The organism is Micromonospora sp. NPDC003197, from assembly GCF_053590565.1.
In genome coordinates this window covers 1-57,671 of record NZ_JBSFTE010000020.1, presented here as the reverse complement: position 1 = coordinate 57,671, position 57,671 = coordinate 1, and the positions used below count along the sequence as shown (strand labels likewise).

At 68.3% G+C, this 57,671-nt stretch carries 43 protein-coding genes, 1 tRNA gene, 1 pseudogene and 1 riboswitch (1 of these 46 running past the window's edge); of the genes and pseudogenes, 23 read left to right on the top strand and 22 right to left on the bottom strand.

Annotated features, from left to right (window positions below; translation table 11 throughout):
* The 4 genes from ACWDV4_RS21285 to ACWDV4_RS21270 form a co-directional block, all read left to right on the top strand.
* Positions 1-256: the 3' end of an AAA family ATPase gene (locus ACWDV4_RS21285; protein ID WP_449981436.1), read on the top strand. Its footprint begins 728 nt before the window's first position; 256 of the gene's 984 nt are visible here — the last part of the coding sequence; the start codon falls outside the window, past its left edge; its stop codon occupies positions 254-256.
* Positions 257-468: 212 nt separating this feature from the next.
* A complete protein-coding gene (gene def / locus ACWDV4_RS21280) occupies positions 469-1,029 on the top strand; it encodes a peptide deformylase (RefSeq protein WP_449981434.1) in 561 nt (186 codons plus the stop codon).
* A 5-nt stretch (positions 1,030-1,034) separates the two neighbouring features.
* Positions 1,035-1,961, top strand: a complete 927-nt coding sequence (fmt, locus tag ACWDV4_RS21275) for a methionyl-tRNA formyltransferase (protein WP_449981432.1) — start codon at positions 1,035-1,037, stop codon at positions 1,959-1,961.
* Complete coding sequence (locus ACWDV4_RS21270; RefSeq protein ID WP_449981431.1) at positions 1,958-3,427, top strand: RsmB/NOP family class I SAM-dependent RNA methyltransferase; 1,470 nt, start codon at positions 1,958-1,960, stop codon at positions 3,425-3,427. Before fmt ends, ACWDV4_RS21270 begins: the two co-directional genes overlap by 4 nt.
* A gap of 121 nt (positions 3,428-3,548) precedes the next feature.
* Here ACWDV4_RS21270 and ACWDV4_RS21265 read toward each other — a convergent pair whose 3' ends face one another.
* From ACWDV4_RS21265 to ACWDV4_RS21210, 12 genes are all read right to left on the bottom strand, one after another.
* The gene (locus ACWDV4_RS21265) at positions 3,549-4,433 is read right to left on the bottom strand and encodes a septum formation family protein (RefSeq protein WP_449981429.1); all 885 of its coding nucleotides are present in this window, start codon (positions 4,431-4,433) and stop codon (positions 3,549-3,551) included.
* A 139-nt stretch (positions 4,434-4,572) separates the two neighbouring features.
* The gene (locus tag ACWDV4_RS21260) at positions 4,573-5,448 is read right to left on the bottom strand and encodes an SAM-dependent methyltransferase (protein ID WP_449981427.1); all 876 of its coding nucleotides are present in this window, start codon (positions 5,446-5,448) and stop codon (positions 4,573-4,575) included.
* A gap of 76 nt (positions 5,449-5,524) precedes the next feature.
* The gene (locus ACWDV4_RS21255; protein ID WP_449981425.1) at positions 5,525-6,253 is read right to left on the bottom strand and encodes a GntR family transcriptional regulator; all 729 of its coding nucleotides are present in this window, start codon (positions 6,251-6,253) and stop codon (positions 5,525-5,527) included.
* A 100-nt stretch (positions 6,254-6,353) separates the two neighbouring features.
* A complete protein-coding gene (locus tag ACWDV4_RS21250) occupies positions 6,354-7,556 on the bottom strand; it encodes a dipeptidase (protein ID WP_449981423.1) in 1,203 nt (400 codons plus the stop codon).
* Positions 7,557-7,622: 66 nt separating this feature from the next.
* Positions 7,623-8,627, bottom strand: a complete 1,005-nt coding sequence (locus ACWDV4_RS21245; protein WP_449981421.1) for an ABC transporter ATP-binding protein — start codon at positions 8,625-8,627, stop codon at positions 7,623-7,625.
* A complete protein-coding gene (locus tag ACWDV4_RS21240; protein ID WP_449981419.1) occupies positions 8,596-9,579 on the bottom strand; it encodes an ABC transporter ATP-binding protein in 984 nt (327 codons plus the stop codon). The genes ACWDV4_RS21245 and ACWDV4_RS21240 overlap by 32 nt, the downstream gene beginning before the upstream one ends.
* Entirely contained in the window at positions 9,576-10,412 is an 837-nt protein-coding gene (locus ACWDV4_RS21235) for an alpha/beta fold hydrolase (protein WP_449981417.1), read from the bottom strand. Before ACWDV4_RS21235 ends, ACWDV4_RS21240 begins: the two co-directional genes overlap by 4 nt.
* Complete coding sequence (locus ACWDV4_RS21230) at positions 10,409-11,590, bottom strand: M24 family metallopeptidase (protein WP_449981416.1); 1,182 nt, start codon at positions 11,588-11,590, stop codon at positions 10,409-10,411. The genes ACWDV4_RS21235 and ACWDV4_RS21230 overlap by 4 nt, the downstream gene beginning before the upstream one ends.
* A 3-nt stretch (positions 11,591-11,593) precedes the next feature.
* Positions 11,594-12,478: an ABC transporter permease gene (locus ACWDV4_RS21225; RefSeq protein ID WP_449981414.1), complete on the bottom strand. Its 885-nt coding sequence runs from the start codon at positions 12,476-12,478 to the stop codon at positions 11,594-11,596.
* A gap of 226 nt (positions 12,479-12,704) precedes the next feature.
* A complete protein-coding gene (locus ACWDV4_RS21220) occupies positions 12,705-13,658 on the bottom strand; it encodes an ABC transporter permease (RefSeq protein WP_449981412.1) in 954 nt (317 codons plus the stop codon).
* Positions 13,659-13,688: 30 nt separating this feature from the next.
* On the bottom strand, positions 13,689-15,314 hold the full coding sequence (locus ACWDV4_RS21215; RefSeq protein ID WP_449981410.1) for an ABC transporter substrate-binding protein: 1,626 nt from the start codon (positions 15,312-15,314) through the stop codon (positions 13,689-13,691).
* Positions 15,311-16,513, bottom strand: coding sequence for a dipeptidase (locus ACWDV4_RS21210; RefSeq protein WP_449981408.1), 1,203 nt, complete (start codon positions 16,511-16,513; stop codon positions 15,311-15,313). The genes ACWDV4_RS21215 and ACWDV4_RS21210 overlap by 4 nt, the downstream gene beginning before the upstream one ends.
* Positions 16,514-16,801: 288 nt before the next feature.
* On the opposite strand from ACWDV4_RS21210, the gene rpe reads away from it, so the two are divergent.
* From rpe to ribH, 7 genes are all read left to right on the top strand, one after another.
* Entirely contained in the window at positions 16,802-17,482 is a 681-nt protein-coding gene (rpe, locus tag ACWDV4_RS21205; protein ID WP_449981406.1) for a ribulose-phosphate 3-epimerase, read from the top strand.
* A 2-nt stretch (positions 17,483-17,484) separates the two neighbouring features.
* Positions 17,485-18,441 (top strand): GGDEF domain-containing response regulator, encoded by a 957-nt coding sequence (locus tag ACWDV4_RS21200; protein WP_449981404.1) that lies wholly within the window; start codon positions 17,485-17,487, stop codon positions 18,439-18,441.
* Positions 18,442-18,521: 80 nt separating this feature from the next.
* Positions 18,522-18,695: riboswitch (FMN riboswitch) on the top strand.
* A gap of 166 nt (positions 18,696-18,861) precedes the next feature.
* The gene (ribD, locus tag ACWDV4_RS21195; protein WP_449981402.1) at positions 18,862-19,923 is read left to right on the top strand and encodes a bifunctional diaminohydroxyphosphoribosylaminopyrimidine deaminase/5-amino-6-(5-phosphoribosylamino)uracil reductase RibD; all 1,062 of its coding nucleotides are present in this window, start codon (positions 18,862-18,864) and stop codon (positions 19,921-19,923) included.
* Between the two features lie 3 nt (positions 19,924-19,926).
* Positions 19,927-20,523 (top strand): riboflavin synthase, encoded by a 597-nt coding sequence (locus ACWDV4_RS21190; RefSeq protein ID WP_449981400.1) that lies wholly within the window; start codon positions 19,927-19,929, stop codon positions 20,521-20,523.
* On the top strand, positions 20,520-21,221 hold the full coding sequence (pnuC, locus tag ACWDV4_RS21185) for a nicotinamide riboside transporter PnuC (protein WP_449981398.1): 702 nt from the start codon (positions 20,520-20,522) through the stop codon (positions 21,219-21,221). Before ACWDV4_RS21190 ends, pnuC begins: the two co-directional genes overlap by 4 nt.
* Before the next feature lie 23 nt (positions 21,222-21,244).
* Complete coding sequence (locus ACWDV4_RS21180; protein WP_449981541.1) at positions 21,245-22,477, top strand: bifunctional 3,4-dihydroxy-2-butanone-4-phosphate synthase/GTP cyclohydrolase II; 1,233 nt, start codon at positions 21,245-21,247, stop codon at positions 22,475-22,477.
* A gap of 2 nt (positions 22,478-22,479) precedes the next feature.
* Positions 22,480-22,950, top strand: coding sequence for a 6,7-dimethyl-8-ribityllumazine synthase (gene ribH, locus ACWDV4_RS21175; RefSeq protein WP_449981396.1), 471 nt, complete (start codon positions 22,480-22,482; stop codon positions 22,948-22,950).
* A gap of 129 nt (positions 22,951-23,079) precedes the next feature.
* Here the strand turns inward: ribH and ACWDV4_RS21170 are convergent.
* The 3 genes and pseudogenes from ACWDV4_RS21170 to ACWDV4_RS21160 all read right to left on the bottom strand — a co-directional run.
* Positions 23,080-23,538 (bottom strand): annotated as a pseudogene (locus tag ACWDV4_RS21170) (GNAT family N-acetyltransferase); the annotation flags it as partial.
* Between the two features lie 404 nt (positions 23,539-23,942).
* On the bottom strand, positions 23,943-24,452 hold the full coding sequence (locus ACWDV4_RS21165; RefSeq protein ID WP_449981394.1) for a hypothetical protein: 510 nt from the start codon (positions 24,450-24,452) through the stop codon (positions 23,943-23,945).
* A 237-nt stretch (positions 24,453-24,689) separates the two neighbouring features.
* Positions 24,690-27,632 carry a BTAD domain-containing putative transcriptional regulator gene (locus ACWDV4_RS21160; protein WP_449981392.1) on the bottom strand — a complete coding sequence of 981 codons (2,943 nt, stop codon included), beginning with the start codon at positions 27,630-27,632 and terminating at the stop codon, positions 24,690-24,692.
* A gap of 202 nt (positions 27,633-27,834) precedes the next feature.
* On the opposite strand from ACWDV4_RS21160, the gene ACWDV4_RS21155 reads away from it, so the two are divergent.
* Positions 27,835-28,314 (top strand): PLAT/LH2 domain-containing protein, encoded by a 480-nt coding sequence (locus ACWDV4_RS21155; RefSeq protein ID WP_449981390.1) that lies wholly within the window; start codon positions 27,835-27,837, stop codon positions 28,312-28,314.
* Between the two features lie 411 nt (positions 28,315-28,725).
* Positions 28,726-29,388, top strand: a complete 663-nt coding sequence (locus tag ACWDV4_RS21150) for a nitroreductase (RefSeq protein ID WP_449981388.1) — start codon at positions 28,726-28,728, stop codon at positions 29,386-29,388.
* A 488-nt stretch (positions 29,389-29,876) separates the two neighbouring features.
* Here ACWDV4_RS21150 and ACWDV4_RS21145 read toward each other — a convergent pair whose 3' ends face one another.
* Both ACWDV4_RS21145 and ACWDV4_RS21140 read right to left on the bottom strand, forming a co-directional pair.
* Positions 29,877-31,448: a nucleotidyl transferase AbiEii/AbiGii toxin family protein gene (locus ACWDV4_RS21145; RefSeq protein WP_449981386.1), complete on the bottom strand. Its 1,572-nt coding sequence runs from the start codon at positions 31,446-31,448 to the stop codon at positions 29,877-29,879.
* A gap of 32 nt (positions 31,449-31,480) precedes the next feature.
* A complete protein-coding gene (locus tag ACWDV4_RS21140; RefSeq protein ID WP_449981385.1) occupies positions 31,481-32,341 on the bottom strand; it encodes a hypothetical protein in 861 nt (286 codons plus the stop codon).
* A gap of 230 nt (positions 32,342-32,571) precedes the next feature.
* Between ACWDV4_RS21140 and ACWDV4_RS21135 the strand changes: the two genes are divergently transcribed.
* The 7 genes from ACWDV4_RS21135 to ACWDV4_RS21105 all read left to right on the top strand — a co-directional run bounded on the left by ACWDV4_RS21135 (position 32,572) and on the right by ACWDV4_RS21105 (position 50,368).
* Entirely contained in the window at positions 32,572-33,195 is a 624-nt protein-coding gene (locus ACWDV4_RS21135; protein WP_449981383.1) for a helix-turn-helix domain-containing protein, read from the top strand.
* Between the two features lie 62 nt (positions 33,196-33,257).
* Positions 33,258-33,653: a VOC family protein gene (locus ACWDV4_RS21130; RefSeq protein ID WP_449981381.1), complete on the top strand. Its 396-nt coding sequence runs from the start codon at positions 33,258-33,260 to the stop codon at positions 33,651-33,653.
* 208 nt (positions 33,654-33,861) lie between these two features.
* On the top strand, positions 33,862-39,825 hold the full coding sequence (locus ACWDV4_RS21125) for a DUF4011 domain-containing protein (protein ID WP_449981379.1): 5,964 nt from the start codon (positions 33,862-33,864) through the stop codon (positions 39,823-39,825).
* Positions 39,826-40,082: 257 nt separating this feature from the next.
* Positions 40,083-46,376 carry a DNRLRE domain-containing protein gene (locus tag ACWDV4_RS21120; protein ID WP_449981377.1) on the top strand — a complete coding sequence of 2,098 codons (6,294 nt, stop codon included), beginning with the start codon at positions 40,083-40,085 and terminating at the stop codon, positions 46,374-46,376.
* A gap of 4 nt (positions 46,377-46,380) precedes the next feature.
* Positions 46,381-46,827, top strand: coding sequence for a hypothetical protein (locus tag ACWDV4_RS21115; RefSeq protein ID WP_449981375.1), 447 nt, complete (start codon positions 46,381-46,383; stop codon positions 46,825-46,827).
* Between the two features lie 361 nt (positions 46,828-47,188).
* Positions 47,189-48,586 carry a hypothetical protein gene (locus tag ACWDV4_RS21110; RefSeq protein ID WP_449981373.1) on the top strand — a complete coding sequence of 466 codons (1,398 nt, stop codon included), beginning with the start codon at positions 47,189-47,191 and terminating at the stop codon, positions 48,584-48,586.
* Positions 48,587-48,763: 177 nt separating this feature from the next.
* Positions 48,764-50,368: a CocE/NonD family hydrolase gene (locus ACWDV4_RS21105; protein ID WP_449981371.1), complete on the top strand. Its 1,605-nt coding sequence runs from the start codon at positions 48,764-48,766 to the stop codon at positions 50,366-50,368.
* Positions 50,369-50,495: 127 nt separating this feature from the next.
* Here the strand turns inward: ACWDV4_RS21105 and ACWDV4_RS21100 are convergent, their stop codons facing one another.
* Together ACWDV4_RS21100 and ACWDV4_RS21095 are read right to left on the bottom strand one after the other, a co-directional pair.
* Positions 50,496-50,858: a cupin domain-containing protein gene (locus ACWDV4_RS21100; RefSeq protein ID WP_449981369.1), complete on the bottom strand. Its 363-nt coding sequence runs from the start codon at positions 50,856-50,858 to the stop codon at positions 50,496-50,498.
* 62 nt (positions 50,859-50,920) lie between these two features.
* Positions 50,921-52,531, bottom strand: coding sequence for an ArnT family glycosyltransferase (locus ACWDV4_RS21095; protein ID WP_449981367.1), 1,611 nt, complete (start codon positions 52,529-52,531; stop codon positions 50,921-50,923).
* Between the two features lie 309 nt (positions 52,532-52,840).
* Here ACWDV4_RS21095 and ACWDV4_RS21090 point away from each other — a divergent pair, with 309 nt between their 5' ends.
* Positions 52,841-53,554 (top strand): hypothetical protein, encoded by a 714-nt coding sequence (locus tag ACWDV4_RS21090; RefSeq protein WP_449981365.1) that lies wholly within the window; start codon positions 52,841-52,843, stop codon positions 53,552-53,554.
* Positions 53,555-53,678: 124 nt separating this feature from the next.
* Here ACWDV4_RS21090 and ACWDV4_RS21085 read toward each other — a convergent pair.
* The 3 genes from ACWDV4_RS21085 to ACWDV4_RS21075 all read right to left on the bottom strand — a co-directional run bounded on the left by ACWDV4_RS21085 (position 53,679) and on the right by ACWDV4_RS21075 (position 55,962).
* Positions 53,679-53,750 (bottom strand) — tRNA-Ala (locus ACWDV4_RS21085).
* 377 nt (positions 53,751-54,127) lie between these two features.
* The gene (locus ACWDV4_RS21080; RefSeq protein ID WP_449981364.1) at positions 54,128-54,931 is read right to left on the bottom strand and encodes an inositol monophosphatase family protein; all 804 of its coding nucleotides are present in this window, start codon (positions 54,929-54,931) and stop codon (positions 54,128-54,130) included.
* On the bottom strand, positions 54,928-55,962 hold the full coding sequence (locus ACWDV4_RS21075) for a DUF5919 domain-containing protein (protein ID WP_449981539.1): 1,035 nt from the start codon (positions 55,960-55,962) through the stop codon (positions 54,928-54,930). Before ACWDV4_RS21075 ends, ACWDV4_RS21080 begins: the two co-directional genes overlap by 4 nt.
* 256 nt (positions 55,963-56,218) lie before the next feature.
* Here ACWDV4_RS21075 and ACWDV4_RS21070 point away from each other — a divergent pair, with 256 nt between their 5' ends.
* Both ACWDV4_RS21070 and ACWDV4_RS21065 read left to right on the top strand, forming a co-directional pair.
* Positions 56,219-56,590, top strand: coding sequence for a globin (locus ACWDV4_RS21070; RefSeq protein ID WP_449981362.1), 372 nt, complete (start codon positions 56,219-56,221; stop codon positions 56,588-56,590).
* The coding region (locus ACWDV4_RS21065) for an FAD-binding oxidoreductase (RefSeq protein WP_449981360.1) at positions 56,587-57,671 on the top strand (1,085 nt) is incomplete at its 3' end. The genes ACWDV4_RS21070 and ACWDV4_RS21065, both read left to right, overlap by 4 nt.

Sequence of the window (57,671 nt, the reverse complement as noted above, 5' to 3'; positions counted from 1 at the left end):
CTTCGTCGTCGACGGACATCGCCGGCTCAGCGCCGCCCTGCGCAGCGGATTCACCCTGGTCCCCGCGCGGCTCATCGCAGAGGCGGACGAGCCGGTCGTCGCCGGTCTCAGCGCGGTCGACTTCTTCCGTACCGAGGTCGAGCTGAGCACCCTCTACGACTGGGAGGCGGCGCACGGGATTCGGCTGCCCATCCCCGCGCACGTGCTGCACCGGGCCGACACGGTCCTGGCCAGCGAGGCGGGAGTCACCCCGTAGCCATTCTCGGCTGAGGTCGCCATCGACCCACGGTCACTATCCGCCCACGGTCACCATCGGCCCACGGTGTTGCTATCCGCCCACGGTCACCATCGGCCCACGGTGTTGCTATCCGCCCACGGTCACCATCGGCCCACGGTCGCCGGGGTCGGACACTCCGTAGACTGGTGGGGCACTGAATTTTTCCTGCTCTGACAAAGGAGCCACCCCGCGTGACCGTCCAGCCCATCCGTCTGTTCGGAGATCCGGTGCTGCGTACACCGGCTGAGCCGGTAGTCGACTTCGACGTCGAACTGCGCAAGCTGGTCGCCGACCTGACCGAGACGATGCGCGACAGCAGCGGTGCCGGTCTGGCCGCCCCGCAGCTCGGGGTGGGGTTGCGGGTGTTCACCTTCGACGTCGACGACGTGCTCGGACACCTGGTCAACCCGGTCCTGGAGTTTCCGGACGAGGAGGAGCAGGAGGGCCCAGAGGGCTGTCTCTCCCTGCCCGGCCTCTACTTCGATACCAAGCGCCGGATGAACGTCGTGGCCAAGGGCTTCAACGCGTACGGCGACCCGATGCAGATCGTCGGCACCGGCCTGATGGCCCGCTGCGTCCAGCACGAGACCGACCATCTCGACGGGGTGCTCTTCCTCGACCGGCTGGACCCGGCCGGCCGTAAGGCAGCCATGAAGGAGATCCGGAAGGCGGACTGGTACGACCCGGCCGCCCCACCCACGGTCAAGCTCAGCCCACATGCCCCGGCCAGCCCCTTCGGCCTGGGGCGGTGACGTAGATGCGCCTGGTCTTCGCCGGTACGCCGGCTGTCGCCGTACCCGCCCTGGACGCCATCGCCGCATCCCGGCACGAGCTGGTCGCCGTGGTCACCCGCCCCGACGCGCCCGCTGGCCGGGGCCGGGGTCTGGTGCGCTCACCCGCCGGAGCCTGGGCCGACGAGCGCGGCATCGAGGTGCTCACCCCGCAGCGGCCCCGCGAGCCGGAGTTCCTCGACCGGCTGCGGGAACTCGCCCCGGACTGCGTACCCGTAGTTGCCTACGGCGCGTTGGTGCCGCCAGTGGCGCTGGAGCTGCCCACCCACGGCTGGATCAACCTGCACTTCTCGCTCCTGCCCGCCTGGCGGGGGGCCGCGCCCGTGCAGCACGCGGTGCTGCACGGTGACGAGGTGACCGGGGCCAGTGTCTTCCAGTTGGAGCAGGGGCTGGACACCGGCCCGGTGTTCGGCACGCTGACCGACGAGATCCGCCCCACCGACACCTCCGGTGACCTGCTGGACCGCCTCGCCATCTCCGGCGCGGGCCTACTGGTGGCGGTTCTCGACGCGATCGAGGCCGGCACGGCCCGCGCCGAGCCACAGCCCGCCGACGGGATCTCGCTGGCCCCGAAGCTGACCGTCGTTGACGGACAGGTCCGCTGGAGCGACCCGGCCTTCGCCGTGGACCGCCGGATTCGGGCCTGCACGCCCGCCCCCGGCGCGTGGACCACGTTCCGCGACGACCGGGTCAAGCTCGGTCCGGTCCGCCCCGCCACTGACGGGCCCGACCTCAAGCCGGGCGAGCTGCTGGTCGAGCGCAAGCGGGTGCTTGCCGGTACCGCCACCACACCGGTCGTCCTCGGCGAGGTGCGGGCGGCGGGCAAGAAGGCCATGCCGGCGACGGACTGGGCGCGCGGCGTCCGGGTACAGACAGGGGAACAGTTCACGTGACCGAACGGCAGTCATCCGCCGATCGGGACTCCGGCGCACGCCGGGGTCCGGTCGCCGCCGAGCGGCGGGGCCCGGCCCGCGCCGGTCGACCCACGCGGCCCGGTCGCCCCACCGTCGATCAGGCCCGCAAGGCAGCGTACGAGGCGATCGCGGCGGTGCACCGCGACGATGCGTACGCGAACCTGGTCCTGCCGTCGATCCTGCGTGACCTGGGGTTGCACGGCCGGGACGCGGCGTTTGCCACCGAGTTGACCTACGGGACCCTGCGTGCCCGGGGCACCCTCGACGCGATCGTGGCGGCGGCGGCCGGCCGGGACATGGAGCGGATCGACCCGCCGGCCCGGGACGCGTTGCGGCTGGGGGCCTACCAGTTGCTGCACACCCGGGTGCCCGCCCACGCGGCGGTCTCCTCAACCGTCGACCTGCTACACATGGTCGCGCCCGGCGCGGCCGGGTTCGCCAACGCGGTGCTCCGTGAGATCACCACCAAGGACCTCGACACCTGGGTCGCCGAGCTGGCCCCATCGATGGAGACCGACCCGATCGGGCATCTCGCGCTCGCCTACAGCCATCCCAAGTGGATCGTCCGGTCGTTCGCCGAGGCGCTCGGCGGTGACCTGACCGAGACCACCCGGCTGCTGATCGAGGACAACGAGCGTCCTCCGGTGCACCTGTGTGCCCGGCCGGGACGGGCGGACGCGGTCGAGTTGGCCGACGAGGTGGGCGGGGCACCGGGGGCCTTCTCCCCGTACGCGGTCTACCTCTCCGGCGGTGCACCCGGCGACCTGCCCGCGATCGTCGACGGTCGGGCGCAGGTGCAGGACGAGGGTTCTCAGCTGGTGGCCACCGCTCTCGCCACGGCTCCGGTGGACGGGTCGGACACCCGCTGGCTCGACCTGTGCGCCGGACCGGGGGGCAAGGCCGGGCTGCTCGGCTCCCTCGCCGCGCAGCGAGGTGCCGCCCTCACTGCGGTGGAGGTGGCCGAGCACCGGGCCCGACTGGTCTCGCAGGCGGTACGCGGGCTGCCGGTGACCGTCCTGGCCACCGATGGCCGTTCCGTGGGCAGCGACCCGGATCTGCCGGAGGCCACCTTCGACCGGGTGCTGGTCGACGCGCCGTGCACCGGTCTCGGCTCGCTACGTCGCCGGCCGGAGTCACGTTGGCGGCGGCAACCCTCCGACCTGCCCCCGTTGACCCGGCTGCAACGAGAACTGCTCACGGCCGCCCTGCGCGCGGTCCGGCCCGGAGGAGTGGTCGGCTACGTGACCTGCTCGCCGCACATTGTGGAGACCCACGTGACGGTCACCGAGGCGGCCCGCCGTGCGAACGTACCGGTCGACTTCGTCGATGCCCGCCCGCTGTTGCCGGCCGGCATGCCGGGGCTTGGGGACGGACCGACGGTGCAGCTCTGGCCGCACCGGCACGGCACCGACGCGATGTTCCTGGCCTTGTTGCGGCGCAGCTGACGGCAACCGGATCGGCGAGCCGTAACAGTCCCGGACATGGATCGGGCGGCAGGCCCCAGGATGTGGATCGGGCGGCAACCGGTGGTTCCGGTGCCGCCCGAACTGGGTTTCGTTGTTGGTCTCAGTTGATTGGTAGCGCCTTGCTGCCGCCACCCTTTACCGACTTGGTCATGTCCCGGTCACCGATCCAGAGGAAGCATCGGATGCCGCGCTCACCGGCCTCCCATGCCTCCTCGCTCGGCGGGTAGTAGATCGTGCCGGCGCGGTACTTCATGTTCGAGTCGTTGGACACGCCCGCGTATTTCGCGACGACACCGAGGCACCCCCGGTGGATGGAGTCCGCCGCCATCCCGTCGAAACTGGTGTCCGGTGCCTGGAAGATCCCGACGAACTCGGCCCGGTGCTTGGCAGTGCAGGCCACCGGCGTCATGGTGTCCAGCTCATCCTTTACCAGCTTTGGGTTGTAGCAGCCGAGCAGCAGGTCCGACGGGCTGCTCAACGCCCCCTTGAGGCTGCTGGAGCGGAGGGTGAGGCCCGGGTCGTCCAGGCTCTTGTTCTCGCTCAGGTCACACCGGAACCAACGGGCACCGCCGGTCCAGCCCTGCGGGGACGGAAGAACGATGCTCAACTCCAGTCGGCTGTTCCGCCAGTCGCCACCGAGCACCTCGGCCACCTTGGTGTCGCACTCCTGCCGGGCGGTACGCATGCTCGGCGAGTCGACCGGCGGCGGGCTGGTCCGATTGGCGTCCTCACCGGTGAACGTCCCCAGGTGAAGGGTCTCCAACCGGTGCGACTGCCCGCAGTCGACGGGGTTGTACGCACTCCGGTAGCCGACCTCCGAGAAGTCCAGGTGGCAGGTGCCGTTCTCCGGTACGAAGATCTTCAGCTCGCCGACAGCGGCCCAGTCGTCGGTCAGGTCGCCATCGACCCCGCCCGGGTTTGCGCAGCCGGTCAGCGCCAGCGCCGCTACCGCACCCAGCGCCCCCAGGGTCAACCACCGTCGCATCTGTACGTCCTCCTACGGAACTGACGGCCGGTATCCGACCGAGCACAGGTAGATCGTAGGTGAGTCGGAGGAGAGTCGTCCTTCGCCCACCCAGTTGTTCAACCGGTGGTGACCGGCAGCCCGTTACTGCCGGTGCCCTTCAACGTCCAGCGATATGAGCGTGCACGATGGCCGAGAAGGGAAGCACGCGATGAGCTCCCGCGAGGTGCCGGTCGGCAAGCTCGTCCGGGTACGCGTGGGAGGTCAGGTCGAGTCCATGGGTGGCCAGGAACGCCGCCATCTGGTCCGGTTCGATGCCGAACGTCAGTGGCTCGCCACGTCGACCGAGATAGCTGTGGAACTTAGGCGCGTCCACGTGGCTCGTCGGGTCGTGGATGGCGTCGTGGTAGAAGTAGTCGAAGAGCACGCTCGATCCAGCGGCGAAACGTGATATCTCCTTGAGGGTCGCGGTCACCGCCTGCGCCGTCAGGTACGGCGTGACCCCCTCCCAGATGAACAGCGACGGTACGCTGCGATCGGCTCCCGCCTCGTCGAGTACGGCATCGAGCGGCTGACTGTCGAAGTTGATCGGCACGTAACGCACGTGAGCGGGTAGCTGACCGAACAGTTTGCGGGTCTGCTGCTGTTTCCACGCCGAGGTGGCGGGATGGTCCAACTCGAAGACCCGTACGCCGTCGAGTTGTTCCTGGAAGCGGTAGGGCCGGCTGTCCGCACCCGCGCCGAGTATGAACAACTGTCGGATCGCGTCGGCCCCCAGTTCGTCGAGGAGCACCGAGTCGATGTGTCTGGTGCGTGCGGTCACGAACCGGTAGAGGCCGGGCAACAGCCGCTCGATGACCGCAATCGAGGCGACGCGTAGGGGGGCCCACCGTACCCGGGTCCGAAGCGGCCAGGTGAGGAACTGTTCGGCCAGATGGTCCGGGTTCCGTAACTGCGGGTCCGGCTCGCGTGCCCCGGCGGCGCGTAACGCCGTCACACCCTCGGCGGTATAGCTGCGGCTCGATCCGCTCTGCATGCGGAGATGCTAGACGAAATCGCTTCGACCGTGAGTCGCCGAGATCGAACGGGAAAAACTGAGATCGATCGGAGACCTAACCGCCTCGAGTGATCTTCAGGGTCAGTACGTCGGTCCGTACGGTGATGTGACCGTGGAAGAGTGCGGCGCCCTGCGGGCTGTAGCCGACCTGGGTGGCACTGATCAGCGGATGGCCGGCGGGCACCCCCAGCCGGTCCACCGCTTCCCCCTCCGCCAGTACGGCGGAGAACTCGATCTCGGCGCGCCGTACCGGCATGCCGGTCGCGCTGGCCAGGAACTCGAACAGGTCCAGGTCGATGCTGACCAGGCCGGACGGGTCCAGGTCACGGCCATCGACACTCAGCGGCAGGTGGTCCTGGATCCACGCGGCGGCCAACCCGTTCACCGCGAAGAGGCGGTCGACCTGCCACACCGGTGTACCGGGTGGCAGGCCGAGCACCTCGGCGCAGTCGGCGGGGCAGCCGGTTCGGGTGACCGAGGCGTCGTGCAGTGCCGGCCGGTGACCGGTGGCGGTGATCCGGTCCCGCAGGGCGACCACGTCGCCGATGGAGACCGGTACGCGGGCCGCCGTGTCGTGCACGAACGTGCCGATGCCCCAGGTGCGGGTGACCACGCCCTCGGCGGCGAGCTGCCCGAGGACCTCACGTACGGTGGCCCGGCTGACCTCGAGCTGGTCGGCCAGCTCCCGTTCGTTGGGCAGTTTGTCGCCCGGCTGGAACTCGCTGTCGATAAGCACCCGCAGTCGGCCCTGTGCGGCCTGCAACGTGGTTTCCCGCCGCGCCATCCACTTTCACCTCTTCACGCCCGATGCCGCCGCTGGCAGCCTACGGAGTGTAGTAGTGCGCCGGCCAAAGCGTCGACAACGCCACCCGGCCGGCACCTACTCACCAGACCTGTTCGAGCACCCGGATGGTGTTGCCGCCGATCACCTTCGCGATCTCGTCGTCGGAGTAGTCGTGCTTGACCAGCCACCCGGCGATGTTGCCGAACGCCTCACCCGGGTTTTCGATACCGGCAACGTATTCGACCCGGGGGTGCTCCGGCCGGTTGCCGGCGTCGTGGGCGTAGTTACCGGCATAGGTGTTGTGTACGCCCACGTGGTCACCGAACATTGTGTCCGGTCCGAAGGTGACGTGCTCGATGCCGACCAGGTCCACGAGGTACGTGAAGTGGTCCATCACCGACTCCAGAGAGTGGTGCGGGTGCTCGGCCGAGAGCGTGGTGTGCGGGGCGGCCTCGATGCCGATCACGCCACCGCGTTCGGCACAGGCCCGGATCACCTCGTCCGGCTTCATCCGCGAGGTGTCCCACACCGCGCGGGCACCGGCGTGGGTGATGAACACCGGCACCCGACTGGCCTCGATGACGTCCAGGCAGGTCTGGTCACCGGAGTGCGAGATGTCGATGGCGATGCCGAGCTTGTTCATCCGGTCCACCGCGCGCCGGCCGAAGTGGGTCAGCCCACCGTCGTGCCGCTCGGAGAGTCCACCGCCGAGCATGTTGGCCTGGCTGTACGCGATGCCGAGCTGCCGTACGCCGAAGCCGTACAGGATGTCGATGCGGTCCAGCTCGTTCTCGATCGGGCTGCTGCACTCCAACCCGGCGACCAACGCGAGCTGGCCGTTGCGCTTCGCGTCGTAGATGTCGGCCAACGAGGTGGCCAGCGTGACGTAGTCCTGCTTGTAGATGTCGCTCATCCGCATCCCGAGGGCGTAGATGAGGTCGTTCCACTTCCAGCCGTTCGCACTGGTCACACAGGAGGCACCGGCCATGAAGTTGTCGAAGACGGCGGCCAGGCCGGAGCGGGACAGTCCTTCGAAGCCGGTGCGCTGACGCGCGGTCCGGTTGTATTCGCGTAGCTGCGACACGTCCTCCGGCAGGACCACCGCGTGCTCGTGCAACGAGATGGCCAGGTGCTCGGTGAGCAGCCGGGTCACCCGCTCCCGCTGCGCGTCGGACAGGCCCAGGTCGTACTCGGGCACCCGGCCTACCTCCTGGGCCAGCGGGAATACCCGGTAGTCCGAGTGCGGCTCCAGGTACGAGTAGGACTTGTGACCCTGGTACCGGGGGGCGGGTTGCTGCAGCAAGACAGATTCTCCTTAGTGGACTGCCGCCGGGTCGTCGCGAGGCGGCCAGATGGGACGAGCCGGCGGCTACGCGGCCAGCGGATAGTGGCAGGCCACCGGGTGGTTGCCGTCGGCCAGCGGTGGTTCGGTGGTGGCGCAGGCGTCGGTTGCCTGCCAGCAGCGGGTCCGGAACCGGCAGCCCGAGGGCGGGTTGACCGGGCTGGGCGGATCACCAGCCAGCAGGATCCGTTGCCGACCTGCCCGCTCGAGCGGGTCGGGCACCGGCACCGCCGAGAGCAGCGCCTTCGTGTACGGGTGCCGGGGCGCGTCGTACAGCCCCTGCTCCGGGCCGGTTTCCACCAGCTTGCCGAGGTACATCACGGCCACCCGGTCGGAGATGTGCCGCACCACGGACAGGTCGTGGGCGATGAAGACGTACGCCACGCCCAGCTCCTCCTGGAGCCGTTCCAGCAGGTTGACCACCTGGGCCTGGACCGAGACGTCCAACGCGGAGACCGGCTCGTCGCAGACGATCACGTCCGGTTGCAGGGCGAGCGCGCGGGCGATGCCGATGCGCTGCCGCTGACCGCCGGAGAACTGGTGCGGATAGCGGTCCAGGTGCAGGCTCGCGTCGAGGCCGACCAGGTCGAGCAGCTCCTTGATCCGCTCCACCCGACTCCGTCGGTCGAGCACGTCGGGGTGGATCTCGAAGGGCTGGAGCAGAATTTCCCGGATCGTCCGCCGTGGGTTCAGCGAGGTGTACGGGTCCTGCAACACGATCTGGATCCGGCGGCGCAGTGCGCGCAGCTCCCGACCCTTGGCCTTGTGCACCACCGACTTGCCGAAACGCACCTCGCCGGAGGTGGGCTGCTCCAGCCCGACCAGCATTCGGGCCAGGGTGCTCTTGCCGCAGCCGGACTCACCCACCACGCCGAGCGTCTCGCCTCGACGCAGGTCGAAGGAGACCCCGTCGACGGCCTTGACCACGCCGCCCGAGGTGAAGGGAATCCGTCCCTTGACCGGGAAGTGCTTGACCAGGTTCTCGACCCGTAGCACCACGTCATCGCTGGGTGGCACCGAGCACCTCCTCATGGTGGTGGCAGGCACTGGCCCGGTCGGCGGGCAGCGCCTGAAGCAGCGGCAGGGTCACCCGGCACTCGTCGGTGACCCGGGGGCAACGCAGGTGGAACGGGCAGCCCGTGGGGAGCTGCGCCGGGTTGGGTGGGGCGCCCGGGATGGCGTAGAGCTGCTCGTCACGCCGGTCCACCCGGGGCATCGAGGCAAGCAACCCCTCCGTGTACGGGTGGGCCGGGCCGGCGAAGATCTGCTCGACCGTGCCGCGTTCGACGATCCGGCCGGCGTACATCACCGCCACGTCATCGGCGACCTCGGCTACCACGCCCAGGTCGTGGGTGATCAGCAGCAGACCCATGCCGCTGTCCCGCTGGATCTCGGCGAGCAGTTCCATCACCTGCGCCTGCACTGTCACGTCCAGGGCGGTGGTGGGCTCGTCAGCGATCAGCAGGTCCGGTTCCAGGGAGATGGCCAGCGCGATCATGATGCGTTGGCGCATCCCGCCGGAGAACTGGTGCGGGTAGTCGCGGATGCGGTCCTTGGCGGCCGGGATGCGTACCCGGTCGACCAGTTCGATGGCGCGGCGGCGGGCGTCGGCCTTGGACATGCCCCGGCGGACCCGCAGCACCTCCATGATCTGGTGCCCGACGGTGAAGACCGGGTTCAGCGCGGCCATCGCATCCTGGAAGACCATGCCGATCTCTTCGCCGCTGATCCGGTCGCGCTGCTTGCGCGGCAGGGTGAGCAGTTCCCGGCCACGCAGCTGGACCGAACCGCTGATCTGGGCCGGCGGCGCGTCGAGGATGCCCATCACCGCTTGCGCGGTGACGCTCTTGCCGGAGCCGGACTCGCCGAGGATGGCCAGGGTCTGTCCGGTGTCGACCTGGAGCGACACCCCGTTGACCGCGTTGACCGGCCCGAGCGGGCCGGGGAACGCGACCCGCAGGTCAGTGATCTCCAACAGGCTCATCGCAACACTCCGGCTCTGCCGAGGAAGTCGCGCACCACCTGCTGGAACAGTTCGGGCTCCTCCAACTGCGGCGAGTGGCCAGACTTTTCGAAGACCACCAGCTCACCATTCGGGATCAGGTCCGCGATGACCTGCGAGGCCGCCACCGGGGTACGCCAGTCGTGCCGGCCCACGGTGACCAGGGTCGGGCAGGTGATCGACGGCAGCTTCGGCTTCAGGTCGTACCTGGGCATGTTCTGCCCGAAGGCCGCGTTGTGCGTGCGGTAGTGGAACCGGGTGGCGGCCAGCTTCGCCGCGTCCTTGGCCGGGTCGTGCTGGTGGTCGTAGAGCGGCAGGATCGCCTGCCAGTACTCCCGCAGCTGTTCGTTGCTCTCGAACCGGCCGGTGCCGATCCGGTCGATGACCCACTCGGGGATCACCGAGCGGTCGGTGTTGCGGGCCCGTTCGACCGCCAGGTAGTCGTGCGCGGTGTCCGCCGCGGTGTCCCGCAGCACCAGCGCGGAGACCCGGTCCGGGTGGGCGACGGCGTACTCCAGGGCGATGAACCCGCCGTACGAGCCGCCGGCCATGACGATCTTCTCGTAGCCGAAGTGCTCCCGGATGGCGTCCACGTCGGCAACCCACTGCTCGTGGGTGAACGGCTCGTCGTCGCTGGACTCGCCGGAGCCCCGGGCGTCGAAGACGATGACCCGCATCCGGTCGGCGAACGGTCCGAAGCTGCGCTTCGGCTCGTTACGGGAGCCCAGCCCGGGTGCACCGTGATGCACGATCATGGCCGGCCCGTCCTCCGGGCCGAACGCCTCGACGACCAGTTCTGCGCCGTTGATTTTCATCGGACCCCCTGAATGACGTTGGATTCCAGATCGCGCGGGTAGCCGGTGAGCCGACGTGGCCCGGACTCCTGCACCAGGACCGTGTCGGAGATGCGGTAGCCGGCGTGGCCGGGGACGTAGACGCCGGGTTCGCTGGAGAGCAGCATCCCGGGGGCGAGTACGGTGTCGTCGCCGTCCTCGACCCAGGGCGGCTCGTGCCCCTGTATCCCGATGCCGTGCCCCTGCCGGTGCCGGATGTAGTCGCCCAGTCCGTGCTCGCGCAGTACGTCCAGGCAGATCTTGTTGACCTCGGCGCAGGTACGTCCGGCCACCATCGCCTGGGTGCCCACCTCCTGTGCCTGGCGGTCGGCTTCGTAGTAGCGCACCTGCTCGGCGGTGGGCTCGCCGATGATGAAGGTGCGCTCGCTCTCCACGAACCGGCTGGCCACCGCCGCGCCGAGGGAGAGGATCAGGGTGTCGCCCGGCTGGATGCGTCGCCGGGTCGGCACCCCGTGCGGCAGGGCCGAGTTCGGCCCGGCGTAGACCAGCCCACCGGCCAGCTTGGTGGTGTAGACGACCAGGTCGTAGTTGGCGTACATCTGGTCGGTGCCGTACCCGATGACGTGCCGGGCGATCTCGTCCTCGCGGGGCAGCGGACCGCCGCTGGCCAGCGCCTCTTCGATCAGCGCCCGCCCGGCGGCCAGCATCTCGTCACAGATGCGGGCCGCCGCCTCGTGGAACGGAATCTCCTCGGGGAACTTGCACAGCCGCAGCTTGGCGACCGCGTCGGTGGTCTCCAGCTCGGCCCCGGCGATGGCCCGAGACAGTGCCCGGTACGCGCCGACCGACAGGCCAGCGCTCACCCCGATGCGACGGCCCGGCCCACCCGGGCGGGCCAGCGCGGTGGCCAGGGTCTCCTCGGCACTGACCACGCCCGGGTATTCGAAGTAGCTGACCGTCGGCACCGTCACGCCCTGCTGGGCGGCGTACTCCTCGTCGAGGCGGGGGATGACCAGCAGCGGATCGCCCTCGCGGGGCATCCACAGGTAGACCGGCCGCTCGGTGGCGATGTAGAAGAAGCCACTGAGGAATGCGACGTCGGCGGGGGAGGTGGCCAGGAAACCGTCCAGGCCGCGCTCCTCGAGCGCTGCGGTGAGCCGGGTTCGGACGCTGGTGTAGAAGCTCTCGGGCAGTCGCATCAGTCAGCCTCCGTTGCGACGGGGGTCACGGGTGTCGTTGAACCGCGTGCCGGCGAGGGTTGCGGCGAGCACCAGCAGCAGGATCGCCAGCGACGGGAAGAGCGTCTGCCACCAGGCGATCGCGATCGTGCCGCTGCGTTGGGCGTTGAGCAGGATGCGACCCCACGACCAGGCGTCCGGGTCGCCGAGACCGAGGAAGCTCAGGCCGGCCTCGGAGATCACTGCCCGCGAGGCGGTGAGCAGCACACTGACGATCATCAGCGAGACGACCGCGGGCAGGATCTCCCGGGTGACGATTCGCCACCCGGAGGCACCGAGCACCCGAGCCCCGTCGATGTACGGCATAGCGCTGATCACCAGGCCCTGCGACCGGATCAGTCGGGCCACCTCGGGCCAGGCGAAGAGGCCGATGATGATGGTCAGGGTGACGACGCTGGGGTTGACCACCGCCGCCAGCATGATCATCAGCGGCAGGGTGGGCAGCGCCAGCATCACGTCGGTGATCACGGTGGCGACCGCGTCGATCGGGCGGAAGTAGGCTGCGGCCAACCCGATCGCGGTGCCCAGCACGATCGCGATCAGCGAAGCGGCCAGACCGATCACCAGACTGGTCCGGGTGCCCCAGACCACCTGGGCGAAGATGTCCTGCCCGAGGTCGTCGGTGCCGAACCAGTGCGCTCCCGACGGAGGTTGCAGCACGTCCGGGCCGGCGCCGGCGGGCTCGTCGGCGATCAGCGGTGCGAAGACCGCCATCACCACCATTACGAGCAGCACCAGTACGGACAATGCTGCGGAGGGTTGGCGCAGGTAGGCGTACCAGGCAGCCCGCTTGGTAGCGGTCGGAACGACCGGCGGTACCGACTGTTCGGTCAGCACAGGGGCGCTCACGGCACCCTCCCTTCGTTGATGACGGCGGCGAACAGAACAGCGCTCACAGTGCTTTCTGGGTTCGCGACTGTGCTTGTCTTTGCTCGCGACTGCGGGGCTCGCTGCGCTCGCTCCTCGCGCTCGCCCAAGGGGCTCACTCGCTGCGCTCGTTCACTCCTCGCGCTCACAGTGCTTTCTGGGTTCGCGACTGCGGGGCTCACTCGCTGCGCTCGTTCACTCCTCGCGCTCACAGTCGGATCCTGGGGTTGAGGACCGCGTAGAGCATGTCGGTCAGTGCGTTGGCGAACACGACGGTGACGGCGAGCATGATGAACGCGCCCTGGATCACCGGGTAGTCCTGTTGGCCGACCGCCTCGTAGATCAGCCGGCCGACGCCGGGGTAGGCGAAGACGGTCTCGGTGAGCACCGCACCGCCGACCAGGGTGCCCAGTTGCAGACCCATCAGGGTCAGCGCCGGCAGGATCGCGTTGCGCAGGCCGTGCTTCCAGACTCGGCGTCGGGCCGAGAGACCACGGGCCTGGGCGGCCCGGATGTAGTCCTCACCGAGGACCTCGATCATGTTGGTGCGCAGGGTCAACGCGTACGGGCCGAGTTGCACCAGGACCAGTGACAGCACCGGTAGCACCAGATGGTGGGCGAGGCTCAGGTAGGCCGCCGCGCCCCGGGTGTCCGGGTCGATCGCCCCACCGATCGGGAACCAGCCGAGCTGGGCCCCGAAGAAGACCAGCAGCAGGATGGCGACGCTGGGTACGAAGAGCGCGTTGGCGCTGATGCCGAAGCCCTGGAGCAGCCGGTCCATCAGCTTGCCGCGGTTGACCGCGGCGGTCACGCCGATCGGGATGCCGACGGCGATGGTGATGATGAACGCCGTGCCGGCGAGCAGCAGCGTCCAGGGCAGCCGGTCGAGGATGATGTCGGTGACCGGCTGGATCTGCCGGAAGGAGATGCCCAGGTTGCCCTGGAGCAGCTCCCGCAGGTACGACACGTACTGCTCCCACAGTGGACGGTCCAGGCCGTACGTCTTGAGCAGTGCCGCCTGCATCTCCGGTGTCATGTCCCCTTCGACCATCAGGGTCGTGGGGTCCCCCGGCAGGAGCCGGAGCAGGAAGAAGGTCGAAGTGATCGCGATCCACACGGTCAGGACGGCCTTCAGTGCCCGGCTGAGCACGAAACGCACCACGGGGGACCCCTCCTTTCCCTTTTGGTTGGGTTACTTGACCGGGGTGACCTGGGCCAGCGAGTAGCCGGTGACCATGCCGAGCAGGTCCGACGGCGACGCGACGAAGCCGGTGAACTTGCTGGCGTTGTAGGCGAACTGGAAGTTCTCCACGTACAGCGGGGTCAGGTACGCCTGCTCGTGTACGACCTTGTCGATGTTCTTGATCTTGGCCTTGAACGCCTCCGGGTCGGTGGTGCCGGCCGCGTCGTTGATCAGCTTGTCCATCTCGTCGGACTTGAGCAGGTTGTAGTTGATGCCACCCGGGTTGCTGGACAGGTAGGTGCTGCGCAGCTGGTCCATCGGGTTGTCGAACACGCCCCACTGGGTGGCGTCGATGTCGTACTCACCGTTCTTGGTGCGGGTCAGGAAGGTGTTCCGCTCCACGCACTCGTTCTCCAGCTTGATGCCGGCCTTGGCCGCGCTCTCCCGGAAGAGCTGCACCACCCGGGTGATGTTGGCGTTGGACTGGTCGCAGGCCACGCCGATGGTGAGGCCGTCGAAGAAGCCGTCGCCGTTGCCGTCCTGGTAGCCCGCCGCGGTCAGCTTGGCCTTCGCGCCATCCGGGTCGTACGCGTACGGCTGGATCTCGGTGTTGTCGTAGTCGGCGAAGATCGGCGAGATCGGGCCGGCCATCTGCTGGGCGTCGCCCTGCAGCACCGAGGAGATGATCGCCTTGGTGTCGATCGACATCGACAGCGCCTGCCGCACTTCCTGCTTGGCCAGGTGCTTGTTGTTCATGTTGTAGGTCAGGTGGGCGAAGCCGAGCGCGCCGACCTTCTCCAGCTTGATCTTCGAGTCGTTCTCGAAGGTCTTCGCTGCCGACACCGGGACCGGGGTGCCCATCATGTCGATGTCACCGTTGCGCAGCGCCAGCATCATCGTGTTGACGTCCGGGTAGACCCGGTACTCGACCTGGCTTACCGCCGCCTTGCCGCCCGGGGCCAGCGGGTAGTTCTCGTTGCGCTTCATGACGTAGCGCTGTCCCTTGGTCATGCTGTCCAGCACGAACGGCCCGGCACCGACCCAGTTGGAGTCGTTGGCGAACTTGGACAGGTCGCCAGCGGTCTCGAAGATGTGCTTCGGCACGATCGCCATCCAGAAGCCGACGCCCTCGGCGAACGGCGCGTACGCCTGGGACAGCTTGAACTTCACCGTCGTGGCGTCCGGGGCCTCGATCGACTCGACCCAGGTCAGCTTGGCCGCGACGTTGCCGAGCTTGTACTTCATGATCATCTCGGCGCTGAACTTGACGTCCTCGGCGACCACGGGCTTGCCATCGGACCACTTGAAGTCGTCACGCAGGGTGAAGACCGCGGTCTTGCCGTCGTCCTCGTACTTGTATTCCTTCGCCAGCTCCGGCGCCTTCTTGGCGTTCTCGTCGATCCGCAGCAGGTGCGGGTACATCGCGTTGAGGATCCACGAGTCGGTCTTGCTCAGCGACTGCAGCGGGTTGAAGTTGCTGACGTCGGTGGTGGTGCCGATCCGCAGCACCGTGTCACCCGAGCCGCTGCTCGACGATGCGTTGTCCTCGTTGAGGCTGCAACCGGAGAGACCCAGCGCAGCCACCACGCCGAGCGCGACGGCAACCCGCCACCGGCCCTTGACTATGTTTTTCACCAAACCTCCTGAAGAACCCGGATGATGTTGCCGCCGATGACCTTGGCGATCTCGTCATCGGAGTAGTCGTGCGCGACCAGCCACCCGACGATGTTGCTGAAGCACTCCGCGGGGTTTTCCATGCCGGAGACGTACGGCACCCGGGGGTGGTCCACTACGCCGTGGGCCTTCCCGATCGCCAGGTGCTGGGTGAAGCTGTCGTGGAGTCCGACGTGGTCACCGAAGTTGGTGTCCGGGCCGAACGCCACGTGGTCGATGCCGACCAGTTCCACGCAGTACGTGAAGTGGTCCATCACCGACTCGATGGAGTGGTGCGGGTGGTCCGCCGAGAGGGTGGTGTGCGGGGCGGCCTCGATGCCGATCACACCGCCCCGTTCGGCGCAGGCCCGGATCACCTCGTCCGGCTTCATCCGAGGGGTGTTCCAGACCGAGCGGGCACCGGCGTGGGTGATGAACACCGGAACCCGACTCGACTCGATCACGTCCAGCGAGGTCTGATCGCCGGAGTGCGAGATGTCGATGGCGATGCCGAGCTTGTTCATCCGGTCCACCGCGCGCCGCCCGAAGTGGGTCAGGCCGCCGTCGCGGTCCTCGGAAAGCCCGGAACCGAGCATGTTGGCCTGGCTGTACGCGATGCCCATCTGCCGTACGCCGAAGCCGTAGAGGATGTCGATGCGATCGAGTTCGTTCTCGATCATCGTGGCCGCCTCCAGGCCGGCCACCAGGGCGATCTGGCCGTTGCGCTTGGCCTCGAAGATCTGCTCCAGGGTGGTGGCCACCACCACGTGGTCCTGCTTGGCGACGTCGGCGAAGCGCAGCCCGATGTCGTAGATGACGTCGTCCCACTTCCAGGCGTGCTCGCTGGTCACGCAGCCGGTGCCGTTCATGAAGTTGTCGAAGACCGCGGTCATGCCGGAGCGGGCCATGCCCTCGAAGCCGAAGGAGTTGCGGCCGGTCCGGTTGTAGTCGCGCAGCTGTGACACGTCAGCCGGCAGGATCTTCGGGTGTTCGTGCAGGGAGATGGCCATCTCCTCGCGGAGGAGCCGGGCCACCCGTTCCCGCTGGTTGTCGGTCAACCCGAGGTCGTGCTCCGGCACCCGGCCGATTTCCGGGGCCAACTCGAAGACCTTGTAGTCGCGGTGCGGCTCCAGATAGTCGAAGGACCGGTAGCCGCGGTACCCACCTGCGGTTTCCTGCAACGCCGCTCACCCCATCAATCGTCAAAGGTCAGAGGATGGAGGTCTGACCTCTCGGTGTTGCGGGGCACGTTATGCGACCTGTGGCGGCCAGGGGAAGAGGCGAAACATGAACGTTACAAACGTTGGGGGAACCGCGTTGACCAGGCCAAATGAGCGGCTACCACGGGTTGTTCCACATATTGGAAGGTGGGTTCCCCGGGTCTGACCAGCGGTGGATACTCGTTGACCATCCTGGGAACCGTCGACGGGCGGTGCGGAACTAGCCGGGGGCGTTCGTACACTGTCGCCGTGACCGCACCAGTGCCCATCGTTGCGCCCAGCATTCTCTCCGCCGACTTCGCCCGCCTCGCCGACGAAGTCAAGGCGGTCGAGTCCGCGGCCGACTGGCTGCACGTCGACGTGATGGACAACCACTTCGTTCCCAACCTGACCATCGGCCTGCCGGTGGTGCGGAGTCTGCTCACCGCGACGACGTTGCCCTTCGACGTGCACCTGATGATCGAGGATCCGCGCCGGTGGGCCCCGGGGTACGCCGAGGCGGGCGCCTACAACGTCACCTTCCACGCCGAGGCGTGCGACAACCCGGTGGCCCTGGCCAAGGACCTGCGGGCGGCCGGGGCAAAGGCCGGGCTGGCGATCGACCGGGACACCCCGATCGAGCCGTACCTCGAACTGCTGCCCAGCTTCGACACGCTCCTGATCATGACCATCAAGGCCGGCTTCGGCGGCCAGGCATTCATCCCCGAACTGCTGGAGAAGGTCCGAGCCGCCCGTCGGCAGGTCGACGCGGGTCACCTCGAACTGCGGATCGAGGTCGACGGCGGGATCGCCGCCGACACCATCGAACAGGCCGCCGCCGCCGGGGCGGACGCCTTCGTCGCGGGCACGGCGGTCTACGGTGCGGCAGACCCGGCCGAGGCGGTACGCAACCTGCGAGGGCTCGCCGAGCGGGCCATCCGGCAGGACTGAGGGTGGAACCGGCCGAGGATCAGCGTGATCTCATCCTGGTCGTCGACGACGACGAGGACATCGCCCGGTTCGTCGAGTTCAATCTTGAGCTGCACGGCTTCGACGTAGTGCGCGCCAGCGACGGCCAGGAAGCGCTTGAACTGGTCGAGCAGCGTCGGCCTGACCTGGCCATCGTCGACCTGATGATGCCGCGGATCGACGGCCTGGAACTGACCCGCCGGCTCCGGGCCAACCCGTTGACCACCGCCCTACCGGTGATCATGTTGACCGCCAAGGGAATGACCGTGGACAAGGTCCACGGCCTCACCGCCGGCGCCGACGACTATGTGATCAAGCCGTTCGACACCGCCGAACTCATCGCCCGGGTCAGCTCGACGCTGCGCCGCAACAAGGAGTTCCGCGAGGTCTCCCCACTGACCGGCCTACCCGGCAACAGCCGGGTCCGCCGGGAGATCACCGACCGGGTACGCAGCGGCGTCGACTACGCCGTCGGCTACGTCGACATCGACCGGTTCAAGAGCGTCAACGACCGGTACGGCTTCAGCCGGGGCGACGAGTTCATCGCCGCACTGGCCCGCAGCCTGCACCGGGCGGTGGTCGCGGTCGGGCTCCCACCCGCCTTCCTCGGCCACATCGGCGGCGACGACTTCGTCATCGTCTGCGCTCCCGACCAGGTGCGCCCCATCACCGAGCGGGCGGTGGTCGACTTCGAGAAGGCCGCTGACGATCTCTACGACCCTCAGGACCGGGGCCGCGGCTACGTCGAGCTACAGGACCGGCGGGGCAACGTCCAGCGGGCCAACCTGGTGACCCTGTCGATCGGGGTGTCGATGTCGGTCGCCGAGCGCCGGTTCACCAACCCGATGGACGCGATCGCGGTGGCCTCCGAGATGAAGAGCCTGGCCAAACGGCAGCCCGGGTCGTATGTGGCGGTCGATCGGCGGCGTGCGGCCGGCTGACCGGACCGCCGGACTGTGAACTAGCTCGCCCGAATGACGACGGTCCGCCGATTCCGTGCAAGACTCACACCGTACCCACCATGCGCTGGCGGGACTCGGTGTAATTCCGAACCGGCGGTGATCCACGGTCCGACCGTGGTAAGCCCGCGACCCGGACGGCTCTGCCGCCCGGTGGACCTGGTGAGAACCCAGGGCCGACGGTTGAGTGCGGGCACCCACCCACGCTCAGACAGTCCGGATGGGAGACAGCGCAGGGCGGAGGGAGCCCGACCTGGGCCGGTGACGGCACATCCGGGTCGGCCCTGGGGTCGGCTGCGCCGTACCCGGGGGTCCCCACCGCCGCGTGGCCGGACAGCCGCGCCCTGTCTCCTTTGCCCCGCCCGCGCGCCCGACAGGCGAGCGAGAAAGCAGGGGCCGGCGATGCCGAGCGTCTCCACCGACAAGGCGATGCGTCGAGCGATCGAGCTGGCTGCCCGAGGTTTGGGCACGACCAGTCCCAACCCCGTGGTCGGCTGCGTCATCCTGGATACCGCCGGGGAGATCGTCGGGGAGGGCTTCCACGCCTACGCCGGCGGGCCGCACGCCGAGATCGTCGCCCTGGCCCAGGCCGGGGACCGGGCCAAGGGCGGCACCGCCGTGGTCACCATGGAACCCTGCGACCACACCGGCCGCACCGGCCCGTGCACCCGGGCACTGATCCGGGCCGGCGTCGCCACCGTGGCGATCGGCGTCACCGACCCCAACCCGGTCGCCGGGGGCGGAAGCGGGACATTGCGCGCCGCCGGCATCGACGTCGTCTCCGGGATACACGCCGCCGAGGCCGAGGCCGCCAACATCGCCTGGCTGACCGCCGTACGCCGGGAATGGCCGTACGTCATCTGGAAGTACGCCGCCACCGCCGACGGACGCTCAGCGGCCACTGACGGCACCAGCATGTGGATCACCTCCGAAGCGGCCCGGATCGACGTGCACGCCCTACGCGGCACCGTCGACGCGGTGATCGTCGGATCGGGCACCGTGCTGGCCGACGATCCCCGGCTCACCGCCCGCAACCTGCGTGACGGCACCCTGGCCATCCGGCAGCCGCTGCGGGTAGTGGTGGACAGCGCCGGCCGTACCCCGGCCGACGCCCGGGTTCGCGACGCCGCCGCCCATACCTGGATCGCCACCGCCGCCGAGGTCGGTGCCACCCCCGACGGCCGGGTGGACCTGCCGGCGCTGCTCGCCGCGCTCTACCAGCGCGGCGCGCGGGCCGTACTGCTGGAGGGCGGGCCGACCCTGGCCGGCGCGTTCCTCGCCGCCGGCCTGATCGACAAGATCATCGGGTACGTCGCGCCGAAGCTGCTCGGTGCCGGCCCGACGGCGCTGGCCGACGCCGGGGTGCACACCATCGCCGACGCCATCGACCTGGACTTCGTCGACATCACGCGGGTCGGTCCGGACCTGCGGATCACCGCGCTGCCCCGCAAGAGGGAAGGCTGAGACATGTTCACCGGCATCATCGAGGAACTGGGCACCGTCGTCCGGCTGGCCGACACCGGAGCGGACTCCGTCCTGCTGGCCGTACGCGGACCGGTGGTCACCTCCGACGCCCGGCACGGCGACTCCATCGCGGTCAACGGCGTCTGCCTGACCGTGGTCGACGTCGCCGACGGGGTCTTCACCGCCGACGTGATGGGGGAGACGCTGCGCCGCTCGTCGCTGGGGGTGCTGCGACCCGACGACCCGGTCAACCTGGAACGGGCCGCGACCCTGGGCAGCCGGCTGGGCGGGCACCTCGTACAGGGCCACGTCGACGGGGTGGGGAAGATCCTGTCCCGGGAGCCGGCCGAACAGTGGGAGACGGTCCGGTTCTCGTTACCCGCCGAGATCGCCCGGTACGTGGTGGAGAAGGGCTCGATCACCGTCGACGGGGTGTCGCTGACCGTCACCGAGGTCACCGACGACAGCCTCTCCGTCGGACTGATCCCCACCACGCTCAAGCTCACCACCCTCGGCCACAAGCAGGTCGGTGACCCGGTCAACCTGGAAGTCGACGTGCTCGCCAAGTACGTCGAGCGGCTGTTGGGCGACCGGCGATGACCGGTCCCCTGCACTGGCTGCTCGACGCCCACCTGGAAGTGGCCGGTACGACCGTGCTCTGGCGCGAGATCGTCGGCAACGGCTTCGGCCTGGCCTCGGCGCTGCTCGGCATCCGCCGGGTGGTCTGGGCCTGGCCGGTCGGGATGCTCGGCAATGCACTGCTGCTCACCGTCTTCCTCGGCGGGGTGTTCGCCACCCCGCAGACGCTCGACCTCTACGGGCAGGCTGGCCGGCAGGTCGTCTTCTTCGCGGTCAGCGCCTACGGCTGGTGGAGCTGGGCGCGGACCCGACGGGCGGGCACAGCTACGGAAGGAGCGGCGGTAGCCCCCCGCTGGGCCACCGGCCGGGAACGGCTGGCCATGCTGGGCGTCGCCGTGCTGACCACCGCGCTGGCGTACCCGATCCTGCTGGCCCTCGGGTCGTGGGGCCCGCTGGCGGACGCCTGGATCTTCGTCGGCAGCATGCTCGCCACCTACGGCATGGCCCGGGGCTGGGTGGAGTTCTGGCTGATCTGGATCGCGGTCGACGCCGTCGGCGTTCCACTTCTACTGGCCGGCGGGTTCTATCCCTCGGCCGCCATGTACGCCGTCTACGGCCTCTTCTGCGGATGGGGCTTCGTCAGCTGGCTGCGGACCTCGCGGGCAACCCAGCCGGTGTCCAATCCAGCCGTGCCAAGTTACGCGGAGGCAGTCGCGTGAAAATCGTGAACGATTCGGACAGTGTGCACGAGTTCGGCAGCATCGAGCAGGCGATCGCCGACATGGCTGCCGGCCGCCCGGTGGTGGTGGTCGACGACGCCGACCGGGAGAACGAAGGCGACCTGATCTTCGCCGCCGAGCGGGCCACGCCCGAGCTGATGGCCTTCATGGTCCGCTACACCTCCGGCTACATCTGCGCGCCGTTGACCGAAGAGGACTGCGACCGCCTCGAACTGCCGCCGATGTACCACACCAACCAGGACCGGCGGGGCACCGCGTACACGGTGACCGTCGATGCCCGGGAAGGTGTCAGCACCGGCATCTCCGCCGCCGATCGGGCACACACCATCCGGCTGCTCGCCGACCCGGCGACCAACCCGACCGAGCTGGCCCGACCGGGACACGTCGTACCGCTGCGGGCCAAGACCGGCGGGGTGCTGCGCCGCCCCGGGCACACCGAGGCCGCCGTCGACCTGGCCCGGCTCGCCGGGCTGCGCCCGGCCGGGGTGCTGTGCGAACTCGTCAACGACGATGGCACCATGATGCGCCTGCCCGACCTGGAGAAGTTCAGCACCGCGCATGGGCTGACGCTGATCAGCATCGCCGACCTGATCGCCTACCGGCGGCGTACGGAGAAGCAGGTGGAGCAGGTCGCCGAAGCGCGACTGCCCACCCCGCACGGGGTGTTCCGGGCACACGGCTACCGGGCCGAGCACGACCCGGCCGAGCATGTCGCCATGGTCTACGGCGACCTCGGCGACGGGGAGGACGTGCTGGTCCGGGTGCACTCCGAGTGCCTGACCGGGGACGTCTTCGGCTCGCTGCGCTGTGACTGCGGACCGCAGCTCGACGCCGCCCTGGCCCGGGTCGCCGAGGAGGGGCGGGGCGTCGTCCTCTACGTACGCGGACACGAAGGACGCGGTATCGGCCTGCTGCACAAGCTTCAGGCGTACCAGTTGCAGGACCTCGGCCGGGACACCGTCGACGCCAACCTCGACCTGGGCCTGCCCGCCGACGCCCGCGACTACGGCACCGGCGCGCAGATCCTCTACGACCTTGGGGTGCGCTCGATGCGTCTGCTGACCAACAACCCGGCCAAGCGGGCCGGATTGGAAGGCTACGGGTTGACCGTGGTGGGCCGGGAGGGCCTGCCGGTACGCCCGCACCCCGAGAACGTCCGCTATCTGCGGACCAAGCGGGACCGGATGGGGCACCTGCTCGACGAGCTGGACGAGGTAACGGAAGGACTGGCCTAGCCATGGCAGGTTTCGGAGAACCGGATACGTCCACTGTCGACGCCGCCGGGCTGACCGTCGGTGTGGTGGCCGCGCGTTGGCACGGTGAGCTGACCGACCACATGCTCGACCGGGCGGTCGCCGCCGCCAAGGCGTGCGGCGTCGACGAGGTGGTCACCGCCCGGGTCGCCGGCTCGGTCGAGCTTCCCGTGGTGGCCCAGGCGTTGGCCCGGCGCTGCGACGTGGTGGTGGCGCTCGGGGTGGTGATCCGGGGAGCCACCGCGCACTTCGACTACGTCTGCCAGTCGGTGACCGAGGGGCTGACCCGGATCGCCCTGGACACCGGCAAGCCGGTTGCCCACGGCGTACTGACCGTCAACAGCATCGAGCAGGCCCGCGATCGGGCTGGCCTGCCCGGTTCCGCAGAGGACAAGGGCTGGGCCGCCACCGTGGCCGCCCTTGACGCCGCCCTCACCATCCGCACCCTGCGCTGACCCTCCGCCCCTCCTGCCTTGCCTTCCCGGGTTGATCAAGAGATGGGCGTCACGTTGACGCCGGATTCCTGACGTAAATCTCTTGATCAACACGATGGGGCAGGGGCGCGGCGGGTGGGTGCCCGCTGGTCAGTTGTGGGGCCAGACCTGGACCGGCACCCGGGGGAACGCCGCCATCAGGAAGTGCTCGACGAGGCGATCGCGTAGGAGGCAGTCCGGCCAGTTGCCCAACCCTTCGGGCAGGGTGCGGTAGCCGAGGGCCAGTTGGAGCAGAGCGCCGGGCGGGATGGCGGCGTGGGTTTCGGGATCGGTGGTCGGGCTGAAAGCGCCGCGTATGGCTGTCACTGCCGTCAGCTCGCCATCGGTGAACTTCAGCCGGGCGGCGCGGCCGTACATGTCGACAATCAGTGCCGGCTCATGCCATCGCAGGTCTGCTGCGTGCCAGCGAGCCCGCAGCAGTGGTTGTAGCCGGGCGAGGAGGTCGACCAGGTTGCTGGTGCGGACGTACCAGCCTCTGGGTCGTCTTGGTACGCCGGGCGGGCTGAGTCGGGCCAGTGGGTGGTCCGGGTCGAGGATGGGGCGGACCGCAGCGAGCCGGGCTGCCGGTGGCCCGGTCCTCGGCGACCAGGAAGTCGTCGGGTGCGACTGAAGGATGACCAGCCAGCAGGTCTTCGACCCAGGCAGCGATGCCGGAGTGCGGTTTCCCGCCAGTCACCGGCTGAAGCTGAACCGATGCGTGCAGACGAGCAAGTTCGGTGGCGTCAGCGACTCGGCCTGGTCGGATGAGGTAGTCGACTTCTCTGCTTGGCATACCTGGCGTTCCACCAATCCTTTCTGTACAAGCACTTCCCGTCCGGAGAGGCCCTGGCCGAAGCAGCGTTGGTCCGACGGCTGAGGCAGGGAGATGACGTGTGGGAAGTCATCGACCTGACCGGCGATCCGCGCGACGTGCTGCGCACGTTCATGGAATATTGCCGTGTCACATACCGGTTCTACTTTTGCTGCGCGGTCCACGTGAACAGCAGCAGCGGCTTCGCATCTGACTCGAAGGTCGCCTCCTGCTGCCAGCCCAGCCGCCGGTAGAACTCGGCCGCCCCACTGTCGCGGTGGGTGACCAGCCAGGCCATGGGCCATTGCTTCGTGTACGCAGCCAGGAGACCTTGGGCGATGCCGCGCCGGCGGTGTGTACCGGTGACCATCACCTCCGCTACCACCAGCGACGGCGCGATGAGCCGGGGCAGCGCCTGTGGCGGAGCCGCGTCGGCGACCGCGATCTCGAACTGCGTCGTGCGGGCCAGTTCGGCAGGTGCGGCCCAGCCGTACACCGCGCCGACGATACTGGGCCCGTCGAAGGCGAGGATCCCAGCCGCGCCAACGTGGGAGAGCTGCCCACACAGGTGCGTGGGGAACGTGGTCAGTCGATCTTCCGGCTCTGACCAGGGTGGCGTGGCGAAGCACTCTCGATACAGCGCATGCAGGGCGGACGTCTGGGCAAGCAGCATCGGGACCGTGGCTCTCTGGAATTCGACCGGCATGGCGTCCTCTGCGGTTCGCTCGTCGTCTCTGTGCTCTCGGAGTCGGCCGAGCTGGTGGCCATGAGCCGATATCCGTGCACATCCTCGACATCCATGGTCGACCGTGCCGACCACTATTGCAATATATGTGCAATAGCTGTGGCGGCTTCCGCCATGGTCGTTGGGAATCAGGGTGCGACCTCTCCGTTGATCAAGAGATTTGCGTCATGAGACCCGCCCTGTTTTGATGCAGATCTCTTGATCAACCAGGTCCAGGGCGAGCAGGCCGGGCGCTCGTTCCGCCCGTCGGAACACGAGCCGAAGGAGTCGGGTACGGACCGGCTCGGCATCGGGATGGCCGAGCGCGTCGAGGATGTCCAGGGCCTGCTGCCAGGCGTGCCGGGCGGCGTACGGATCACCCGATGCCTCGTGGCTGTCCCCGTCGTGGGTGAGTGTGTCGGCCTCGTAGTAGCGGTCACCGAGGGCCCGGAACAGCGCGATTGCCCGCCGGTAGCAGACGGTGGCCTGCCGGTGGTCGCCAAGATGGTGGTGGGCGTAGCCGAGACTGTCCCAGGTGTTGGCCTCGCCGGAGCGGTCACCGACCTGCTGGAGCAGTACGAGGGCCCGCTGGCAGTAGTGCAACGCCTGCCGATGGTCGTGCAGTTGGGCGTGCTGCCAGCCGACCGAGTTGAGTGCCCTGGCCTGCATGGCGAGGTCACCGGTGGACTGGAACAGAGCCAGGGCACGCTGGGCGTGCGCGAGCCCTTCCCGATGCCGACCCTGTCGAGAGAACACCCAGGCGAAACTGCGATCCGTGTGCGCTTGGCCGGCCGTATCACCGACCCTGCCGTACAGCTCCGCCGCCGTTCGGAGGTGGAGGTGCGCCTCGGCAAAGCGGCCCAGCTGGGCCCGCGCCCGGCCCAGTCCGTAGTGGATGCGGGCCTGCGTCCGATGGTCGGCTAGTTGCCGGGCAGCGGCGAGCGCGGCCTCGTGGGTCACCTCCCAGTCGCGCCAGTGCCCCGTACGGTCGAAGTAGTCGGCCATGGCGCAGGCCAGCCGCCAGGCGTGCCCGGACATCCCGTCACCCGCCGCTCGCGTGATCGTGTTGAGTAGCACCGGATGCTCGACGGAGAACCAGGCGATCGCCTCCTCGACGTCCGAAGGCGCGATCGAGACGACGCCGGGTCGGGCCGGGGCCGGGTCGATCAGCTCATGGAACGGCTGGAGCAACCGGGCACCGGCGCATGCGGTGTGCAGGTAACAATCGAGCAGTCGGTGTACGGCCTCGCAGCGGTCGTCCGCACTGTCGAGCTCCTGGGTGAGTTCGGAGGCGTAGGCGCGCAACAAGTCGTGGAAGGTGTACCGGCCGGGGGAGTGCTCCAGGAGTAGATGGCTGCTGGTCAGCTCGGCCAGCAGCGCCCGCGCCGGCCGAAGCGGGATGCCAGCGAGACTGGCTGCGGCCGGGATCGCGATGTCCGGACCGGGATGCAGGCCGAGCAGCCGGAACAGCCGGGCGGCTGGCTCACTCAACGTCCGGTACGACCAGGAAAAGACCGCCCGTACGTCGGTGCCGGGGTCCGTATTGTCGAAGGCGTCCAGCGCGTCGGCCGCGTCCCGCAGTTCGTCGGCGAGTACGGACAGTGGAAAGCCGGGCCGGGTGGCGGCCCGTGCCGTGGCGACGGCGAGCGCGAGCGGCAGCCGGGCGCAACTGTCGATGATCTGCCCGACCGCCTTCGGCTCCCCGCTCACCCGGTCGGACCCGAGTCGGCCGGCCAGCAGATCTCTGGCCTCGGTCGGGGAGAGCAGATCGAGGGCGAGCGGGTACGCGCCTTCCGTGACGATCAGCGGGGTGAGCTGGTTACGGCTGGTCACCACCGCGAGGCAGCTGGCCGATCCGGGCAGCAGTGGGCGTACCTGCTCCGCATCGCGGGCGTTGTCCAGCACGACGAGGACCCGTCGACCGCTCAGCAGGCTGCGATAGAGCGCTGCCTGGGCGGGCAGCCCAGCGGGGATGCGTTCCACCGGTACGTCGAGCGCGTCGAGGAAGCCCCGGACCGCCTCAGCGGGATCCATCACCAGCCCACCTGAGTCGTATCCGCGTAGGTTCACGTAGAGCTGCCCGTCGGGGAAGTGCGCGGCGACCCGGTGCGCCCAGTGCACTGCCAACGCCGTCTTGCCTACCCCCGGGGCACCGGACACCGCTGTTAGGAAGGGCCCCTTCCTATCGTTTTCTGTAGAGGAAGGGGCCCTTCCTAACATCTCGTCGGTCGGCGGCTGCGCGAACGCGAGGGCTGGCGCGGGGAGCAGGGCGTCGAGTCGGGCCAGTTCCGCCGTACGGCCGGTGAAACCGCGTACCGCCAGCGGCAGCTGTGCCGGGATCGCTGAAGGGGCCACCCCCGATGCGCCAGCCGGGCCCGACGAGGGCGGCTGGGGTGGATCCAGCCCCGGTTCCTGCCGCAGGATGGCCGATTCCAGGTCACGCAGCGTCGGGCTCGGCTCGATCCCCAACTCCTCGTCGAGGGTGCGACGCAGCCGCCGGTACGTTGCCAGCGCGTCAGACTGCCGACCGGCCCGGTAGAGCGCGAGCATCAGTTGTTCGTGGATGCGCTCGTCGAGTTGGTGCTCCCTGGCCAGGCCCTCCAACTCCGGTACGAGCTGGGCGTGCTCGCCGAGGGCCAGGCGCGCGTCGGTGAGCGCCCGTACCGCCACCAGCCGGAGGTGTTCCAGACGCTCGGCCTCCGCGTACAGGCCGGGGAGACCGGCGACGTCCACCAGCGCCCTGCCCCGCCACAGCGCGAGGGCGGTACGCAGGCACGCGGCGGCCTGGGTGAAGTCGGTGGACTGGGTGCCGATCCGAATGAGCCGCTCGGCGACTTCGACGTCGGAAGCCTCGCCCGGGATGTCTAGTAGGTAGCCCGGTGGGCGGGCCACGATCGTCGACCGAGTGCCGATCACCCGGCGCAGATACGACACGTGGCTCTGGAGCGTGTTCGCGGCGGTGGCGGGAGGTTCGTCGCCCCAGATCACGTCGATGAGCCGATCGGCGCTGACGATCTCGCCCGGGTGCAGGGCGAGTACGGCGAGTACGGCCTTGCGGCGCAGCCCAGAAACCGTACGCGGTATGCCGTCCACGGTGATGTCGACCGGTCCGAGCAGTCTGACTTGCATTGAATCGCCCCCGCCTCAATTGCGAGTTCGGATCCAGGCTATCGGCGCGTCCCGGGCTGCCGACCGGCTCAGTCGCACACCTGACCCTGTGCCGTTCCAGCGCCGCACCAGCCCCGTTTCAGCGCGCGCTGCCACATTGAGTTCACTGCGGCGGAGACACCGGCGCAGAATCCCACCAACCTTTACCGCAAGGAAGGTAATCATGCGTTTCCGCAATTCATTCGGATTTGCCGGCGTTCTCGTCGCCATGCTCGGCGTCCTGTTCGCTGGCACCGCCGCCTCGGCGGCTCCGGCCGCCACCGACACGAAGTCGGGTGACGTCGGCGTCAACGCCGTCGTCAGGTACTGGATCTTCGTTCACACCGCCAACATCCCCGACGCCGGGACCGACGCCACCGTACGGATGAAGGTCTACGGCGACCTCGCCGAGTCGCCCGGCTACGTGAACCTCGACAACTCCGCGGACAACTTCGAGCGCAACAGCAACGACATGTTCGGCCCGTTCTCCTGGTTCGACATTGGACGCCCCGACTTCATCGGCGTCTACAAGGGAAGCAACGGTTCCGAGTGGTACCCGGAGTACGCGCAGGTTTACTCGGAGGCCACCGGTACGTGGTACCACTGCCCGATGAACGCGTACTACGGCGATGGGGAAGAGACCCGCTGGTTCGACTGCCCGTAGCGGGCACCGCCGCAGTCAAAGTCGGCACCGAACGCACAGTCTCGATACCGTACGAGTAACCCGGCTGCCGGGACCGCCCTGGTCCCGGCAGCCGGCGCCGTTTACGCGTTTTTTAGTCCGCCTGTTACGGGCCTGTCGAAGGAGAGTGGCGATCTCTGGCGTGAGCCAGTAGACCGCAGGCATGTCAACCGGATAGCGCCAGTACCAGATCAGCTCACGCCCGGCGCGCCTCTCTGGAGAGCGTCCCTTCCACAAGGATCTACCCGGAGGCTACGAGGTTGAAGGCCGAGGTCGGGTGTGGAGTGCGCGGGGTGTCGTGCTGATGTGACTGGGTTGAGCCTCGCGGTGGGACGGCCTTCCCGCAGCGTCCGCCCTGCATATGACATGATCAACGGTTTATATGCTGGCCCGATGGACGTTTACGGTGCGGTACGGACGAGGCAGTCGATCCGCAAGTTCACCGATCGGCCCGTGGCGCGGGAGCATCTGCAGCGTGTGCTGGCAGCGGCTGCTAACGCCCCGTCGGGCAGCAACCTGCAGCCATGGCATGTCTACGTCGTGTCTGGGGAACCGTTGGCAAAGCTGAAGAGGCGAGTGGCCGAGCGGGTGGCCGCCGGTGATTCCGGCGACGACCGCGAGTTCGCGATCTACCCGCCCGAACTGCGCTCGCCCTATCTCGAGCGAATGGTGGCTCTGGGGGAAGGCCGCTACGGCTCGCTCGGTATCGCGCGCGACGATGTCGCGACGCGGGCCCGGGTTCGAGCCGAGAACTGGAACTGTTTCGGAGCCGACACGGCGTTGTTCTGCTATTTGGATCGGGACATGCCGTCGCCGCGGTGGTCCGACGCGGGCATGTATTTGCAGACCGTGATGCTTCTGCTGCGGGCCGAGGGGTTGCACAGTTGTACGCAGGAGGCCTGGGCGGAGTACCACCGCAGTGTTGCCGAGGTGATCGGGCCACCTCCCGAACGAATGCTGTTCTGCGGTATGTCGATCGGCTTCGCCGATCCGACCGTGGTGCATCCGCGCATCCGCCGCGCCCCGCTGTCGGAGACCGTGACGTTCCTCGACTGATTGGCAGCGCGCCGTGTACCTCACCACGCCACGGTTTCCTTATCACTGCTGCAGAGATTGAAGGCTGAGCGGTCTGGTCGGTCAGGCTCCTTCGGGGGCGAGGGTCATACGGGTCTGGGCGAGGAATCCGGCGATCAGGGCTCACATCGCGGCCCTGACGTGCGTGTTCAGGTTGTCCCAGACCAGGATGATCGGTGCACGTCGGCAGCGGTGGACCTGGTCGAGCAACTCGGCCCGACACCCCGACCACTGGGGTACGGCCACATGGTGCCCAGGTTTGGCTTTCGGCGGTCGCAGGGGCTGACCCGCTTCGTCCTGGTAGCAGATCCACGCGCCACGCGCCGCCGCCGGCGAACTTCACTGAGCCAACCCGCGTCCTTCTGGTGATCAAGAGATTGGCGTCGCACTGATGCTGGATTCCTGACCTAAATCTCTTGATCAACCAGGGCTGACAATGCTCGGGCCGCTCGCCGTGCACAAATGGGTGTTCAGACCCAGGTGCGGTCGAGGGCCAAGGCCAGTCGCCGGAGCCACTGCTCGTCGGTGCCGGTGATTTCCGGGTACTCGTCGGTGAAGTTGGTCCAGTCGACACCCCAGGAAAGCACTGTTTCACTGGTGAAGTCGTCGGCTTCGCTGCCGAGTTCCGGTCGCATGAGGTCGCGTACGAGGGCCAGGTCGACCGTGGTGTGTTCGGCGAGGAGCACCGCGTCGTACAGATCCTTGCCCTGCGGATACATGTCGGTGGCCAGCCACAGCAGCTTCCAGGCCAGGGACAGGGAAGCGGACGCGGCCAACAGCGGCTCGTAGACCCATGGCAGTACCAGCACCTCCGGCGGGAGCGGGAGCCGTTCACCGAAGACGATGTCGACCTGCACGTGTCCGTCCGGCACTCCTGGTGCGCTGAACGGGACGACGAGACGGCGTCCGTCAGCGCGTTCGTACGTCCAGATGGCGGACTCGGCGATCCGGTCGGGTTGCAGACCTATCCCGGGGATGTTCCGGACAGCGGCCTTGATGTCGTCGAGTAACGCCCTGGCGTCCGGGCTGTCGCTGGTGATGGTGTGCGGCGTGACGACGAAGTCGAGGTCGCCCGGCTCTCGCGCCGCACCGCCGACCCAAGCGGCCATGGCGACGCTGCCGCGCAGCACCAGATGCTCGCTCCAGGGCGTGACGGCGATGGCGTTCAGGATGTGGTTCATGACGGTGCGCCGTGCGCTGGTCCATTGCTGGCCGGTGGCGGGTACGAGGAAGGTTGGCTCGCCGGACCGGTAGGCGTGCGGGTACTGCTTCAGGGCAGGGTCGAACGACGCTTTCTGGCGGAGGGTCGGGCTGGCCGGCAACGGTCGGTAGGTGGGCGGGTAGCCCGGAGTGCTCGCCGGGGCGGACCTCATCCGGGCCTCGCGCTGCTGCTCCCAACCATTTGGGCTGCTCGGGACCGGCTCCAGCCAGCCCAGGTCATGCCTGCGGTCACTGTCGAATACGACGTATTCCTGCTCCACGCTTTGTATCTCGTGGCCGGCGGCCCGGAGTGCGTCGACGAGTTCGTCCAGCCGCTGCTTCGCCCTGGCGAGGCCGACGCCGGGACAGCGCTGGTTGACGAAGCGTTCCGGTGCGCCGTACGACCGTTCCTGTCGAGCGTCTCGCGACAGTCGGGCCCCGTACGGCGCGACCAGGTCGGTGAGGGCAAGCACTTCGGCCACGGTCCCGGCGGTGAGCCGCAATGTGACCCGGTGCGCGAAGTATCGGCCGCCCGGCTCGGTCGCGGCGTCCTCGTCCGATTGCGGTACGCCGGCACCCCCGGCGGTCGTCTCGATCGTGGAGCGGCACGGGTATATGCCGATCTCGCGTAGCTTGTCTTGCCAATGTTGCATTGTGGCGTGCTGGTCAGCGAGGGTGCCCCGGCCGGTCAGGGCGAGCATCGGTTGGGAGGCGAAAACACCACGGTCGAGCACGATGTGGACGAACTTGAGATGGTGCGTGGCGGCGAACTTCGCCAACTGATCGGCGTGATGCGCATGGACCGTGATGTGGCTTTCGAAGTCCCCCGACATCTCAGGCATCGGCGCAGTTTAGGGCTGGCCGCCGCCGTCGACTACTGGATATCGAGGTGGAACGGCGTGTCCGGGCACCGGAAACAGACGAAGACGCGCAGCGCGCCGTACCGGCCGACGGTGACGCCGGCTGGCTCGTGGAGCAGATGCCAGCCCGGGTGCGACGAGTCCACGTGCTGTTCCTCGATCGGGCGCCATCGGTCCCGATTGCCGCCGTCGTACTCGGACGAGTCAATGACCAGTGTCAGGGTGGTCGGCCCGGCACACCGTGGGCAGGGAGTGGGGAGCAGGTCGGTGACGCTCCAATCGGCGTATCCGCCGACCTTCCAGCCGGGGGCCATGAAGGTGTCGACATAGTCGCCGTCATCCTCGTCCTCCCAGGCGTCCACCAGTTCGCTCAACTCGTCCGGCAGCTCCTCCGGATACGGGTACTCGACGATCTGCTCGGGATGTAGCCGGCAGGGTCGGGGCAGGTATTTTTCGTTGCCGACGTCGCCACGCGGCGGCTCGGTGAGGATCTCGGTCACGTCCGCCTCCCGCCGCCAGTGCAGTCGCAGGCAGGGCCCCCACCAGGTGTCCTCGTGGTCGAACGGGCACCACAGCACCTGGAGCAGATCGGCCCCGCCGGGGCGGGGCAGGTCAGGGATGTCCGCGGCCCGCAACTGGGCCAGTGCCACCATCGGATTCGGGTGGGGATGCGGCCGTGAGACGTACCGGTGACCGACGACCGGGCCGCCGTTCATCGACCCCCAGCCGGCGAAACCCGGACCCACCAGCCGGGCAATCTCGTCGTGCACGTCGGCTTCACCATCGGCGAGCACGTGCCCGACGGTACGGCGGGCCTTCGCCGCGTCGAGCCGGGCCACCAGTTCGGCGGGGATCGGCACCTGCTCCCGAACCACGTACGGGGTGTCACAGGCGGGCCACGGCTCGTTCGCCGGCCAACGCAGCGGCCCACCGATGTGGCTGTCCAGGTTGGTGACCGCCGCTGGCCTCGGGTGCAGCCGGGTGGGAGGACTCGCTCGAGATCGCCTGGGTCGGGCGCCCCGGCTCGCGCAAACGGCTCCGGGCGGTTGTTGCCGGACTCCATCTGAGCGCAGCTGAGCTGAGGCAAGAGGGGTGCACGCGCGGGGTGTGGTTGACGCTCAGCCCGCTCGGTGTAAGTGCGCTTCTGGGACTCCCCGCGTCGACACTGGCCGGAGAGATAGTTGATCTCGCCGATGTCGCCCCGGCGCTGGCGGACCTGCCGGAGCGCTTGACGGCCTGCCGGTCCTGGGCGCAACGTCGCGCCCTTGTCGAACGCGCTCTGCTCACCGGCCTAGCCCGGCACGGCGAACGCGCCAATCACTACGAACTGCGGGCCGCGCTTACCGTCCTGTCCGGGACCACCCGGGTGCAGGAGGCCGCGCAACTGCTCGGGTGCTCCCGGCGGTACCTGAGCAGTGCGGTTCGTACCGAGTTCGGGGTGACGCCGAAGGAGTACCAACCGCTCGTCCGCTTCGAGTCTGCCCGGGGCCGGCTGGTGGCCGCAGCCGGTGCCGGAGAAGTCGGTCTGGCGACGGTGGCCGCCGCCTCGGGATTCGCCGATCAGGCGCACTTCACCCGGGAATGGCGGGCCATGACCGGGTGCACGCCCACCGAGTGGCTGCGCACCGAAGGTCTGGCCGGGCAGAGCCCGTCAGCCCGCGGCCGACCACCAGGCGAGAAGCGCACGTCGGGCCACCAGGCGAGGGGTGTACGTCGGGTTGACGGCTGATGCGGGCGCGCTCGTTCCCAAATGTTCAATACCCCGCCGTCGCCCGGCCCCACGATGGATATATGACGCCAAGTATTCATTTTTTTCCTCGTCTAATCGTGCCCGATCCGGACCGCGCGTCGGCGTTTTACCAGGACGCCCTTGGCGTCGAGCAAGTGTTTCGTGCTCCACTGAGCGACGACGGGAGACCCGCTGTTGTCGATTACCGTATTGGTGGTTCGTCCTTCCGAGTCTCGCCGGCTGTCTCGGCGTGGGAATGGCTCTCACCAAGTGATCTCGGCGGCTCCGCGGTCCTTCTTGAGGTCGAGGTCGATGCCCCGGACGTAGTCGGCGAACGCATGGTCGACCACGGTGCCGAGGTGGTTGTGCCGATCGAGAACCGGCCCTATGGCAAGCGTTCGGGGCGCATCCGTGACCCATTTGGTCACTTGTGGATCATTAGCGGAGAGCTTCGTTGAGCCAACTGAGGCGATAATCGTCGTGGCCCCGGCTGGTGTCTGGGGCCCGACACGCCGCCGTATCCGGCACGCCGCCGTATCCGGCACGCCGCTGTATCCGGTTCGGGCGCTGTATCCGGTTCGGCGCCACACACCGAGACCCGAGCCGAAGAACGGTCGCCCCCACTCCGTAAGCTGGCAATCTTCACTCCGGCTTTTGGAGAAACCCTTGCCCAGCACCATGTTTGAGCAGTTCACGGCCGACGACGGGCAGCTGGCCGCCGGTCTGCTCGTACAACCGGCCGTCGCCTACGCCCTGGTCCGCAACCGGGTGCCGCTGGTTCGCCACCTGTCACTGACCAACCTCGGTCAGGAACCGCTCACCGGGATGGTGCTGACCCTCGAACTGTCACACCCCGGCGAGGTGCTGGCCGGCCCGTGGCGGCGTACCGTCACCGGGATACTCCGGCCGGGCGCGACCATGGGTTGGGACTACTTCGCCGACCTTGCCCCGGATCCGGACCGGTTGCGGCGTACCGAGGCGGCGGTTCCGGTCGACTATCGGCTCACGGTGCACCGCGCCGGCCACCCCGACCTGCGGTTGTCGGCCCCGTCCCTGGTACTGGCCCATGACGAGTGGTTCAACCGGCCCGCCCTCTACGACTCGCTCGCCGCATTCGTACAACCCGGCAGCCGGGCGGTGACCGGAATCCTGGAAACCGCCGGGCAGATCCTGGCCCTGCGCACCGGCTCCAGCGCGCTCCAGGGCTACCAGGCCGGCCCCGAGCGGGCCGCGCACATCGCCGGCGCGATCTACGAGGCATTGCGCCACCACAACATCGGCATCGAGGAGGCGGCAACCCCGTTCGAGGACAACCGGCACCGGGTACGCAGCACCGCCGCCGTCCTGACCGGAAGCACCGGCACCTGCCTCGACCTCAGCGTCACGTACGCCGCATGTCTGGCGGCAGCGGGACTGCACCCGCTGATCTGGATCACCTCGCAGCACACCCTCGCTGGCTTCCTGCTCGACGAGGAGCGGCTCGGGTCGACGACCGTGACCGAGCCCCGGCTGTTGGTGTCCATGGTGGAGACCGGTCGGGCGGTGCCGGTGGAGCTGTCCCGGCTCGGGATCGGCGCGGCGACCGTCACCTTCCCCGAGGCGGTGCAGGCCGGGCTCGCCCACTTCCAGGGCCAGGACGGTCGGAATCTGCGGGGTGTGATCGACGTCCGGCTGGCCCACCGGTCGGGCGTCCGGCCGCTGCCGACAACGGACGCGCCGCTGCCGACAACGGACGCGCCACCGCTGCCGATGGCGGACGCTCGCCGCGCGACAGATGCGCCGCTACCGCAGACTCCCGCCGCCACGAGTGCCTTCGGTGGTGAGGCGATCGAGCTGCCGCAGGGCGGTGCCCGATCCAAGCTGCACCGCAGCGCCGCCGACCGCGACGAGGCACCGCAGCAATCGGACGCCTCCCCGGCCCGGATACAACGGTGGAAGAAGTCCCTGCTCGACCTGAGTCTGCGCAACCCGCTGCTCAACCTGCCGACCCGGGGACGGGGAGTGGAACTGCACGTCCCGGTGGGTGCACTCGCCCTGCTGGACGACCTCATCCACGACGGCAAACAACTGGAGATCAGCCCGCAGGACGCGGTCAGCCACCTGCCCAACCGGGGCGACGCCCGGCGGGCAGCCGACCTCGACCCGGAGATCCTCACCTGGGAGCTGCGGACCGGGCGGCGGGTCTACGCCTCGGTCACCCAGGCTCGCTACACCGACACCATGCGGGAACTGCAACGCGAGGCCCGCACCATGGAGCAGGAGACCGGCGGCAACTACCTCTATCTGACCATCGGCACCCTGGTCCACCCGAAGACCACCGGCGGGGAGGCGCTCGCCCCACTGTTCCTGCTGCCCGTACGCATCGAGGGCGGAACCGGGCGGCGGCCGTACGGGATCGTCATCGACGGTACCGAGGTCGCCACCCCGAACCACTGCCTGGTCGAGTGGTTGCGGGTCCGGCACGGGGTGCGGATCCCCGAACTGGAGGACCCGGCGCTGGACGAGCGGGGCATCGACATTCCCCGGACCCTGGCCGCCATCAAGACCCGGCTCGCCGACAACCAGCTCGACTACCGCATCGACGAGGCGGCGTACCTGCGTCTGTTGCAGTTCTCCACCTTCCAGATGTGGCGGGACCTGACCGACCACTGGTCGGTGTTCCTGGAGAACCCGGTGGTACGGCACCTGGTCGAGTCGTACGGGGACTCGTTCGCCGACCCGGCGCTGGCCGACGGCGAGCCGGAGGTGGACGAGGCGCGACTGCACCTGCCCATCCCGGCCGACGGTTCGCAGATGCGGGCGATCGTCATGGCCGAGCACGGGCAGTCGTTCATCCTCGAAGGCCCACCGGGCAGCGGCAAGTCGCAGACCATCGCCAACATGATCGCCGCAACGGTGGCGGCGGGCCGCTCGGTGCTCTTCGTCGCCGAGAAACAGGCGGCGCTGGAGGTGGCCAAGCGCCGCCTCGACCAGATTGGTCTCGGCCCGTTCGCCCTGGACCTGCACGGCCGTAAACAGTCGGTCAACGCCATCCGGCAGCAGCTCCTGGACGCGTTGGACCAGCGGGAGACCGGCGACGAGAACGCCTGGGCCAACGTCGAGACCGCCTACCGTAACCGGCTCGTGCCGCTGACCCGCTACCCGGAGCAGGTGCACGCCGAAAACGCCGCCGGCCGGTCGCTCTGGTCGGCCTACGATCAGCTTCTCGCGTACGGCGACGGCCCGACCGCCCCGGTGCCGGTCTCCTACCTGGCCGCCCCGCTGGCGGCCCGGTCCCAGGTGGAGCGGGTCCTACGGGAGGTTCCCACCGCCGCCCACGCCGCCCGGCTCCGGCCGAACCACCCCTGGTCGCTGAGCGGCTGCCGGGATTTGACCGGCCTGCACGTCGAGGCGGTCACCCAGATCGCCGCCGACCTGGAGGAGAGTCGGGCCGCGCTCGCCGACCAGCCTCATCTGATGCGCCTGCTACGGGAACTGTCCAGCCCGGAGGCGATTCGCGACCTTGCCCCCGCCGCCTGGCTCGCCGTACGCGGAATGCTGCCCAACTGGGACACCACCCAGCAGGCGAGCAACCCGGGCTGGGCCGAGGCGGTCAGCCGGTTGCAGATCGAGCTGACCCAGTTCCAGCACAGCTACGAAGATGAGCTGACCACCTTCCGGCCGGATCTGCTCAACGTCGACGAACTGGAAGGGTGGCACGCCGAGGCGCAGGCTGCCGCACGCCGATTCTTCGGCGGCGGGAGGCGTCGCCGGGCCCTCGCCGAACGGCTCGCCAGCTATCTTCAGCCGCTGATGGTGATCGACCCTGAGCAGATCGAGCTGATTTTCGGCCGGCTGGTCGCCGCCCAGGCCCATGCGCAAGCGCTGCTCCAGCAGGTGGCGGTGGTTGGTGGCCTGTGGCTGCCGGCCGACTGGCACCCCGCCGACCCGGCCGCCGAGGTGCAGCTCTACGAGGCGGTGCAGGCGACCCAGGTGAGTCGTACCCTGCTGACCAATCACCCGGCCGCCTGGGAACTGTTCCACAACAGTCTCGGCCAGCCGGGCGCGATCCTGCTCGACCAGGTGGCCGCCCGGTGGCGGGCCTGGCAGGGCATCCTGCGCTGCGAGGCCGCCGAGTTGCACCTCTGGGTCGGCGAGTCGCACTGGCTCGACGCATGGCATCGCGACGGCCCGACCTGGCTGCGTGACCTGCGTACCGAGGCGCTGTTTCCGCTCCAACGCTGGGCCGATCTGCTCGGCCACGGCGATGTGCTGGCCGCCGCCGGGCTCGGCGACTACCGGGCCCAGTTGCTGACCGGGCAGGTCGACCCGGAGCACATCGAGGAGGCCTACCAGCGGGGGGTGGCCAACGCCTCGCTGCCGGAGCGGCTGCGGGTTGGCGGGCTGCACGACTTTGACCCGGACCAGCACGACGAACACATCGCCCGGTACGAGTCGGCCGCGCACGAGCTGCGTACGGCGTTGCCGCAGCGACTTTCCTCGGTGCTGGTCCAACGTCGCCCCTTCGACCCGACCGATCGGCGGGGCCGGTTCGGCGAGTTCGAGTTGGAGCTGCGCCGTAAGCGCGGCGGCAAGACGTTCCGCGAGCTGTTTGAGACGTACCCGGATCTGGTGTTGGCGCTCACCCCCTGCGTGCTGGTGAGCCCGGCCTCGGCGGCCACCTTCCTCGCCCCCGGTGCGCACCGCTTCGACCTGGTCATCTTCGACGAGGCGTCGCAGATCCGGGTGGCCGAGGCGGTCGGCGCGATGGGCCGAGGACATGCCGTCGTCATCGTCGGCGACTCCCGGCAGATGCCGCCGACGACGGTGATGCAGGCGGCGCACGGCAGCGAGGAGCCGATCGAGGAGAACGGGCCGATCCCCGAGGACCTGGAGAGCATTCTCAACGAGTCGGTCGAGTCCGGGTTGCCGCAGCGCTGGCTCTCCTGGCACTACCGCAGTCACGACGAGTCGCTGATTGCCTTCTCCAACCGGTACTACTACGACAGCCAACTCTCCAGCCTGCCGTCGCCGGGTGTCGACGGGTCGGCTGGCATCCACTGGCGGCGGGTCGATGGTCGGTTCGACCGGGGCGGCAGCCGTACCAACGAGGTGGAGGCACAGGCGATCGTCGCCGAGATCGGCCGACGGTTGCGCGATCCGGCCACCGCCGGGCAGTCGATCGGCGTGGTGACCTGCAACATCCAGCAGCGCAACCTGATCCTCAACCTGCTGGAGGAGAGCAACGACGCACTGGTACGCCGAAACCTGGCGGACGCCGCCGAGCCCATCTTCGTCAAGAACCTGGAGAACGTGCAGGGCGACGAGCGGGACGTGGTGCTCTTCTCGCTGGCCTTCTCGCCCGATCCGGAGAGCGGCCTGCTGCCGCTCAACTTCGGCCCGCTCAGCCAGGCCGGCGGCGAGCGACGGTTGAACGTCGCCATCACCCGGGCCCGGCGGCAGGTGGTGCTCTTCGCCTCGTTCGACCCCGGCCACATCGACCTGGCCCGGACCTCGGCGGTCGGCACCCAGCACCTGCGGGCGTACTGCGAACTGGCCGCCGCCGGCACCGAACGGCTCGGCGACCTGAGCACCGCCCGGATGGACCGGTCCAGCCGGGTACGCGACGAGGTCGCCGAGGCGATCCGGAGCCGGGGGTACGAGGTCACCACCGGGCACGGGCTGTCCGACTTCACCGTCGACATCGCCGTACGACGGCCCGGGGCGGCGAGCTGGCAGGTGGCCGTCATGCTCGACGGTCCGGAGTGGAGCCGACGGCACACGGTCGCCGACCGGGACTCGGCTCCGGCTTTGCTGCAGACCATCATGGGCTGGCCGCAGGTGGTCCGGTTCTGGCTGCCAACCTGGATAAACGACCGTAACGCGGTGCTGGACCGGATCGACACGGCCATGATCGCCGCCGAGACCACAGTCGAGCCGGCGACCGGAGCCAGAGTCGAGCCGGCGACCGACCCGCTGGTCGAGCCGATGATCGAACCCGGTGTCGAGCCGGTCGACCTCGCCGATCCAGCGACGTCGCCCACGGTTGCGGTGACGCCGTCCACCGATTCAGGGACGTCCGGCACCTGGACACGTCCGTTCGTGCCGTACTCGCCGACCGTGCTCGGCGGCCCAGCGGACGTCGCCGCCGTCGTCACCGACCAGAGCGTCCAGGCGATGGTCCGCAAGGCACTGTGGGAGGTGCTCGCCGCCGAGGGGCCGATCGAGCAGCAGCGACTGGTCCGGATGACCTTCGCCCGATTCGAGTACACCCGGGTTCGGGCCGACCGGCGGGCTGCGGTGCTCGCCCTGATTGATCCCGAGCTGGTACGCGAACATCCCGAGATCGGCACCTTCGTCTGGCCGACCGGCGTCAATCCGCTGACCTGGCCGGGTGTTCGGGTCACTCAGGCGACCGCCGACCGGTCGATCGGCGAGGTGCCACCGGAGGAGATGGCCAACGCGCTGGTCCATGTCGTCGGGGAGACGCCGGTCGAGGAGGCCCAGCTGCTTCGGTTGGCGCTTGAGCTGCTCGGCTACCGCCGCCGGACGGAGAAGAGCGACAAACTTCTGCGGTACGCGTTGCGGATCGCCGAGATGAGCGGCCGAATCCACCGTACGGCTGACGGCCGCTACGTGGCGGCGCCCTGACCTACGACGTCGTCGGGGCGCTGGGGACCGGGCAGCCACACGGCCCGGTCCCTGAGTGGTGGCCGGAAGTCTTCCGTCGAACCGGCGAGCGGGCGAGAGAAATTTAGGTGATCTTCCCTATTTGCATGTGTTTGTAGATCATCCTATTGGCCACTGTGGTCCATCGATCAGTCGAAGATCAGCGATGTCCTGTTGCTCTGTGGCTCCGACTAGTAGGTTGCCATCGTTTTGTCCTTGATCAAGTTAAGGAGGTAACGGTGCACGCTAGTCCGGAGTCGTCCGTCTTCATACGACGGATCGACGATCTGGTGCGCGGGCGGTACGGCCAGGCGATGATTGTGTTCCTCACCATCGTGCTCGTGGCTACGCTGGCCGAATGGGGGGCGCAACGCCCCGCGGTTGCGGCACCCCCGGCGGAGGTATCCGCCACCTCGACGGAGCTGGAGCGGCCGGACGAGACGGCGGCGTTGATCACCGCCCGGATGACCGGTAAGCAGGTCCTGATCACCGGTCTCACCTCGGAGACCTCCCAGTTCTGGGCGCAGCCGTCCGGCGAGGTGACCGCGGAGATCGCGGCCGGCCCGGTCCGGATGCGCAACGGCACCGGCGGCTGGACCGACGTGGACCTGACGCTGAAGCGGCGCGACGACGGATCGATCGCCCCGATCGCCCACCCGTACGGGTTGACGTTCTCCGGCGCTGCGGCAGCCGGTGAACACGCCCTGATCACGCTGGGCGAGACCGGGAGCCGGGCCACGCTCGGCTGGAGCGGCATGCTGCCCGAGCCGGTGCTCGACGGCAACCGGGCCACCTACCCGGACGTACGTCCCGGGGTGGACCTGGTGGTCACCGCCACCCGCACCGGCTACCAGCAGGTGCTCATCGTGAAGGACCGGACGGCGGCGGCCCAGGTCAGCCAGATCCGGCTGCCCTGGCAGGTGGAGGGTTCGACGGCACAGACCGACGGCGCCGACGGCCTCGACATCTACAACTCCTCGGGCGAGCAGGTCGGCAACGTCGGCGCCCCGTTGATGTGGGACGCCTCGGTCGACGAGGCCTCGGGGGAGCACCTCCGGCGCGCGCCGGTCGGGCTCAACCTCCATGCTGAGAGCGCCAAGACCACGCTGGTGCTGACGCCGGACCAGGGCTTCCTCACCGACCTGGCCACCACCTACCCGGTGACCATCGACCCGTCCCAGACCATCGGCGTCAACTTCGACGCGTTCGTGCAGTCCAGCTACAGCTCCGACCAGTCCGCGTCGACCGAGCTCAAGCTTGGCACGTACGACGGCGGCACCACGAAGGCCCGGTCCTTCCTCCGCTTCGACAACGTCAACGGCTGGCTGTGGGACAAGCATGTGCAGTCGGCGACGCTGAGCCTGTGGGAGTTCCACTCGTACTCCTGCACCGCCAAGTCGTGGGAGGCCTGGCGGGTCGGCGCGGTCAGCACGGCGACCCGCTGGAGCGCCCAGCCGACGTGGCACGCCAACGTCGGCACCTCCACCCAGACGAAGGGTTACAGCACCTCCTGCGGTGACGGCTGGGTGACCGTGCCGGCTACCGCAGCCTTCCAGCACGCCGCCGACAACCACTCGGCGTCGGTGAACATCGGCATCCGGGCGACCTCCGAGACGGACAACTACGCCTGGAAGCGCTTCAACTCCAAGGAAGCAGCGTCCAACCCGCCCAAGCTGAGCATCACCTACCAGTCGAAGCCCGTGGTCGCCTCGCGGGCGACGGTGCCGGCGACGGCCTGCACCACCGGCACCGGTCGGCCGTACATCAGGAGCCGCACGCCGCAGCTCCGTGCCAAGATCACCGACGGGGATGGCTCGTCGGTCAAAGCCAAGTTCGAGTGGCAGACCAGCGCAGGTGCCGTGATCGGCTCCACCACGGTCGGCCCCGGTGCCTCCGGCTCCTGGCTCGCGGCCACCGTGCCCAGCGGTGCCTTCGCCGAGGGCGGCACCTACAAGTGGCGGGTCCGGGGCAACGACGGCACCATAGACGGGCCCTGGTCGTCCATCTGTGAATTCACCGTCGACACCACCGCGCCGTCGGCTGCGCCGACGATCGCCTCGACGGCGTACCCGGCCGGTCAGTGGGGTGGCGCGGCGGGCACCGCCGGCACCTTCACCTTCGGCGCGTCGAGCGTCACCGACGTGGCGGCGTACGAGTACGGCCTGAACGTCAACCCGCCGAACCAGAGCGTCAACGCGCCCAGCCTCGGCGCGGCCGCCAGCGTCTCGATCACCCCGAGCGCGGACGGGCCGCAAACCCTCTACGTGCGCAGTCGGGACCGGGCCGGCAACCAGTCGGCGATCCGCAGCTACTCGTTCCTGGTGGGGGCGGGTGCGGTCACCAGCCCGAAGACGGGCGACGTCACCGCCGCGAAGCTCGCGGTGACCGGGCTCGGCCAGTCGACGGCGACCGGCGTTACCTACCAGTGGCGGCGGGGCGACAGCGACGCGTGGGCCACCGTACCGGCCGCCCACGTCACCGTGGCTGCCGGCGGCGGCGCGGTGACCTGGCCGCTGCCGACCAGTGGCTCCGGTGCGTTCCCGAAGCTCAACTGGGACGTCGAAGCCACCCTGGCCGCGGTGGACGCTGAGTCGGTGCCCCGGGACGGGCCAGTGCAGGTACGGGGCAGCTTCACCGGTGGCATCGGCGGCTACTCCAGCGCCGTCAAGGTGACCTTCGACCGGGCGCAGGCGTCGGCCGAGTCCGAGGAGATCGGCCCCGGCACGGTCAACCTGATCACCGGCAACTACACCCTCTCCGACACCGACGTCTCGGTCGACGCCCCCGGTAGCGACCTGACCCTCACCCGCTCGTACAACACCCGTCGCGTGGCGCAGACCGACCCGGCGGACATGTTCGGGCCGGGCTGGGTCTCCGGTGCGGTCATCGAGGAGGCCGAGGCCGACTACACCTCGCTGTCGGTCTACGGGTCCCTGGTGCAGATCGGGCTTCCCGACGGCGACACCATCGGCTTCACCCGCCGCAGCAGCACCGCCTTCGACCCGGAAATCGGTATGGAGGCGCTGAACCTGACGTACGCCTCCGCCACCGACACGTACACCATCCGGGAACTCGACGGGCAGGTGACCACCTTCAACCGGGTCACCGGTGCCGCCGCCGGAAAGTACTTCCCGACCTCGGTCACGCTGCCCGGTGACAACCAGACCGTCAGCTACAGCTGGGAGCGGGTCACCGTCGGGGGCAAGGAGATCGTCCGACCCACTCGGATGCTCGCCCCGGTCGCCGACGGCGTCGCCTGCACCACGCTGGCCCGCGGGTGCCGCGCCCTGACCTTCAGCTACGCGACGGCCACCACCGCGACCGGCACGGGCGAGTCGGCCTGGGGTGACTACCTCGGCCGGGTCCGGGAGGTCTCCTTGACCGCCTGGGATTCGGACCTGTCCACCCCGGCGATGCGTACCATCTCGATGGCCCGGTACGCCTACGACAATGCCGGCCGGCTGCGGTCCTCCTGGGATCCTCGGCTCGACTGGAACGACTCCGGCACCATCCGCCACGTCGCGGACACCTACGCCTACGGGGCTGACGGCGTCCTTTCCGGGATCACCCCGGCCGGTCAGGAAGCGTGGCAATTCAGCTACACCACCATTCCCGGTGACCCGGGCACCGGCCGTCTGCACCGGGTGACCCGGTCCGCGCTGGCTGCCGGCACCGCCACCACCACCGTCGTCTACCAGGTGCCGACCAGCGGCACCGGTGCCCCGTACGACCTTTCCCCCGCCCAGACGGCCCGCTGGGGGCAGGCCGAGGCGCCGACCGACGCCACCGCCGTCTTCCCGCCCAGCCAGGTGCCCGGCGGCGATCCGGCCGCAGGGACCCTGCCGACCTCCTGGGAACACGCCGAGGTGACCTACCTCGACGCCAACGCCCGCGCGGTCAACGAGGTCGCCCCGGGTGGGCACACCACCGCCACCTGGTACGACCAGTGGGGCAACACGGTGCGGTCGCTGACCGCCGCCAACCGGGTGCGCGCCCTGGACGCCTCCACCTCCGACACGGCCAGTGTGGAGGCGACGCTGGCCGGGAAGCTCTCCTCCACCAAGAGCTACTCCGCCGACGGTCAGCTGCTGCTCGTCGAGACCGAACCGGAGCACGACGTGGTGCTCGACAGCGGTGCCACCGTCCGGGGCCGGTTGGTCACCCGGTACAAGCACGACGAGGGGGCACCCACCACCGGTGCGCCGTACCACCTGGTAACCACCCAGGACGAGCTGGTCCAGTACCGGAGCGCGGCGGGCACGCTCACCGAAACCGATCTGCGTCGCACCACGACGGCGTACGACTGGAACCTGCGGCAGCCGACCGTGCTGACCGTCGACCCGGCCGGGAAGGCCCTGGTCACTCGGTTCGGCTACGACATCGAGACCGGGCTGCCGAACTCCACCACGATGCCGGCTGGCGGCACGTCGACCACCACCCCGCAGACCCGGCAGACGATCGCCTACCGGGCGACGTCCGGCTCCGGCTATGCGGAGTGTGACCTGCGGCCGGAGTGGGCGGGGCTGACCTGCCGTACCCAGCCGGGCGGACAGGCGGCGACCGGGCCGGAAGTGCCCTACTCCGTCACCACCTACGACATGTACCACCAGGTGCGGACGATCACCGAGAAGACCAGCGCTGGTGTCCTGCGGACCACCACGACCACGTACGACGGTGCTGGTCGGGTCCGGGATGTGGCGGTGACCGCAGCGGCCGGACTGGGCGCGGCGGTGCCGGTGCAGCGCAGCGAATACGACCCGGCCACCGGGACGCTGACCCGGGTCCAGTCGGTGACCAACAACGCGGTCACCGCCCAGATCGTGCGCGGCTACGACCGGCTCGGTCGGCAGGTGTCCTACACCGATGCCGACGGCAACACCTCGACCACCGGGTACGACCTGCTCGGGCGGGCATCGACCAGCTCGGACGGAAAGGTCACCCGGACCTACCACTACGACGGGGTGGACGGTCGCCGTGACCTGCTCACCAAGGTCGTCGACGGGCAGGTCGGCACCTTCACCGGCAGCTACGACGCCGACGGCAACCTGGTGTCGGAGACCTGGCCCAACGGTGTGGTGGTCAACACCGAGTACGACGAGACCGCTACCCCGGTGGGGCTCACCTACGCCCGTCCGGGCTGCGGACAGGACGACTGCACGCTGCTGAGCGAGGCGATCACCGAGTCGGGCCACGGCCAGTGGCGGCGGGCCGTCTCGACCCTGTCGGACCAGACCTACGGCTACGACGCCGTCGGCCGGCTGACCAGCGTCGCGGACACCGTCGCCGCGCAGTGCACCACCCGCACGTACGCGTACACCGCGGCCAGCAACCGCACCTCGATGACGACGTACGTCCCCGCCGCCGACGGTGCCTGCCAGAGCACCACGGCGGCCGGTACGCGGAGTTGGAGCTACGACACGGCCGACCGGGTGAACAGCACCGGGTACGGGTACGACGCGTTGGGTCGGACGACCGCTGTGCCAGCGGTCGACACCGCCGTACCGGCGAGCGGGGCCCTGAGCGTGGCCTACCACGTCACGGACCTGGTCGACCGGATCACCCAGGGCACGCGGACCACCGACTACACCCTCGACGTCGCGGGCAACCGGATCCGGTCCTGGACGGACAACGCGTCGGGTTCGGTCGTGCAGGCGGTCCACCACTACGACGACGACAGCGACAACCCGGCCTGGACCCAGGAGTCTGCGACGCAGTGGACGCGGACGGTGACCGGCCTGTCGGCCATGGCCGCCACCTGGGACAGCGACACCGGCCAGGCAGAGTGGCAGCTGCGTAACCTGCACGGCGATCTGATCGCCAGCATCCGCAACGGCGACGCGGGGGTCTCCAGCACCGGGGAGAGCACCGAGTACGGTACGCCGCGCAATCCGGCCGATGTCGGGACGCAGCGCTACGGGTGGCTGGGTGCGGAGCAGCGGGCGGCGGACACCCCCGCCGGCATCGTCCTGATGGGGGTACGCCTCTACAACCCGACCACGGGCCGGTTCCTCCAGACCGACCCGGTGTACGGCGGCAACGCCAACCCGTACGACTACTGCTCCGGTGACCCGATCAACTGCTTCGACCTCGACGGTCGGCGTGGCTGGGGCAAGTGGCTCGACCGGGCCGGCGCGGTGCTCGGTGTCGCGGCGATGTTCGGCTGCGGCCCGTGTGCGGCGGTCTCCGCCGGTATCTCGCTCGGGCGGGGCATCTACAAGCTCCGCAGGGGTGACCGCAGCGGGTGGTCCGACATTGTCGGAGCAGGTACCTTCGGTGCCGCCAAGGCGCTGCGCTACGGCGGCAAGTTCGTCAAGAGCCGCCGGATCAAGAAGGCACCGAAGGGGGTCGCGGGCCGCAGCAAGTACTACAAGAAGAAGCGGAAGCAGGCGGCGGCCAAGCACCGCAAGTACCAGCGGAGGGTGGTCCGCCGGGCCGACCGGATCGACACCGGTTGGGGCTACTACTCGACCGGTGTGTCGGCCCGCGACGGCTACCGTGACTACCGCAAGTGGCGTAGCAAGCGCAGGAGGTAAGAACGTGTCGGGTCCCGAGCAGCCACCGCTGCCGTACGCCATGACCCTGGCCCTGGCGGGCGGGTTGGATCGACTGACCCGCCGCTGGTCCTGGGATCTGGCGGCCGAGTACCAACGCTGGTTGGCAGCGGTGCTCGGGCCCCGGCCGGCACAGTTGGACGAGGAGAGCGCACCGGTGCTTGCCGCCCGGTTTCTGCACGCGCTCTGGCTGGTGCTCGCGGTGCTGTTGGCGGTGGCCACGCTGCCGTTCCCGGCACCGTTGAGCGGCGGCGGCGTGCTGGCCGTCGGTGCGCTCACCCTCGGCGCCTGCGTCGGGTTCGTCAATGCCGCGCTCGGCTACCTGAGCGAGCGCGGCACCTCCCGGCTGGCCCGGCACCCGCTGTTCACCGCCGGTTGGCTGGTGGTGGTCGGTGTGTTGGACGCTGTCGTCCTGGTCACCGTCTTCTTCTGACCCGCCGGCGTTGACGGCGGCTAGGTCGACCAGGTCAAGGAGGCGGCAGAAGCGCCCAGGTCATGGCTGTTGATCGCAATATCCACCGTATCGTGTGTTTTGTTCGCGATAGCAGGGCTTGTCCTGATCTGCGGCCTTACCGTGATCGGCAGCGGCGACGAACCGTAGCCGTCCGCGCCCGTTGGCGTGGCCAGATTTGGCGTGCAGGCAGGAGAACTTGATGTCCATTTGCCCAGGGAATGAGGAGAACTCCGACAGCCCCGGAACGCAGCGAACAAGACGACGGTCCCGATGGTTCTTACCCGGCGGCTCCACGGCCAGACGCCTGGTCACCGGTGTGGCCGGGATCGGGATCGTATCGGTGGTCGGTGGCGCCTACGCCCTGTACGGTGCGAGCCCGGATGATGTGGGCTGGGGGCAGCTGAGCTCGATCATCTCCAGCAAGGAACCGGGAGAGAGCGGACCGAACAGGGAACAGACCCGCGAGGGTCGCCCCGAAGAGCAGGCGTCAACGCCGGCAGAGACGCCGGCAAGTAATCCAGCGGAGACACCAGCGGGCGAGCTGGCTGAACCGCCGGCAGAGACCCCAGCAAGCGAGCCGGCTGAACCGCCCGTGCGGACCGGTGCGACCGAGGTGACGTCCGTACCCTGTGGCGTTCACGAACTCGTCGCCGCGCTGGTACGCGCCAACGCCGAAGGGGGCGGCAACCTCACCCTGGCCGCCGGCTGCACCTACCGGCTGTCCACGCCTGATCAGAGCGATGCCCAGTCCGGTCTGCCGATCGTCCAGCACCCGATCACCATCAACGGTGCGGGGGCAACCATCACCCGATCCGCCAACGCTGCGGCATTCCGGTTCTTCACTGTTCGCGGCGGCGGCGAGCTGAACCTGACCGACCTGAACCTCACCAACGGGCAGGCCGCGAGTGGGGGCAGCATCCAGATCGACCACGACGCTACCGCCACCGTAGAACGGGTCACGTTCACCCGCAACGCTGCGCTCGCAGCAGATGGGGGCGGCGGCGCGATCTTCAATGACGGCCATCTGACCCTGGTCGACAGCGCGTTCCACGGCAATCGGGCGGCCAACGCGGCTGGCAATGGCGGCGCTCTCCTCAATGGAGGTGTGCTGACCGTCGCTGGTTCCGAGTTCACCAACAACAGTGCCGGAGGGTTCGGCGGAGGCTTCGCCAACTTCAAGGGCGCGGCCGATGTCGCGACCAGCACCTTCGTCAGCAACAGTGCGACCGAGGGCGGCGGCATCGCCAGCGTGAACGCCCGTACCAAGGTCTGGGACACCGACGTCACCCGCAACTCTGCCAAGGTCGGTGGCGGCATCGTCAACCGGGAGGCGGTGATCACCCTGCGCAACCTGGGGATCCGCCGGAACATCTCGACCACGAACGGCGGCGGCATCGCCACCGTCAACGGGCTGGTCTCGGCGGACGACAGCTTCGTCGAGGAGAACAGCGGGAGTGGGAACGGTGCCGGCATCTTCGCGGAGACGTCGACCCTGCTCGTACGGCGGACCGAGGTGAACCGCAACAGCGGGGTCGGACAGAAGTCGAAGGGCGCCGGCATCCATGCGGAGAAGGGCCAGGTGACTGTCTTCAAGAGCAGGGTGGCCGAGAACGACTCCACCGAGAAGCCGGGTGGCCTCTGGGTCAAGGATGCCCAGGCCAAGATCGATAACGTCACGACCGTCACCAGGAACTTGCCCGTCAACTGTGGAAAGTCCATCGAGAACTGCTTCGGCTGAGCAACGCCCGAGGCGCGTACAGCGGAACCAGCAGCGGGCGCGGGAGACCGGAATAGGCTCCCGCGTCCGCTGTTTGTTACTCGTTGGTAACGATGTCGTCATAATCTTCTAATCTTCGATGCTGCCTCCTACGCTGCGGCTATCCGATGCCGCTACCCCCACCTGCAAGGAACGCGTATGGAGAAGCGTCGATCAACCCTGTTCAGATCCGTACTGGCGGTTCTGGCCACAGTGGTCGTGGCTGGTGCCGCAACCACGACCCCCGCCGTCGCCGCCGTCCCGACGGTGAACCAGAGCACCGTCACGGCCGTCCCCACGACTGGTGTCCGCTTTGTCGACATCACCAGTGCCGGCGTGGTGCTGAAGGCCAACGTGATCGCCCCGGCCGTCGCCGGCCAGTACCCGGCCGTCATCTTCCCCGCCAGCTGGGGCCTCAACGACCTCGAATACCTGGCCCAGGCGAAGAAGCTCGCCGCCAAGGGCTACGTCGTCGTCTCGTACACGCCCCGAGGCTGGTGGTCCTCGGGTGGTGAGATCGACACCGCCGGCCCGAAGGACATGGCCGACCTGACCAAGGTGGTCGACTGGACCATCGCGAACACCGCCACCGACCCGACCCGCATCGGCGCGGGCGGCATCTCCTACGGTGCCGGACTGAGCCTGCTCGGCTCGGCCTTCGACTCGCGCATCCGTACCGTGGCCATGATGAGCGGCTGGACCGACCTCACCTCCTCGCTCTACGCCGACTCCACCCGCCACCTCCAGTCCAGCGGGCTGCTCAAGATCGCCGCCGACCTGCTCGGCAACCCCGGACCGGAGCTGACCAGCAAACTGGAAGACTTCGCCGCCAACCGCAACATCAACGAGGTCATCGCCTGGGCTGACGCCCGGTCCGCAGCCAGCTACATCGACCAGATCAACGCGAACCAGCCCGCTGTGCTGATCGCAAACGCCTGGGGGGACACGTTCTTCCCGCCGAACCAGCTCGTCGACTTCTACGGCCAGCTCACCGGCCCGAAGCGCCTCGAACTGCGCCCCGGCGACCACGCGATCGCCGAACTGACCGGCGTCCTCGGCATCGAGAACGAGGTCTGGACCAACGTGTTCCGCTGGTTCGACCAGCACCTGGCCGGCATCGACACCGGCATCAGCCAGGAACCCCCGGTTCTGCTGCGCCCGCACAACGCCGCCGCCGAGGCACACTCGAACTGGCCGACGGCGCAGAACCAGCGCTACGGGCTGGGCGCGATCCGCCTGCTCGACGGGACCGGTCTGCTCGGTGGCGCACCGAGCAGCGGCTGGCGCAAGACCCTGCCGACCGAGCTCGACACCACCGCCAACGGCGGCGTCGTACTCCTTACCAACGGGATCGGTGCCTTCACCGGCAAAATGCCGGAGGTCTGGCTGCCCAGCGTGGACCGGGTACGTGCCGGGGTCTGGGCCTCGCAGCGGCCCTCCACCGCACAGCGCATCCGTGGCGTCCCGAAACTGCACCTTGAGCTCACCAGTGCCGCCGCCCGGGGCACCCTGGTCGCCTACCTGTACGACCTCGACCAGCTCGGCACCGCCAAGCTGATCACCCACGCGCCAGTCACCTGGCTGGGCACCAGCTCCGGCAGCCGCAGCGTCGACGTCAACCTGACGGCGACCGCCTACGACCTGCCGGCGGGCCACTCGCTCACCCTCGTCGTCGACACCGTCGACCCGCTCTACTACGAAGAGAACGGGGCCGGCACGATCACCATCGGCGGCGGGTCCTACCTGGACGTACCGATCAAGTAGCCGCCGCGAAGATCCACCGAGACCGCGTCCGCCGCCCGTACTGGTTTACTCGGGCGGCGGACGCAGTCGCAGGTGACGCAGCTTGGCGGCGATCGTTGGTAGCAGCGCCTCCGATGTACGTGTTGCGTCAGTCCTCGGACGGCAGCCAGTAGACGGAGACGGCGTGCAGCGTGTCCGGCCCGTCGTTGCGTACCTGATGCGGCACCTTGCTCTCGAACGCCACCACGTCCCCGGCCCGCACCACCGCCGTCTGATCAGCCCAGGTCAGGACGCCGACCCCGGAGACGACGATCCACACCTCACGCGACCGGTGTACGTCCAGGTCGTTCGACGTTCCCGGGGCCACCGACCAGCGGGCGAGCTCGAACGGGGCGGGTGACTCTGCCGGGAACGGCAACAGCGCCTGGTGCACCGGACCGCCCTCGCTGAAGTCGTACCAGTGGGCAAACTCGACGGGGCCACCGCTCATGGTCAGGTTGGTGCTCGACATGTCGTCCAGGTTCCCGCCCGCAGTCCTCGTACGTCTGGCGCGAATCGGACGTTGCGCTGGTGTCAGCTGCGGGGCAGGTACACCCGCCAACCGGGTACGGTGACCACGTCAAATGCGCCCGGTTCGGTGCCGATCCGCTGATCGAGCTGGGTGGCCAGCGGCGAGTCGACCGGTACGACCCAGGCCGCACCCGGGTCGGCTGCCACCGCCGGCCGGTACGCCCGAATGCGGTCCAAGCCGGGAGTCAGATCGTCCTTAACTACCGCGCACACCACGTCTTCCGTGGTGGCGAAGGTGAGCCGATTGCAGGTCCAGTAACCGCCGTAGACGTGGCGTACACCCAACTCGTCGAGGGTGTCGACGAGCGTGCGGTGCCGCTCGGCCTCCGCATGAGTGGCCGGCACGGTACGGATCGCCGCGACGGTCGCCCACGCGGCCGTGCCGAGGATGGCCGCCAGTACGGCGGACGCCACCACGCGAAGGCCGCCGGAGCGTCGACGAGCCGCCTGCCACAGCGGCCAGAGCAGGGCTGGCATGGCAATCGTCAGGCAGGAGAGATACCGGGCGCTCTCCACCGGGGTCCGTCCGGCCGAGCTGCTCACCACGTACGCCGCGAGCACCGCTGCGGCCCCGGCCAGCAGCGCCAGCCGTACCGCCGCCGACACCCGCTGCTCGTCACCGGGCTCTCCGGCCGGCCCGCGCGCGGCGCGCAGCGTACGCCAGGCGAGCAGGGCACCCAGGACTAGCAGGACCGGGAAGGCGAGTGCCCACCAGAACTGCCAGATGGTGCAGTGGCTCGGCGAGCAGAAGCCCATCCCGAGCGGCGGACCGAGCACCAGGCCGCCGTACAGCCGATCACCCCAGCCCGCCGACGCGCCCCCGCCGCTGGCGGTCAGGACAGCGGCGAGCGGGTTGCGGCCGTACCAGATGCTGTCCAACAGCATCGGTGCCGCCCCTAGCAGCATCGTCCCGGCGGCCACCAGCCCGGCCCGACCGGCCAGCTCCCGCCGTCGCCAGACCGCCAGCACCACACCGGTCCCGAGGATGTACGGCAGCAGCAGCGGGTCGGCCCAGAGCATGATCCCGGAGATCAGCCCCCAGATCGCCCAGCGCGGCAGCCGCCGCCCCGATCCGCCGAGGCAAAGCTCCACGGTGAGCAGGGCAAGTGCGGCTCCGGCCGGGTTCATCTCGGGGTAGCCGCCCCCGGCGATGAGCTGGTTCTTGACCACCCGGTCCGAGCCGAGCGCGAGGAAACCGACGACCAGCAGGGCGAACCAGGGATCCCCGCCGAGCCGGCGGGTGAGCCGCCAGGACAGGGCGAGAAACAGCGCGAACATCGCGAGGGTAGGTAGCCGCAGCGCGAGCACCGACGGCCCGAAGAGCGCGAAGATCGGCGCGGCCAGGTACGCCTCCAGCGTCCCCATGTACGCCTGGCCGTAGAACCAGACCGGGAAGTCCTCGCCACGGGCGATGCGCAGGGCGGCCAACCCCATGGTCGCCTCGTCGCTGTTGGTGGGCGGCGCGTCGGCCAGCAACAGCGCCAGCCGGTATCCGACGCCGGCCAACCCGACGAGCAGGGCGAGCAGCACCGGCAGCCGAAGATGCCAGTACGTGCGTGGGCGGGCCTGGTCAGCTGGCTTCTGGCGTACCCCGGCGATCATCGCTGCGATCATGCCACACGGGCGGCTGTTGTTACCTGACCTCAACAGCAGCGCCGGGGCGGCGGCGACTGGTGTGCCAATAGATAGCCGTACCAAGTCGGGACGGTAAAAACGACGATTTAACTCAGATCAAGGGAATATCACCTGATGACGATCACGGGTAGGTAGGGCTGAACCGTCATGCGGATGGCTGGCCGGATCCCTGTTTGTGATGTGCGGCAGCGTGACGGCAGATTCGGTCAAGTAGCGGATGGCGTAATCGGCGATGGCTCTGAAAGGATGCGATGCGGTGCGGACAGCTCGACGAGACGGGGACAGCGAATGCCCAGAGAGAAGATGTGGGTAGAGTACGACGACGGAGCGCACCTGTCGAACTCGCACACGAAGCCTGGCTCTTTTAGCCCGCTGACCCGCAGTGATGGCAGCAACAAGCTGGGACAGGTCACGCTCGACCCCATCGAAGAACAGTCTCTGCGATCTTCGGAACGCTCGGAGCTCGAGCAGATGCTGCGAGGTCTGGCTTTCTCTTTGGCTCTTTATGCTCTGGAACGGGCCCGGCCGCACGTCGCGCGATTGATGACCGAACAGGTTCTCCCAGCCGTGAAATCCGGATTGGTGAGGGCTCTCAGTCGCCGCAAGAGTGACGACGTCCTAGACGCCGTTGTCGAGCCGCCGGTGCGGGTAGTGCTCGAGCCAGCGGACGCGGCGCAGGAAGTATCGGCCGTGATCAAGTCTTACCAAGCGGGGATGAGTAGGGAAGAAGCGCGGCAGCGCATCGTCGCCGCTTTGGCAGCCCGGCTGTTCAGCGACGAGCAGCTGCGCATCTTGCGCAACGCTCGGATCGAGGACGAGGGCGACGGGCCGAAAGTGGACGGCAGCGCAGTCGTGCTCACGGAGCAGCAACTCAGGGACAGCATCAAGCTGATTTTTGAGGCGACGCCATCCCTGCTGGAGGAACGGGAGCTGGTTCAGCTCAGGAAGATTCTCGATCCCGGCACGGGCGCGGACGACGACACAACCGTCGGACGCATCTGACGTGACTGCGCGGCTACGGCTGCCAGAATCGGACCCTCGTCTTCGCACATCACGGCGCATCTGACCGAGGCGATTCGGGCGCCGCCACAATGACTTTTACTCTTCCAGCTCACCGCGCTGTTAATGGAGCCACGGGGACTCGAACCCCGCCATCCGCCTTGCAAGAGCGGCGCTCTTCCATCTGAGCTATGGTCTCAGGCTTCGCGAGGGAACTTTCCATCACGGTGTTGGCGCTGCTCACCGAACAGGTCCGCACCCCACTACTGCAGATAAGAGTCGAACCTGGCCGGTCTCCATTGCGACACCCGGGCCGATCTGGACAGGCCGACCAAGCGGGCGGCCCAACACCGGCCAAACCCGGCTGGTCTCCGTCGCGGCATTTCGGACGGCGTTGGCGATCTCCTCGACGTGGAGTACCCAACACTGGCCGAACCCAGTCGGAGTCCATGCTGACTTTGTCCGGCTTGTAGGCGGGCTCGGCGCACCCACCAAACACCGGCCGAACTTGGCCGGTGTTTGGTGCTGTGCGTATTGCCAGAAGGTCCAAACAAATTTTGTTTGCGAGTATCGCTCTCAAACAGTAATGTTTTCGCCGGATACCCTCTTTAAAATCGTGAAGATGTCGTCTTTCAGGTAGGGAGTGGTGGCCAAAGTTGTGGAGGAATGCTTGGTGTAGGCGCTTCCGTCGATATCTATGATGCTGGCGCCCGCTTCGCGCGCGATGGCTACACCAGCTGCCATGTCCCAAAGGTGATTGGATAGCGTGAGGGCGGCGTCGATTTTTCCCTCGGCAAGCCAAGCGAGGTCAAGTGCGGCTGAGCCGGTCATGCGTACTCGCTGGACAATCTCGGCAAGCTCTGCGGTCAGGGCCAGTCGTAAGCGATTCTTGACTGCTGCGTCGATGCCCACTGCGTAGTCGCCGATGGCCACGATTGCCGAAGTGATGTTGTTAGTGGCGCTTGTCATGATCGGTTGCCCGTTTAGGTGCGCGCCATTGCCAATCGTTGCGCTATATCGACCGGTCAGGAAGGGTAGGTCGATAACGCCGAGGACGGGATTTTCGTGGTGCACGAGGCCGAGGGATATTCCGCACATCGGGAGACTGCGAACAAAGTTCGCTGTCCCGTCGATTGGATCCAGTGCCCACTGCATCTCGGTCGCACCAAATGGGCCTTCTTCCTCGCCATGAAAGCCAATGTGGGGCGTTCGTTCGCGCAGAAAAGAGCGAACCTCGCGTTCGATTTGGTAGTCCAGCTGGGAAGCTAGGTCTCGATCGCCTTTGTGGGTAAGTGCTCCTGGGCTTTGGTTCCTGAGGAGATGACTGGCGCGGTCGACTGCTTCGATTGCGATCGGAAGTAGTGCCTGGTAGGTCGTCATAGCTGTCGGCGCTGCTCCCAGTGGGCGTCGAAGATCTGGTCAAAGATGGGGTACAGGCCCGTAGTGGAGCGATTCTCTGTGACGAGCGTCGGGGAATCTATTCCCCGGCCTTGCGGTAGGTATGCTTGAGAGACGCAGACGTCGTCGATGAGAATTATGTTGAAGCGAATGGTTTGATCGTAAGTGGCGATGGTGAGGGTGCCTGTCGAGTCGGTTGGCAGGCGATCTCGAATTCTCGACATTGTTTCGATGTTCAGCTTGGTCAGAGAGGACAGATGGCCGGCCGGAAACTCCTCTTCTATTTCTCTTGCGCGTATTGCGTCCCCATCTGGGTCGGCGAAGAGACATCGAACATTAGTGCCAGTTCGGAGGAGTTCGTCCCAGTGACGGTCTGGGTAATGCTGGCATAGAAGGTTGAGAGATAGCCCCATGGCACGTACGTCGCGAGCGCCGTCAAGTAGGCTTTCTGGGGGCATATGTGTCGTAAGCTCAGCTCGATTTGTGTATGCGGCTCTGAGGTCGGCTAGATGTGTCGAATTCGGAAGGAGGTCACTGAAGGTGCTAGAGCTGCCTCGACTCGCCAGACTTGCTGCGATAAGTACATCGCCCGGGGGTGTTGTTGTAGATTCCCACGCGTTAAGAGAGGCTTCTGTTGGCTTCCATCCGAGGTGTACGGCGAGTGCTTCGGCGAACTCGGCAAGCGTAAAGCCGAGAGTCTCTCTGGCCATTGCAATCTGTTGTCGGGAGAGGATCGCAAGATCACGCCCACTGCCGCTGTCTGTTGACGGGTCATTGATCAGATCTAATCGGCTCAGCATGCTATTGAACCGGCTGTGTGTCTGATTGTCTGACTGGTCGAGAGTGGTGTCGAGAGCAGCTTGTATCTCGGGTCGAGGGGAGATAGCCGTCTGGCCAGCCTCCCATTTGGAGACAGTTCGTTCGGCGACACCGAGGCGTTCGGCGAAATCGCGGATGCTCATGCGTAGGGCGTGGCGGAGGGCTCGGGTCTCTCGGCCTGTCCACCGATGCACAGTCGTCAAAGATCGTCTCCGATCATGTCGAGATCGGTCTTTGGGCAGCCTACCGGCAACTTCGTTCGTATAGGTACAGCGCGAGTGCAGAGTGTAGTCGTGCCATTGGAGAGGTGCGTTGACCACGATCAGGGCATGGCCCGGGGCGGGTGCTGGCTCCGGTGGCGGGTGACTCCCCTGATTGCTTGTGTCGCTGCTCCCGCCCGTCCCGGTGCCGTTCCAGGTTTCCCGGATGGTGTAGGGGAGAGAGCTTGTGATGGGTGTGGACAGTGGATCGTCAGCCGACGAGCCTGCGGGGTTCGAGCGGTTGGGGTCGATGGGGGTACGGGATGCGGTGGGCCGCTGGCTGTGGCTGGTGGAGGCGGACACCGAGCTGAAGCCGTTCCTGGTGGGGGTGGATCGGGTCCGGTTGGCGGCGCATCTGGTGTTGTTGCTGACGGCGGCGTTGGGTGGCCCAAAGGGCGACGTGGTCCGTCCGTGCGCGGCAGCGTGGCGAGGGCTCGGCATGTCGGAGGGGCAGCACCGTCGGGCGGTCAACTACCTGGTGGGGACGTTGCGGGCGATGGGCGTGTCACCCTCAGCCGCTGACCGCGCCGGCCAGGCGTTCTCCGAGGAGACCCCGGTATGAGGGTCGGCAACGGGACCGAGTTGATGGCGTCGTGGGCGGCCACGATGCGACATGTCGATCAGGCCGTGGAGCACTTTTGGTATCTGGTGGAGGATTCTCGCCCGGGGCTGCTGCCAGCTGGGGACGCGGTGCTGTTCCTGACCGGCTTGGGTCGGCTGGTTAGTGGTGGTGATGATGCGGCGGGTCGGGCAGCGTTGTTGGCGGTGTTGGGTCGGGCGTACCGGCGGTTTTGCCTGTTCACGCCGCATCATCTGCCGATCGGTGACGCGTTGATCGACACGGTGGCCTGCTATGCCCGCCCGTGGTGGTCGCCGCGGCTGGCCCGGGATTGGCAGCGGTTGTATAGGCCGACGATCCGGGCCTTGGCTCGGGTGGGGCGTGGGGTGGGGGAGGGGCCGGCGTGGTGGTCGGCTGAGGTGGTCGATCATGATCGGCCTGCGCCGGGGATTGCGATTCTGACGGTACGACCGCAGGGGCTGTTGCCTGTGCGTCCTGGTCAGGCGGTGCCGGTGATGGTGTCGCAGGTGCCGGGCAGGTGGCGTTGGTACGCCCCGGCGAACGCGCCCCGATCGGATGGCAGCCTCGAACTTCATGTGCGGGCGGTCCCGGGCGGCGAGGTGTCCCACGCCCTGGTCGACCAGGTGTGCGCTGGTGATCGGGTGTGGCTTGGGCCGCCGTACGGGAATGGGTTGATGCTGGACCCGGACGTTGGTGCGGATCTGCTGTTGGTGGCTGGTGGTACGGGGTTGGCTCCGTTGCGGGCTTTGGTGGAGCAGGTCGCCGCCGCCCCGGACACTCCTCGGCGGGTGACCCTGGTGGTCGGCTCACGCAACTTCATCGACCTGTATGACGCGACGAGTTTGGACAAGTTGGAGTGTGCCCATGACTGGTTGAGGTTGGTGCCGGCGGTGTCGCATGACGTGGAGAACACCGAGCCGGAGGAACGGGGTGACGCGTTGACGCTTGCCTTGGCGCACTATCGCCCGGGGCAGGAGGTGTACGTGTGTGGTCCGCCGGCGATGAACCGGGACGCACTGTTGCGGCTGTTGGTGGCCGGGGTGCCGGCGGAACAGATTCACCT

Bases quoted from the DNA above. Each gene is read 5' to 3' on its own strand.
- fmt (WP_449981432.1), top strand. From the start codon at position 1,035: ATGCGCCTGGTCTTCGCCGGTACGCCGGCTGTCGCCGTACCCGCCCTG.
- ACWDV4_RS21265 (WP_449981429.1), bottom strand. From the start codon at position 4,433: ATGCGACGGTGGTTGACCCTGGGGGCGCTGGGTGCGGTAGCGGCGCTG.
- ACWDV4_RS21260 (WP_449981427.1), bottom strand. From the start codon at position 5,448: ATGCAGAGCGGATCGAGCCGCAGCTATACCGCCGAGGGTGTGACGGCG.
- ACWDV4_RS21255 (WP_449981425.1), bottom strand. From the start codon at position 6,253: ATGGCGCGGCGGGAAACCACGTTGCAGGCCGCACAGGGCCGACTGCGG.
- ACWDV4_RS21245 (WP_449981421.1), bottom strand. From the start codon at position 8,627: ATGAGGAGGTGCTCGGTGCCACCCAGCGATGACGTGGTGCTACGGGTC.
- ACWDV4_RS21240 (WP_449981419.1), bottom strand. From the start codon at position 9,579: ATGAGCCTGTTGGAGATCACTGACCTGCGGGTCGCGTTCCCCGGCCCG.
- ACWDV4_RS21235 (WP_449981417.1), bottom strand. From the start codon at position 10,412: ATGAAAATCAACGGCGCAGAACTGGTCGTCGAGGCGTTCGGCCCGGAG.
- ACWDV4_RS21230 (WP_449981416.1), bottom strand. From the start codon at position 11,590: ATGCGACTGCCCGAGAGCTTCTACACCAGCGTCCGAACCCGGCTCACC.
- ribD (WP_449981402.1), top strand. From the start codon at position 18,862: ATGCCGAGCGTCTCCACCGACAAGGCGATGCGTCGAGCGATCGAGCTG.
- ACWDV4_RS21190 (WP_449981400.1), top strand. From the start codon at position 19,927: ATGTTCACCGGCATCATCGAGGAACTGGGCACCGTCGTCCGGCTGGCC.
- pnuC (WP_449981398.1), top strand. From the start codon at position 20,520: ATGACCGGTCCCCTGCACTGGCTGCTCGACGCCCACCTGGAAGTGGCC.
- ribH (WP_449981396.1), top strand. From the start codon at position 22,480: ATGGCAGGTTTCGGAGAACCGGATACGTCCACTGTCGACGCCGCCGGG.
- ACWDV4_RS21165 (WP_449981394.1), bottom strand. From the start codon at position 24,452: ATGCTGCTTGCCCAGACGTCCGCCCTGCATGCGCTGTATCGAGAGTGC.
- ACWDV4_RS21160 (WP_449981392.1), bottom strand. From the start codon at position 27,632: ATGCAAGTCAGACTGCTCGGACCGGTCGACATCACCGTGGACGGCATA.
- ACWDV4_RS21155 (WP_449981390.1), top strand. From the start codon at position 27,835: ATGCGTTTCCGCAATTCATTCGGATTTGCCGGCGTTCTCGTCGCCATG.
- ACWDV4_RS21150 (WP_449981388.1), top strand. From the start codon at position 28,726: ATGGACGTTTACGGTGCGGTACGGACGAGGCAGTCGATCCGCAAGTTC.
- ACWDV4_RS21145 (WP_449981386.1), bottom strand. From the start codon at position 31,448: ATGCCTGAGATGTCGGGGGACTTCGAAAGCCACATCACGGTCCATGCG.
- ACWDV4_RS21130 (WP_449981381.1), top strand. From the start codon at position 33,258: ATGACGCCAAGTATTCATTTTTTTCCTCGTCTAATCGTGCCCGATCCG.
- ACWDV4_RS21105 (WP_449981371.1), top strand. From the start codon at position 48,764: ATGGAGAAGCGTCGATCAACCCTGTTCAGATCCGTACTGGCGGTTCTG.
- ACWDV4_RS21100 (WP_449981369.1), bottom strand. From the start codon at position 50,858: ATGTCGAGCACCAACCTGACCATGAGCGGTGGCCCCGTCGAGTTTGCC.
- ACWDV4_RS21095 (WP_449981367.1), bottom strand. From the start codon at position 52,531: ATGATCGCAGCGATGATCGCCGGGGTACGCCAGAAGCCAGCTGACCAG.
- ACWDV4_RS21090 (WP_449981365.1), top strand. From the start codon at position 52,841: ATGCCCAGAGAGAAGATGTGGGTAGAGTACGACGACGGAGCGCACCTG.
- ACWDV4_RS21080 (WP_449981364.1), bottom strand. From the start codon at position 54,931: ATGACGACCTACCAGGCACTACTTCCGATCGCAATCGAAGCAGTCGAC.
- ACWDV4_RS21070 (WP_449981362.1), top strand. From the start codon at position 56,219: ATGGGTGTGGACAGTGGATCGTCAGCCGACGAGCCTGCGGGGTTCGAG.